This window comes from Anabaena sp. FACHB-83, from assembly GCF_014697485.1.
Taxonomy (GTDB): domain Bacteria; phylum Cyanobacteriota; class Cyanobacteriia; order Cyanobacteriales; family Nostocaceae; genus Nostoc_B.
The window spans coordinates 115,344-173,014 of the sequence record NZ_JACJRY010000004.1 but is presented as its reverse complement, the minus strand read 5'-3'; the positions used below and the strand labels follow the sequence as shown (position 1 = coordinate 173,014).

Genomic DNA, 57,671 nt, shown 5'->3' with positions numbered 1-57,671 from the left:
ACTTTACTAATAGTGTTGCGGTGTAACCCAGTTTGCATAGCTAATGCCCTTGTGCTGGGCAATTTGTAAGCTGGGGGATATTGGCGAGATGCGATCGCAAACCGGATTTGATTAAATAACTGGGTAGAAGCGGGAATTTCACTGTCTGGCTGAATACGGAATTGAATCATCACCAAAACTCCTGAATCAAGCAACAATCAGCAATTCACTACTGATGCTACTTGTAGTATTTTTTATTTGTAACACTTAAGAGGTAAGATCCGATACAGGACAAGTATAAAGCCATCTCATCTGGATTGGCGCAATATCTACATATCTAAACCAACTACAGTTACTTCCGGTGGGTGTTCCAGGGTAAATTGATAATATATCTCCCTTCGCTCTTGAGGTAAAACGGTTAATTCCCATTCTAAAATTCCCATCTCTCCCAGGGGAATTTGTGGTTGAATGCGAGTGAGGCGAATTTTAATTTGCTCGTTGCGACTCACAGGTAATTGTTCGGTAATTTTTAAATTAGTTTCTTGATTGAGTAAGTTAGTAATTAATAACCGATAAGCGTAAGTAGTGCGGCGTTGATTGACAATGATTCTTTTATCAACTTGTCGCTCAACTAAGTTACGTTCAATTTTTAAATTTTCATCAATGCCTAAGTTCAAGCTAAATTCTTGTCCTGGCGCAATATTTTCTAATTGAGTTTTACCAACAAAAATACTATCTCGAAAAATATTGGCTTTTCCTGGTAATAAAGTTGCGCCATCAGCACTGTTTTTGACATTAGCTTGTAAATAAGCAAAGCTGACTAAACGCGGCATGGCGACATAATGAAAAACACAAGGATAATCATCATTAAAAATTATATTTTTATGGGGCGCACCGTCACTAGGAATATTGCTACCACCATTGAGTTTAAAAGTCACGACACTACCTTCTTTAGCAACTGTCGCTTTGACATTTTCTGCGGTTATGAAAGCATCATCCTCTAAATCCTCTTCTTCTGGGGAAAACATAGCTTCAGCCGCCGCAGGCGCAGCCGCTATGGTGGGTAATGATGGCCGGGGTAAAACTCGTTGCAATGAGCGCGAATGTAGGGTGTCAATGTACCAAGGTTCTAGTTTTGGTGGTAGAGTACCTAACCCTGGTTTCGCGGTGGAGAGGGTGAGTGCCACATCTTGCCAATCTTCGCCAGTATTTTGCGTAACTTCTGCCAGATAGCTTAAATTTACCGACTGACTGGCACTATCAACTCGTAAGTCATAAAGGGGATTCCAGCCAGCACGATTGACAATGTAGGACACTTCTAGTTCAAATTCGCCAGCACCAGCAACTTCAACACCAACCACCAAGTTAAAACTTTCTTTGGGATGGGGTGTTTGAATGTTGTGTAATGTGGCGCGGAGTGCTTGTAGTTGCTTATCTAATTCCTGTTGTTGACTGTGACAATCACCAGATGCGATCGCATATTCACTATACTGGCTGCCTAAAAAATTCAGGAAATCCAAAGTCTCGCTGAGACTGAGATTTTTGCGGGACAAACTTTGAGCAAATGGTTCCTCGGTTTTTTCCCGCAAACCCTCAATAAATTTTGCCTGTAAAGCTAAGGCATCAATTTGCGCCTGGAGATTGCGTTTTTCCGCTTCTATTTGTTGAATTTGGCGGGTTAACTGTGCTACTCGTTCGGCTACTGGTTCTGTAGTGTAAATGCGATCGCTACTCACTCCCAATAAGCTTACTCCTACAGTACCTGCACCGCTCACCCGCACAGAATCAGTTTCGAGAGTGACCGGCAGTGAATTAATCACCAATTCCCTTTCCACCCCTACCAAAGCAACTACACCTCGGCGTGTCACTAAGGCTTGATTACTGTAAACCGTCACGGCTACTACCTGGGTTGGGACTGTTTTTCTCAAAGAAGGAGTTTCCAGGTTTGTCACTGCCAGCTTTCCCCCATATCAAATGACTCTGCTGGTTAATTTTTTAATGGTTCAGGTACTTTCCGTCAAGCAAGTGGAAGATATAGCAGTGGAAGTATGGGTTAGGAGAATTAAAAAGTACAAATGCCAAGAAAGAGTAACAATTTTACCTCCTGCCTGGTTGGTGAGCGACTTGCCTTGAGCGTTCGCGCAGCGTCTCCGTCAGGAGAAGCCGAAAGGAGTCGAACCACTGGTTGGTGAGCGAAGTCGAACCACTGCCTTCTGCTATATCAAACCTCAATCAACAGTGCTGTAAATAGGTAGTTCAGTTTGTTCAACAAATGTTTTAGCAGCATCCAGCAAATACTCATAATAAGTCCGAGCCACAATTGATAACTGTTTCCCTGCCGGATAAACCATATACCAAGCTCGTTTAATCGGGAAGTGCTGCACATCCAAAATACTAAACTCCGAAGCATCTGAGAGTAAAGTATGACGGGATAAAACAGAAATACCTAAACCACCTGCGATCGCTTGTTTAATTGCTTCATTACTCCCCAATTCCAGCTTGACATTTACCTTTACCCCATGTTCTTCTAACAACGCCTGCACAGCGCGGCGAGTTCCTGAACCGGGTTCACGCATAATAAAAGGCTCATCGTTTAACTCGTGAATTGGAATATTTTTCTCTTTGGCTAGACGATGATTTACTGGTGCAAAAACTACCAAAGGATTGTCTAAAAACGGCTCACAATTCACATCCAAATGTTCTGGAACCTGACTCATAATGTACAAATCATCCAGATTATTCATCATCCGATCAATAATTTTTTCGTGATTTGTGACTTGCAGCGAAATATCAATTCCTGGGTAACGCTGACAAAATGGCCCCAACAAACGCGGAATAAAATACTTGGCTGTGGTAATGACTGCTAAACGTAATTGCCCTTGCTTTAGCCCTTTTAAATCCGCAACTTTCATCTCAAACTGAGCAATAGTCTCAAAAATCTGCCTGCAAGTGGCAAACAGTTCTCTACCCGCCTCTGTCAAATACAAACGTTTCCCCACCTGCTCAAACAAGGGCAACCCTACAGATTTTGTCAATTGCTTAATTTGCATAGAGACAGTAGGTTGAGTCAGAAATAATTCTTCCGCAGCACGAGTAAAGCTACCATGCCGAGCCGCCGCTTCAAATACCTTCAACTGGTGTAGCGTCGCTTGGTTCAAGGGTGATTCTCCTCTAATAGCGATCTATAGATATAAAACTAGTATCACTAAACACCTACCAATCAAGCAGTGTCGCTCATACAAAGTTATGAGTTTTAGTATAGAGAAAAATCTATTTTCGCTATTAAAAGAAAGATATTTGATTTATAGTCCGTAAAAGTTATGATCAAAACAACAAGCGAAGCGTAAGATGCCTTCCAGCCAAGATGAATGCTGAATACTGAATGCTGAGGAGAATTTTCCCACGATTCATCCCTCAAAATTCACGATTCATCATTCATCCTTCCATAATTCTTCAGTAATTTTTGTGGGTAACTTGGCTAAATCAGGCAACTGAAGTACCTCTAACTCAGCTACTTGCTCCTTAATATTCACTGGCATCTTGATGGGTTGCCGTTCTTCTATCCAACAACTTGCCACAGGTAAAGTTTGTTCCAACTCATCCAAAGGCCGCGGAATCACCATCACTGCGTTCAACTCCCCAATCCGTTCTGCTTCATACATTCCCGCTTCCACTGCGACTGCGACATTAGCCACAGAGCCACGAATAATAGCTGTACACAAACCCGCACCGATTTTTTCATACGCTGCCAACTGCACATCAGCAGATTTGAGCATGGCATCGCAAGCTCCTACCATCGCCGGAAACCCCCGTGTTTCCACTAATCCAATCGCTAAGTTACTCAGACGGCTGTAACTGCCTTCCTCCATGTATTTACTCAATCTATTTGTAATTGGCAGCACTACATCTAGATTGGGAAACGGGCGAGGAATTACCAAACTAGAAACCAACTGACCAAACTGTTCAGCAGTCTGCACACCTGATTCTACTGCCAGCCGAACATCAGCAATACCACCTCGTACAATTGCTGTACAGTGACCACTGCCAATTTTTTCATATCCCACTAGGTGAACCCCAGCAGATTTTAACATCATATCAGCCGTGCCAACTATGGCTGGAAAGCTGAGGGTAGATACCAAACCCAAGGCAGTGTCCTTGAAGTTATCTCTATCTCGTCGACGTGATGCTGCCCGAACAGTACTAAGGGACTGTTGATTATATGTGTCCATGTGAATTCTCCAGGATACTCACAGTCTATGCTAAAGGTAAGCGAAAGGCTGAAGAATCAAGAATAAAAGATGAAAGCGGTCTTTTTCATCCTTCATAATCCATACTTCATAACTTTAGGGGACAACTTACAATTAACACTTATTCAGGCGGTTCGTCAGACTTAGGATTGTTCAAGGATTGCCTATGGGGAAACAATGTTGTTAATAGCCTGTGAATACTTCCTTGCCCATAAATTTGAGTGCCAAATATATCTGGAGACTCAGAATTTTCCGCACTTACTTCTGATGAACTAGCAGTAGTTTCATCGTTTTGGTTCGGAGGTGGTTGGGCAGAGGGGGTGGGCGAAGGTTGAGGAATCGAAATCGACTGGTGCGTTAACTCCAAGAAAGCAGAAGCGGAGAGATTAGTAGAGGAAATAGAAATCGGTTTGGCCTCAGTTTCTCCTAAATTATTGTCTTCTGGTGGTTGCTGTTGAGTATCAGGAACAGCAGCATCACTGATGGGTGGTGCTGGCACTTCGGCAAGACTAATCTGACGACTAGTATCTCCTAACACTGAGCTTGGTGGTATGACTGTTCCTGGTGCGACAGAACAGTTAAAAACTGTTGTGGCTGCACCAATACAAGCATTTGTACCAATTTTGCCGATTCCTACCATCAAAAAGCCGGCTCCTAGGTTAGCCCCTGCTTCTATTTCCAGGGTTCCTTCATTGACTTGGAGAATTGACCCCATACCAATACAAACACCAGGGCCAATAATGATTTTGCCGTTGGTAGCCGCTTGGAGTATGACACCAGGTGCTAATACTGCACTGGGATGAATGATCACCTCGCCACTAATATAAGGGTCAAAGTTATTGTGGAGGCGCAGTAGCGGCACAGACATGGAAAATTAAACCTCGGAAGATAGAAGTGCCGAGTGCTGAGTGCAATTACAGCATCTTCAGTTTAGAAATAAAATGAGTAGTTTACTAAACTGACTTGCCTTTAACTCAGCGAGAAGCCGGAGCGGCGGCTTCCGCCGCTCTGAACTTCGGTGATTCAGCACTTTCAACTCAGCACTTCTACGGACGTTGAATAATTGTTTCTAACACACGACGTTTGGCTTTGGGGTCAATGCCAATCAAGCGCAGGTATTCACCTTCATATTCAGACAGGTATGCTTCTAAAGCTGCGATCGCATCTCTTTCTGATCTAGCCTCAATTTGGCCACAGCTAGACCAAGAACCAGTCCGAAAACGTCTTTGGTCTACGTGTTCAGCACTAATTTTGTAACCGCCAGCCAGCAATTGCCGTAACTGGTCTACAACTTCTGCATTCAAACGGTTGCTGCTGACAGGCGCTGTTGCTGTTGCTGTTGCCGAGCCATAACTGCTGGTAGCAGCGTAAGATTTTTGGCCATTCGAGGGCGCAACTGGGCCATTCGGTCTTTGAATAATACTTTCTAATACCCGGCGTTTAGCTTTCGGGTCAATGCCAATCAAGCGCACATATTCACCTTGATGGCTTTCAATACATTCTTCTAAGGCCGCTACAACTTGGTCGGCTGAAGTAGCTTCTATCGGCTTACAACTAGCCCAAGAGCCAGTCCGAAAACGACGCTCATCTACGTGTTCTGTCCCAATTTTATAGCCACCAGCCAAGAGTTTGCGGATTTGGTCTACAGTTTCCGCACTGATGGAACCAATTCCAGCACTGCTACTATGACCATTGCCGTTGTAGCCAGCACTACCTGTACTTGCGGGAGCTTTAAAGCTGGTAGTTGGTTGAACTACACCATCTGGGCGTTGAATAATAGTTTCTAACACCCGACGCTTACCTTTGGGGTCAATCCCAAATAAACGCACGTACTCACCACTATGGTCTGCCAAACAGCCTTCTAATGCTGATAAGGCTTCATTCAATGATCTGGGTTCAATTGGCTGACAGCTAGTCCAACAACCTGTACGGAACCGTCTTTGATCTACATGTTCTGTACCAATTTTGTAACCTTGCTCCAGTAGATAGCGTACTTGATCGACTGTTTCTGCACCCAAGCTATTGCTCGCCACTTCACTACTCCTTTCCAACTCTAAAACAGTTAAACCATTACTACTTGTATAAGATTTAGCTAATTCATCCCGGATGGGTGCAATACATTTGTTATCAGCAGCACAAAGATAACCAGCCCGCAGTGCCTGATTAATTCCCACGACATGATGGGCAAATTGCTGGTCTTGGTTCTGCACATCTGGCAGACGGTCAGCTTGCTGCTGGCTGGTGATTATCGCTCCCGACGGTACATATTTACCTGGGGGAATTTCTACATCTTGTATTAAAGCGTGCATCATCACGATGCAACCTGCGCCTACTCTGGCATTAAATACTGTGGAGCGAAAGCCAATAAAGCAGCTATCCCCTATGTATGCTGGGCCATGAATCAAAGCCATGTGGGTAATGGAAGCATTCTTCCCAATCCACACCGAGTATTCATTGCCATCATCACCGATGACTCGGCCTTGCTCCAACCCATGAATCACTACACCATCTTGGATATTGGTATTTTCACCGATGTAAAAAGGTGTACCTTCATCCGCCCTAATCGAAGTCCCTGGAGCGACGATTACATTTGCACCAATCCGTACATCTCCAATCACGTTGGAGAAGGAGTGGACAAATGAGGTTTTGTGGATTTCTGGCTCAGCTAAACTTCGTGACCACGGGGTTGGGGGTGCCGCCGTGCTGCTGACTGCCATTGCGAGATTCCTCCTGAATTAAGCTTTTTGTCTGTTAGTCTTTGGTCACTTGTCCCTTGTCCTTTGTTCTTTGTCTCAAACCAATGACTAATGACTAATGACTAATGACTATCTATATTGGTCTTTTTTACTGTAAATCAGGCGATCTTGAACATGAATAGTATCAATTATCGCCACCACTGCTGCATCCAAAGGGCGTTGTTCGTTGCCAAGAATTTGACGAGCGGCGCTGCCACGGCTGACTAGCACCCACTCATCTACTCCTGCGCCTACGGTATCTGCTGCTACCTCGTACTTTGGTAAGGTATTTCCTTCTTCATCCACTAACTGCAACATCAGTAGTTTGACACCGCGAAGACTTGGATCTTTTTGAGTGCTAACTACTGTGCCACGTACTTTGGCAATTTGCATTATATGTTATGGTCTTCTACCGCCGAAAGGTCGAATTGCGTTAACATTTTCCCGGAATTGCTCTACGTCTTCTGTATAACGAATTGGCAGGACGTATTCTAAGTTTTCATGGGGACGAGCAATGATGTGTGTCGATAGCACTTGTCCGCCATTAACTCGCTTCACTGATTCCACACCTGCTGCTACAGAAGCTTGGACTTCGGAAACATCACCCCGCACAATTACTGTTACCCGACCACTACCGATTTTTTCGTAACCTACTAAGGTTACACGGGCAGCTTTCACCATCGCGTCAGCAGCTTCTACTACTGCTGGAAAGCCAAGTGTTTCTACCATTCCCACTGCAATTGACATTAGTTTTGATCCCTATTTAAATTTTCTCAAACAAACAAAAGCCTAGCTCAAGCAAGCAACCCCGTTAGTCATTTTGTATTATCGACTGTTAAGTGCGAAACTGTTCCACTGCTTCTGTGTAACGAATCGGCAAAACATATTCCAAGTTTTCGTGGGGACGAGCAATGATGTGGGTGGAAACCACTTCACCACCATTTACTCTTCTGGCTGCTTCAATTCCAGCTGCAACTGAGGCTTGCACTTCCGAAACATCACCCCGCACAATGACGGTGACACGGGCGCTACCAATTTTTTCATACCCTACCAATGTTACACGGGCGGCTTTAACCATCGCATCAGCAGCTTCTACTACTGCTGGAAAGCCCTTTGTCTCAATCATTCCAACTGCAATTGGCATCGCAGAAACTCCTAAAAATTTAATCCAATCAGTACTGTGGTTTGAAAATTGTGACGGGGAAGCTCATCTTGAGCTAAAAGACACTTCCAAAAATAAGCATAGGAAAGCTTGGCTCCCCTGGCAATATAAATTAGTATAATAGTTTATAATAAAAAAGTTTTAAAAAACTTAATTCTTTGTCATACGGTGTTTCTGCTCTGTTTAAGTCCACTGATTCCAAGAGCAGGCGCTTATGCTTTATAATTTTTTTATTACATATCCAAATCGCTGTTCATAGCCAAGACTAATCGTCTCTGGTGAGGAAGGTAAAACTACTGCATCTTTTACAGTTTCTATCTTTCCTCCGTTTTGTGGTATGTAAATAGGAATATCTAAAAAGCATATAACTTTTTTAAATATATCTGATAAATATCTCTGCTAAACATCAGAAATAGAAATTTACAAATGAGTATGGTTCCAATGAAAGGTGGAGAATTTGAATATGTAAATAAATTATGTTAGCTGACATTTAGGCATTAATTTTGCAATCCTAAAAATTATTACACATTTTTTAGAAACCAAATTTAACATAGATTTTCATCCAAAAAGCTAAGTCAAAGATGATTTTTCAAAAGGTAAAAAAAATTCAGGCAGAGTTGTAAAGGTAAGCAAATTAAATGAATCAGTTTCTATTTTCAACAAGTTGGTGTGTGCCTTTGTATAGCTTGATAGGCGCACTTTTAACTTTGCCCTGGGCGATGGGAGTCATTAGAAGGACAGGCCCTAGACCAGCAGCTTATATCAACTTGTTGACTACTGTTTTGGGTTTTGCCCATAGCTTGTTTGTCTTTAAAGATGTTTGGGACAGAGAACCAGAGAATTTACTGGTTAGTTGGTTTCAAGCGGCAGATTTAAACTTATCCTTTGCATTAGAACTATCGCCTGTGAGTATTGGGGCGACTGTTTTAATCACTGGCTTAAGTTTGTTGGCACAAATTTACGCTTTGGGCTATCTAGAAAAAGATTGGTCTTTAGCACGCTTTTTTGGGCTACTGGGATTTTTTGAAGCGGCATTAAGTGGTTTAGCTGTTAGTGACTCTTTATTTCTCAGTTATGCTTTGCTCGAAGTCCTGACCCTATCTACATACCTGCTGGTTGGTTTTTGGTATGCACAACCTTTGGTGGTGACAGCAGCGCGGGATGCTTTTTTAACTAAGCGGGTGGGCGACTTGTTGTTGCTGATGTCTGTGGTGACGCTTTCGAGTTGGGCTGGCAGTTTGAATTTTTCGGATTTGTATGAGTGGGCGCAAACCGCAGAATTAAGCCCAGTGGCCTCTACATTACTAGGTTTAGGATTAATTGCGGGGCCAGCAGGTAAATGCGCTCAGTTTCCTTTGCATTTATGGTTAGATGAAGCGATGGAAGGGCCAAACCCAGCTTCGGTGATGCGAAATTCGCTGGTAGTCGCTGGTGGTGCTTATCTACTCTACAAACTGCAACCAATTTTGGCTTTATCACCAGTGGCGTTGAATGCGCTGATAGTCATGGGTTCAGTGACGGCAGTAGGGGCCACTTTGGTGTCTTTGGCTCAAATTGATATTAAGCGATCGCTCTCCCACTCCACTAGTGCATACATGGGACTGGTGTTTTTGGCGGTAGGGATGCAGCAAGGAGGCGTAGCTTTAATGCTGCTGTTGACCCATGCGATCGCCAAAGCATTATTATTTATGAGTTCGGGTTCGGTAATTTATACCACCAATACCCAAGATTTAACTGAAATGGGCGGTTTATGGTCGCGGATGCCAGCTACCACTACCGCCTTTGTTGTGGGTGCGGCTGGGATGATTACATTACTGCCACTGGGAAGCTTTTGGGCAATGTTGTCCTGGGCTGATGGTTTGGTGGCTATTAGCCCTTGGGTAATTGCCATTTTAGTCATTGTAAATGGTTTCACAGCCTTAAACTTGACGCGGGTATTTCGCTTAATCTTTTGGGGTAAACCACAGCAAAAAACTCGCCGTACACCGGAAGTCGGCTGGCAGATGGCATTGCCAATGGTAACGCTGACCATCATGACCTTACTACTACCCCTGATGCTTCAGCAATGGTACTTACTGCCCAGCCGGGAAAGTATTAATTGGTATGTAGTATCAACATTGCTGGTTTCGACTGTAGTTGGAGTAGGTATTGGTTCAACAATGTACCTGCATAAAGCTTGGTCAAGATCCAGAATTTTGGTATGGCGATTCTTACAAGACTTGTTGGGTTACGATTTTTACATAGACAGGATCTATCGGGTGACAGTAGTTGGGGCAGTCGCCTTTTTATCTAGGATATCGGCTTGGAGCGATCGCTATCTTGTTGATGGCTTAGTAAACTTTGTGGGTATTTTCACCATTTTTGGTGGGCAAAGTTTAAGGTACAGCATTTCTGGCCAATCTCAAGGCTATATGTTCACCATCCTGGTTGTGATCAGCATTTTGGGTTTCTTCATCAGTTGGTCATTAGGACTGCTGAACAACTTGCATTTTTAACAGTGCTGAGTGCTGAGTGCTGAGTGCTGAGTGCTGAGTGCTGAGTAAACAATACTAATCCCTACTCCCTACTCCCCATTCCCTACTCCCTACTCCCAATTCCCTACTCCCCATTCCCTAATTCTCTCGAAACTATGCTGAGTGCATTAATTGTGCTGCCATTGTTAGGCGCAATCATCATTGGTTTTTGGCCTGCTGTTCTGGATGGCAAACTTGCCCGTGTTATGGCGTTTGTCTGTGCTGGTACTACCTTTTTGTGGTCAGTTTTTCTCGCCATTCAATTCAACCCAGGAGAAATTAGTCAACAGTTTAGTGAGTTTATTCCTTGGGTAGATGCCATCGGGTTAAGTTACAACCTTGGAATTGATGGTTTATCTTTGCCGCTACTGGTGTTAAATGGACTGTTGACTTGTATTGCTATCTCTAGCAGCGATAGTTCCCAGCAACGTCCCCGACTGTATTACTCGCTCATATTACTGTTAAGCACAGGGGTAACAGGTGCTTTTCTGGCACAGGATTTACTGTTATTCTTCCTGTTTTATGAACTGGAACTGATTCCCCTTTACCTCTTAATTGCTATTTGGGGTGGTGCGAAAAGAGGTTACGCCGCCACCAAGTTTTTAATTTACACAGCCATATCTGGGATTTTGATTTTGGCAAGTTTCCTGGGTATGGTTTGGCTGAGTGGTGGTTCCAATTTTGCCTTAGCTAACTTGAATGCAGCATCTTTACCACTAGCCACACAAATCTTATTGCTAGTAGGGCTTTTGGTCGGTTTTGGGATTAAGATACCACTGGTTCCCTTCCACACTTGGTTACCTGATGCCCACGTTGAAGCCTCTACACCCATTTCTGTATTGTTAGCTGGGGTGCTGTTGAAATTGGGGACTTACGGCTTACTGCGGTTTGGGATGAACTTGTTACCCGATGCTTGGAGTTATGTCGCGCCTTGGTTAGCAACTTGGGCAGTAGTAAGTGTGCTTTATGGTGCATCTTGCGCGATCGCCCAAACGGACATGAAAAAAATGGTAGCCTATAGTTCAATTGGACACATGGGTTATGTATTGTTAGCGGCGGCGGCTTCTACACCTCTGAGTGTCTTGGGTGCTGTGATGCAAATGATTAGCCACGGTTTGATTTCTGCCCTGCTGTTTTTGTTGGTTGGCGTAATATACAAAAAAGCAGGTAGCCGTGATTTAGACGTGATTCGCGGCTTATTAAATCCTGAACGCGGAATGCCGGTGATTGGTAGTTTGATGGTTTTGGGAGTGATGGCCAGTGCAGGTATCCCTGGGATGGTCGGATTTATTTCAGAATTTGTGATTTTCCGGGGCAGTTTTCCGGTTTTCCCAGTGCAAACCTTAATATCGATGCTGGGAACTGGTTTGACGGCGGTTTACTTCTTAATTCTGATGAACAAGGCATTCTTTGGACGCTTGTCTGCACAGGTAGATAATTTACCACGAGTTTACTGGAGCGATCGCCTGCCATCTGTCGTGTTAGCTGTAATCATTGTGATTTTTGGTATTCAACCTGCTTGGTTATCTCGCTGGAGTGAACCCACAATTACCGCCATGATGAATGTAGATCAGGTAGTGGCAACAGTCTCGGTAGAAAAATTAAAGTAAAAAGTAAAAAAGCAAAAAGTAAATTTTTTTTACTTTTGCCTTTTTATTGACTCATTCCCAATTTGGAGAACTGGCAATGGTAACTATTAAAAATAAACCCGGCTCACATCCTTTAGCTGAGTATGTAGAAAGATTACAAACAGGTGGGGCATTATTGCCTGACAGCAAAGAAAATGTATTAGAAGTAGTTGGCATCCTCAAAAGTTATGGTGTGGTTTTAGATGCCTACTCTAACAATCTTATCTACATTGCTGACCATCAATTTTTAGTATTTTTCCCCTTTTTTAAATACTTTAATGACGAATTTTCTGTGGCAAAATTACTGCGTCACTGGTGGCACGATCGCATAAATTACGAATATGCCGAATATTGTATGAAAGCCATGATGTGGCATGGTGGCGGCGGCTTAGATGCTTACTTAGATACTAAAGAATTTCAAGAACGCGCCAAAGCAGTAATCACCGCTAAATTTAAAAATAATCCCTTTGTTTTAGGAGTAAACCAATTATTCCCTGACTTTTTAACGGAACAATTGCGAGTTTCGGCTTACTACAGTGGCTTGGGTCAATTTTGGCGCGTCATGGCTGATATTTTCCTCACCTTATCTGACCGCTACGACAACGGCGAAATTACATCAATTGCCCAAGTTGTAGACCACATTAAAGCAGGTTTGGTAGCCGATGCCCTCAAGCCAATCACATATTCTGTCAAAATTCAAGATAAAGCCTACGACATTATCCCTAAAAGTGTTGGTTTAACATTTTTAGGAGATACAGCCGTACCTTATGTTGAGGCTGTTTTCTTCCGGGGAACTCCATTTCACGGCACAGTTTCTTACAATGCCCAAGCTTATCAAATTTCCCCAGATCAAGGCCGATTCCAGTATGGTGCATTGTACGCTGATCCTTTACCGATTGGCGGTGCTGGTATTCCGCCTACCTTGCTAATGCAGGATATGCGCCATTATTTGCCAGAATACTTGCACGCTGTTTATCGTCGTCGTCCGCGTGGGGAAGATGATTTACGAGTACAAATCTGTATTAGTTTCCAAAAGTCCATGTTTTGCGTCACTACCGCCGCAATTTTAGGATTGATGCCTTATCCTGCGGACACTCAAGAACCATCTGAACAAAATGCCAACCGAATTTACCTAGAAAAGTGGATGGATAGATTTACAACCTCACGCTTAAGTGATGTTAATAGTTAAAGTGCTGAGTGCTGAGTGCTGAGTGCTGAGTGCTGAGTAAAAAATTTAATCCTACTGACTAGTCTCTAGCCTCTTTCACTCACCCCACACATCTAGTAGTCTCAATTTCAATTGCATCAGAAATAAAGCAAACTCCGCCAAACTTATTTAGAGTTTGTCGGACATTTGACTCTACCAAAGACAATTTTTCTGGTGGAAAAAAGGCAATGATATAAACATTGTCTAGCATTGTCATTGCTAAATCATTGGTGATGGTGCCTCTTGTACCTTTGCCGGCTACATCTTTGATAACTGAATGCCCCTTTACGCCTGCCTTTTCTAAAGATTCTAAAATTTTACCGAGTTCAACATAATTGGCAAAGATTTCTATCCGTTTTACAGGCTGCATAATCTTACCTCCAAAATAGATTAATGCCGTATAAATAGAGCGGGATGCCGACAATGATATTAAAAGGAAAAGTCACAGCTAACGCCGTTGAAACATACAAACTTGGATTCGCTTCTGGAACGGTGAGGCGCATAGCTGCTGGTACAGCAATGTAGGATGCACTGGCACACAGCACAGAGAATAACAAGCTATCTCCTTGGGACATTCCAATAACTTTCGCAATTAATAAAGCTATGCCAGCATTGAAAATTGGTACTAGTATCGCAAACAAAATCAGGAAAAACCCAGTTTTTTGCAAATCTTTTATTCTTCTGGCAGCTAAAAGTCCCATATCCAATAAAAAGAACGTCAGCACACCATAAAACATATCTTGGGTAAAGGGTTTTAAGGTTTGCCAACCATGTTCTCCGGTGAGAATACCCATGAACAAGCTACCAACTAACAAAAAGACCGAACTGTTGAGAAAAGCTTCTTGTAATACTTCTGACCAATTAAATTCGCGATCGCTTTCATCAACTGTAAAAACCTTAACTAATATTAACCCTACAACAATGGCTGGTGATTCCATTAATGCCAAAGCTGCAACCATAAACCCATCAAAACTTATTCCCAGTTGCGTCAAAAAAGAACTGGCAGTAATAAAAGTTACAGCACTAATTGAGCCATAAGTAGCTGCGATCGCAGCTGAATTATAAGTATCAAGCTTAATTCTCAGAATAAAAAATGTGTAAACAGGAACAACACAAGCCATTAACATCGCGGCTAAAAGCGTCAGGATAACTGATTGAGTAATTCCACTTTTAACCAGTTCCACTCCACCTTTAAACCCAATGGCAAATAACAAATACAACGATAATAATTTCGGTATTGGTGCAGGAATTTCTAAATCTGTTTTAACTAATACCGCCAAAATACCTAAAAAGAAAGCTAACACAGGTGGATTTAAGATGTTGGATACAATCAAGCTGACATCCATAATTCCACCATGCCTCCAAAAATTAGCTGAATACTCATAAACAAGTTTAGGGTAATATCGTACACATCGAAAATTCTTGGGAATATATTCAGCAAGGTTAGGGGCTAGTACAACAAGGCAAAAGGAAAAAATCAAAAGGAAAAAGAAAGAATAGTAATAAGTAGTTAAACATAATTAATTACACAAAGTCATTGCGAATGGAGCGAAGCGAAATGAAGCAATCGCAAGGGCTGGGATTGCTTCGCTTCGCTCGCAATGACTGTAATTAATTTTGCGTGGTTACTTACCACAAGCCTTTTAGCAATTCCAAATGGTCACTGAGCGTAGTCGAAGTATGGTCTGTTTATTTACGCCGACCTGTACTAGTCAATAATATTCAATTTTTTACTCAGCACTCAGCACTTTTTCTTGCCTGTTTTGCTGACACACATTTCTATCGTCAGAAGGACGCGGGATTTGGGAAATTAGCGTAATTTTATGCTGGTGTTGATTACTGGAGTTTTTTTAGGTACTCCCGATGGCACTCTTCGGCGAACAATAGTTTCTATTTATCTACATTTTACCTATAAATAAGGTTTTTACTGAAATTATAAATAATTAAAACTTATTATTACACTCACAAATTTAGGGGCTAAAACTACGAAAGCTGATATTGCCGCGATCGCCCTTGCCTGACTTAGTTTATACACATTTTGGTCTCCTCCAGATATAATGCAAGCAAGTACTTGCATGAAAAACCATGTCCCAATCTGAGTTACCTGATTCACAGTTTCCGCTTGAAATAGAACAGCCTGTTACTACGGACTCTCATCAGGCTCAACCAACAGATTCTCCATCTGAACCAAAACTGATCTCCATAGCTAATAAAAAGCGGCCTTGGCCTGTAATTTTAGGTGTGGTGCTGTTAATTACAGGTCTTGGTGTTGGTTGGCGTTGGTGGCAAACTAGTCAAGGGAATAATGCACCTGCTGGGGCTGCTGCTGGTCAACCGATGGGAGTTCCTGTGAAATTAGCCACGGTTGAAGATGCAAAAATTCAGGAAACGTCAGAATTAGTTGGGACTTTGGATGCACCACGCTCAGTTACACTCAAGCCAGAAATTGACGGACGCATCACCCAGATTGTATTTCAAGAAGGCGATCGCGTTTCTCAAGGACAAGTAGTGATTCGCTTGCAAAGTGATGATGCTCAAGCGCAGTTACTTCAAGCCAAAGCCTCTCTTGAACAAGCCCAAGCACGTCTGGCAGAACTGAAAGCAGGCACACGCTCAGAAGAAATTGCCCAAGCCAGAGCGCAGCTATCACAAGCCCAAGCACGTTTACGAGATGCTCAAACAGGCTCCAGTCCCGAAGAAATGGCCCAAGCCGAAGCTCAAATAGAATCTGCTAAATCTGACTTAGCACTAGCAAAATCCCGCGCCGAACGCTACAGCAACCTGCAAAAACAAGGCGCAATTTCCGAAGATCAGATGGAAGGCTATTTGAAAGAACAACGCAGCGCCGTCGCCGCCTTAGTAGTAGCACAAAAACGCCTAGAGCAACTCAGCAAAGGTAGACGTTCAGATATTAGTGAATTAGAAGCAGCTGTTGAGCAGCAAAGACAAAACTTAAGACAACTAGAAAACGGCCCTCGTCAAGAAGAAATAGCCCAAGCGCGATCGCAAGTTACCCAAGCCGCAGCTCAAGTCAAAGCCGCCGAAGTACAATTGCAATACACCAACGTCCGCGCTCCCTTTACTGGACTGTTAGGCGATATCCCGGTAAGAGTCGGCGAATTTGTCAGCAAAGCCGATAGCCTCACCACCCTCACCAGAAATGACTCCTTAGAATTAAACATCGCGGTTCCCCTCACCCAAGCCCAGCGAGTGCGCGTCGGTTTACCAGTGCAGATGCTTGATGCTCAAGGACAAGCCACCGCTACAGGTAACATTAGTTTTATTTCACCCAACGCCAATTCTACTTCGCAAACAGTTTTAGCCAAAGCCACCTTTAGAAATGGCAACAGACTACTATTGAACCGTCAGTTAGTCCAAACAAAAATCATTTGGGCTGAACGTCCCGGAATTTTAGTGCCTGTCACAGCAGTATCCCGCCTTGGTGGAGAAGCATTTGTATTTGTGGCGCAAGCACCAGAAAATCCCAAACCCGGAGCGCCATCTTTAGTAGCTTTGCAAAAACCAGTCAAATTAGGAGCTATTGAAGGTAGTAATTACCAAGTCCTAGAAGGACTCCAAGCCGGAGACAAAATTGTAGTTTCTGGCATCCTCAACTTAACCAACGGCGCACCCATCGCTCCTACTCCCTAATTTTTTATGAGTGTAGTTTTTTTAGAATCATGCTTGCTAGGAGATAAGGAAGAAAAGCTGATAACTGCGTTTAAGAAAGTTCTGACTAACCCTTGGATAACAAACCTACACCTATCAGTATTCCTACTCCCTACTCTCTAAAAAGTGTAGGTTTTTAACAGAGTGATGAGTAGCGACTCTAAAAATCAAGATTTAATTAGAGTTCTATCCCCCTTACACCCCTACACCCTAAATCAATGTTTTTGGGACAGAACGTAAAAACCTAAACCTGTCAACTCCCCACTCCCCACTCCCTACTCCCTAATACCTATGTTTGTTGATTTTTTCATCAAGCGACCAGTCTTTGCTACGGTCTGTGCAATCATTATCCTGCTGGTGGGATTAATTAGTATTCCCACACTGCCCATTGCGCGATTTCCCGATATTAGTCCTACACAAATTAACGTTACAGCCAACTACAGTGGAGCCAGTGCCGAAGTTGTCGAAAGCGGTATTACTAATCTCTTAGAAAGACAAATTAATGGTGTTGAAGGTCTAAAATATATGACCTCCAGCAGCAGCAACGACGGTACAAGCAATATTACAATTACTTTCGATGCTTCACGAGATAAAGACTTAGCTGCTGTTGATGTGCAGAATCGTGTTTCCATTGCTGAGGCACAATTGCCAGATGTTGTGCAGCGTACGGGAGTTAGGGTCAGTAAGCAATCTAACAATATTCTCCTGGCAATTGGTTTATATACCGAAAATAAAGAGTATGACAACACTTTTTTGAGCAACTATGCTGACTTGTACATAGCGGATGCACTCAAGCGAGTCAAAGGCGTGGGAGATGTCAGAATTTTTGGTGAACGCCGTTATGCGATGCGCCTGTGGTTAGATCCCAATCGGTTAGCGACACGGGGATTAACCACAGAAGATGTCACCACAGCATTAGCGCAACAAAACTTGCAAATTGGTGCAGGCAGAATTGGTCAAGAACCTGCACCCCAGGGACAACAGTATCAAATTGATGTGCGTGCTGCCAGCCGACTCACAGAACCCGCCGAATTTGAAGAAATTGTGATTAAAACCGAAGATGATGGGACTTTAGTCAAACTCAAAGATGTTGGTCGGGCAGAATTAGGTGCAGAAAATTACAACACATTTTTGCGATTTCGCGCTAAGGATGCTGTCGGCTTGGGTATCTATCAAGTTCCTGGAAGTAATGCCTTAGATGTCGCCAAGGGTGTGAAAGCGGCAATGGCGGAATTGGCTCCGAGTTTTCCACCAGGTATGAAATATCAGGTAGCTTTTGACACAACTTTGTTTGTGGAAGAGTCCTTAGCCGAAGTTGTGAAGACTCTGATTGAAGCTGTAGTGTTGGTTGTGATTGTAATTTTCTTGTTTTTGCAAGACTGGCGAACCACATTGATTCCAGCACTGACGATTCCCTTAGCCTTAGTGGGGACGTTTGCTTTCGTTAAAGTATTTAACTTTTCGATTAATAGTTTGACCTTGTTTGGTTTGACACTGGCATCAGGGATGGTGGTAGATGATGCGATCGTTGTAGTGGAGCAAATTAGCCGATTTATTCAAGATAAAGGCATCAATCCCCGCCGCGCCGCTAGTGAATCAATGGCAGAATTATTTGGGGCTGTAATTGCGACTTCCTTGGTGTTGATGGCGGTGTTTGTTCCAGTGGCGTTTTTTCCAGGAACCACAGGGGCATTATATCGGCAATTTGCCTTAACTATCGCTTTCTCCATTGCCATTTCCACTTTTTTGGCTTTGACACTCACACCTTCATTGTGTGCTTTGCTACTGCGCCAAGGACAAACACCTCCAGGTTGGCTGGGCTGGATTTTTAACCAGATTAACAGATTTTTGGAGTGGGTAAGACAAGGATATCAGCGATCGCTTGGTTTTCTCACACGCATTAAAAGTGTGATTATCGGTCTATTTATCGTTTCTTTGGGGATGACTGCTTGGTTGTATACCAGCGTCCCGACAGCCTTCCTCCCCGACGAAGACCAAGGTTACTTCATCACAATTCTTCAAGGGCCACAAGGAGTATCGCTGCAATACACCAGCGATGTCATGTCCAAAGTTGAACAGGAAATCCTACAACTTCCCGAAGTCGTGGGAACTTTTGCAGTTGGTGGTTTTGGTTTCAGTGGAAGTACTGCCAACAGTGGTATTATCTTTACTACCCTCAAACCTTGGAGTGAACGTGAACGACCAGATCAGACAGTCCAAGCCCTCATCGGTAAACTACAAGGCAAGTTTTTCGCCATTCCCGAAGCCAGAGTCTTTGCTGTCAACCCCCCAGCCATTCAAGGCTTAGGGAACTTTGGCGGTTTTACTTTTCAACTCCAAGACCGCAGAGGTAACGGCGGCTTAGATAACCTAGTGCAATCAATGGGTCAATTGCTTGGTCGTGCCAATCAAACCCCCGGACTGCAACGTGTATTCACCACCTTTGCTGCTAACACACCCCAGCTACTTGTAGAAGTAGAACGAAACAAAGCCAACTCCCTGCAAGTGAATGTAGATGATATCTTTACTACCTTACAAACTGCCTTGGGGTCGCAATATGTCAACGACTTCAACCTCCAGCAGCGCAACTATCGGGTATATGTCCAAGCTGATGAACAGTTTCGTTCTAACCCCCAAGATATCGGTAAACTCTACGTTCGTTCCCGCCGAAACGAAATGATTCCTTTGAGTAATTTAGTAACAATTACTCCCACCACCGGAGCGCAAACCATTAACCACTATAATTTATTCCGCTCCATTGAAATCAACGGTGCCGCCGCACCAGGCTTTAGTTCTGGAGATGCTATCCAAAAAATGGAACAGGTAGCAAAACAAGTTTTACCCCCTGGTTATGGCTATGAGTGGTCAGGTACATCTCTAGAAGAACTCGCTTCTGGCGGTTTAGCTCCTGTGATTTTTGGTTTAGGATTGGTCTTTGTATTCCTAGTATTAGCGGCTCAATATGAAAACTACATCGACCCTTTAATTATTATGCTGTCAGTGCCTTTAGCAATCTTTGGCGCACTGTTAGCCCAATCAATGCGGGGTTTTCCTAACGATGTATATTGTCAAATTGGTTTAGTAATGTTGATTGGTTTGGCAAGTAAAAATGCAATTTTGATTGTGGAATTTGCCAACCAATTGCGAGAACAAGGGCTATCAATTACCAAAGCCGTCATAGAAGCTTCTCAAGAACGGTTGCGTCCAATTTTGATGACAGCTTTTTCCACACTTTTAGGGATTTTTCCCTTGGCTGTAGCCACCGGTGCTGGTGCAGGTAGCCGTCAATCTTTAGGAACAGCCGTGTTTGGTGGAATGTTAATTGCGACATTCTTAAGTTTGTTTGTTGTTCCTATCTTATACATTGTGATTAAGTCACTAACAGAACGATTAATTAAACCACGTCACGAAGAAACAATCTAAATCTAGGGGTGTAGGTGTTCACAACCCTTACACCAATTCACAAAATTACTGATAAAAATCACTTTCTCTGCGCCTCTTTTTTTGTTCGCCGAGCGAAGTCGAGGCGCTACTTTTATATCTATATCACTTTATAAAGTGAAATTGTATTACAACCATTCTTAACAGACAATCTTTCTGCATAAGTTCTGATACCAATTTCCCTAGTCTGATTAACGACTACCAGCAATAACTAGTCGTTCAGGCAAACCACCATCTACCATTAAATCTGATTGTATGTGAGACGCAGACATCCGATTTAATGATGCGTGATTGATCTCAGATGTGGCAGTCAGATTAGTGAGAGTTGTGGCGGTATAGAAGCCAGGCAAAGAGTAACCAAAGGCAATTAATCCAGATGCCAGAGAGGAGGCAATTAACTGAGAGTAGAATTGTGTTGTCATGATATTCTCCTCTGATAAACAATGCTGGCAATACCGCCACAATTGTTAATAGGGAGAAGATTGTCTGAGTATGCACATTATCAATTTTTAGGGTGCATCAGATTTGGAAAATTCCTTGATTTCTTCGGAATCATCGCTGCTGATGCACCCTACAGTTAGTTTGATGATGAAGTTTCAGTCTTGGAATTAAGGTGTAGTCACTTCCGAGGTGTGATTGATTGGTTGGAGTAGATTTGTTTCTGGAACTAATGGTGCTTCAGCTACTTCAGTATCTAATTTTACGCCCTCTGTTGTTAATAAACTTACCCAGTCAGCTTTGAGTGCCGAATCTTGAGGGCTAGAGTAGCGTAACTGTGCCAAAGTATTAAGAGCATCTTGCCAAATGCCAGCATCAGCATAAAGTTTTAAACGTTCTGGCAAAGAAGCGTTGTCTACTTTATTCATCAATTGTGGATTATCAACCCGTTGGATAGTTCCTTGAACCAACTTATCCGAAGAACGGTCTTGAGTATTGCAAATAATTGAAAAATTCCATCGATATTTTTGACCTTTAGCAAGGGTATTATCTGGGAGGCTCACACCAACTACACCTGCATTACCATTGGGTTTGTACTTTTGTTTGTGTACCTCTTGCTCATTGTCATCTTGAACTACTAATTCTACTTCCGGTGCTTTATTTTCCGGGATATAAAAATATAAGGTAGGGTTAGCTACAGTGGTGAGTCCAATATTTGAAATCGGCACAATAGCAGTCAAATTCTGATTCTTCGCAACACAATTTACCCCGCGTGAACCCCCTGGAACTCTTCTACCAGGGCCTTTACCTAAGTCTGGTAAATTAATCTTCACTTCTGCTTGTACGGGTACTAAAGAACTGACAATTGCTAATCCGACAATTGCAGAGATTGTGGTAGACAACAATTTTCGTGATAAAAGGTTGTTCATAGTTATGTACTTCTGGGTTAGAGCTTAAAATTTGTACTTGTTGTTAGGCTGTAATGCTGCTGGTGGAGAAATTAAAGGCTGCTGGACGATTTGTGGATTTAAGCGGATACCTGGTGTCGTTAACAATTCTTGCCAATCAGATGCTATTTCGGGATTTTTAGGAAACAAGTAACGTCTTTGTGCCACAGTTGCCAGGGCATCATGCCAAATACCTGCGGCTGCATACAAAACTGCACGTTCTTGTCGGTTTGCTTGTTGTAATTTTTTGACTAGTTGCAAGTCTGGTAGGACACGTTGCACTACACCAGCTACAACCTTATTTTGAGATTTATCTGTAGGATTACATATTACAGAAAATGTCCATTTGTATTGTTTGTTAACTGCTAACGAATTAATAGGCAACCTTATGCTAATTATGCCAGCTCTGTTATTTGGTTTATATTTCTGTGTGTAAACCTCTTGCTCAGTTTCATTTTGAACAACTAACTCTAACTCTGGTGCAGAAGTTTGGGGAACGTAAAAAAACAAGCTTGGATTGGAAACTGTGGTTAATCCTAGTTGGGATTCAGGAATTAAAGCTGTAAAAGGTATTTTACCTTGTAAACACTGGTCTGTAACTGGTACTGGGTTAGTGTTCTGCGCTGGCGGAATTCTCCTTTCGATACCATTAGGATTACCTCTAACACGACCAGGAGGTGCTACTATTGGTGCTGGCTGTGTTTGAATATCTATATTTCCTGCATTCCCTTCATCTAGGGGTTCATAGGCCCTGGTTCCTGCTGGGATCAATCTCCGTGGACTACCAACCGGAGGAACAAAGATAATTTTTTCGCTTGCTAGTACGGTATTTACTGACAAAATGCCTGTCATACCAACTGTAGTGGCTAAGATTGTTGTCCCGATTTTTTGTAGTTTGAGGGAGATCATCTGTTTAATTTCTGCTATGGGGAAATATTTCTCAATTATTTAACAACAGTTTTGGAGTTTCTTTTGCAGGAATTAAAGGTTTCTGTACTAGTTGTTGATCAAACTCTACTCCTGGTGCTGTTAATAATGCTTCCCAATCCGCTTTGACTTTAAAATCATTTGGCCTTGAGGATCTCAATCTTGCTAAAGTATCAAGAGCGTCGTGCCAAATTCCAGCTTCTGCATAGAGTTGCACACGCTCTTGCAAAGTAGCTTGTGCTAGTTTTTTCATTAGCAAAGGGTTTTCAAAACGTTGGATAGTACCTTGGACAACTTTGCTTAAAGCCGGATTTTCGGGATTACAGATCACCGAGAAATTCCATATATACTTTTGGTTCAGGGCTAAAGTATTTGGTGGTAAATTAATTCCTACTATTCCAGATTTAGTATTGGTTTGATATTTCTGCTGGTAAACTGGTTGCTCATTGTCATTTTCGTTTTGAATCACTAATTCTAGATAAGCAGCAGTATTTTGCGGAATAAAGAAATATAACGTGGGATTGCCGATAGTTGTTAATGCTGTATCGTACTTAGGAATTAAGGCGGTGAGTTTTGGGTTGTTAGCGATGCAACTTCCTCCTCTGGTGGCTGCTGGGACTCGGCGATTTGGCTTGCCTAAAGATGGTGGTAGATTTAATCTCACACGAGCAGCAGACTGGACTGTTCTTTTAGGCTGTCCCAGATTATTTGGCAAAGTTTCTTTTTTTGGCTGGGCTATTGCAATATGAGTAGGAGAGAGAACAGTTAACCCAAAAGTTGCTGTAAGAAATATGAGCCAGATTTTTTGCAACATGGTAACAGGCATCAAAATATACTCCTACTATTGCGGATTTTGCATAAATTCAACTATATTCCCCCAAACCACTCATAACCTTCGTCAATCCAATATCCTTTTCTGCTGCTGAGAGTACTAGTTAATGTGACGCGATTTACCCATTTAGATTGTTTGTAACCCAGTTTGATGGGAGAGGCTAGACGTAAGGGCGCACCGTTTTCTGGTGATAAAGATTGACCATTTTTTTGGTAAGCCAACAAGGTTTGAGGGTGTAGTGTGGAGGCTATATCCCAGCTTTCGTAGTAGGTATCAGCAGATTCAAAGTAGGCGTAACGTACTTGAGATTTTGGTTGGGCTAATTTGATTAAATCACTCAAGCGCACACCACCCCACTGAACGATCGCCGCCCAGCCTTCGACGCATATATGACGAATTACCATTGAGTTAAAGGGCAGTTTTTGAATATCTGCCATACTCAATTGCAGTCGCTGATTAACTTCACCATCAATAATTAGGCGAAATTTGTCGGTGTCAATTTGAGGCGTACCATTAAAGCTATTGATTAACAGTGCGTTTGGTTCGATCGCACTAATGGGAAATTCTGGAACTGGTGTTTGGGGTTTGAGTAATAATTCCCCAACTTTCAGGTTCAGTGGTTCTGTTAATTTACCCACTGGTTCGGAGAGTAAACTTGTACCACAACTACTGAGGAGTAAACCCATACTGGAAACTCCCGATAGTTGCAACAAGCGGCGGCGCGTCAATAGATGGCGCGGTGCTTTAAATTCTTCCATACCACCTCTTTTAAGTAAACATTGATTTAATCAGACGATAGCCCCCAACTTTTTGGGATAGCAGAAAATGACCAATGACAAAGATAATAACTATGGGTACGGTAATAAAGTGAATTACTCTTAAGGTTTGCCAACTGCCAAATAATCCAGATAACCAATGCAGTTGGGCTGGTTTATACATTGCCACACCGGAGGCGATCGCCAGAATTAATACTGGTACAATCCCGGTATAAATTAACCGATGCCAAGCATAGTTTTTCCGTTTGGGATTCTGCCCTTTTTGTAAAACCTGTAAGTCACCTTGGGAAACAAACCGCTTTTCCCACCGCTTTGTTGAAAATATGTAAACGCCATAGACTAATAAGTTCAGCGCAAACAACCACATCGCTGCAAAGTGCCAATTGCGTCCCCCGCCTAACCATCCCCCCAGTAAGAATGTGCGGGGAAATGTCCATCCGCCCCTACCTCCAAACACAGGGTTAGCATTGTAAATTTGCAAGCCACTGCCAATCATCAAGATTAAACTGATGATGTTGAGACCATGAAAGATTTTAGCCGCCAACTCTTGTTTCGGCCCCGCCGGAGGTTTGCTACGTTTACCAGCTTTTGAAGCAGCCATAGAAAATCCTAATTTTTGTATTCAAATCTAAAATGTTTCAGGTGTTCTACTGCCTTATTTTGATTGTTGAAAAATTACTCACTAATACTTATATCAGGTTTATTTCGCAACTTTATGCGTTATTGAGATTAGTAATAAAATGATTACAAAACTATTTATCTATTCCCAATGAATATTGATGACTCAAGGATTAATTTGTTGTCAGATGATTAATTGAAGGCAGCATAACCAAAGGTGGCGTTAAAAGTCCGACACCAAATTACTGCACTAGCAAAATCTGCAACCTTGATATTCTCGGAGATGTCATAGCGTTGACTACCAGAGGTTTTTTGTAAACGCCCCAAACTGACGTACTCTTTTTCAGTGATGCCGTAAATTTTGGGTTGCTGTTGGCGATGTAAAATAACTAACAAGTCTGGGCCGCTATCGGTTTTGAAGTTTTGATCAAATTCTAAAAAGGTTTTACCATTTTCGGTAATGATGCGGGCATTACCTTGAGTAATATGTTCTCCTTTGACAAAGTTACCGGATTTGACAACTGTATTTGGGGTTGCAGTTGTGGAAGTTGTGGTTTCTGTGGTTTGAACGCTTTTTACACCTGGAATTGTAGAATTTTCGGTCGGTTTTGTCTGTACTTGTGTTGTACAACCCATAATCGCTACAGTTGCCAAACTCAAAATTAGTAATTGCCGGTGCATCGCGCCAAAGCCTCCCAATTTTCATCGAAACATGAGCGCAGTTTGTAAGTACTGCGCTCAATTTTTTGTATTTTTTCATGTAGTCATGATTGCAACTTACCATGAAGTTACTATTAACTACACTGAAAGTAGCTGTAAACCCTGAAAATTTAGCAAGTTTTTATAAACTGCCTCGAAAATTTTATTTGCTTGTTAGAGAATTTACAGTGGTAGGCGGGGAAACATGGGAGCTAACCACAGTTGAATCTGTACATCCCAACCCAAGAGAATAGCGATCGCAGATGCGGCTACTAAAACACCACCCACTCTATGTAACATTTCACTGCGCGATCGCAACCCTAGCAAAGATTTGCTGGCATAACGTCCAGCATAAGCGATCGCTAATAACGGTAACGCAGCCCCCACACCAAACGCCAATAAAAGTGCAAATGTCCCAAAAACTTCATGCTTGCTGGCTGCCAAAATTAAAATGCTCCCCAATACAGGCCCAGCACAAGGAGTCCACAATAAACCAAGCTGAGTGCCTAACCAAAACTCTCCGGCTAATCCTACCCCTGTGTTTCTTTTAATTCTGCCTAATTGCAAATAACTCAGCAGCAAATAACTCCACTTGGGAAAGATTGCTAACACACCCATGAACAATAAAATAAATATCCCCACATAGCGCAGAGTATTAGCCAACCCAGCTAACCAACTGCTGGCAATTCCTAGCAAACTCCCGGCTGTGGCAAATCCAGCCACTAAACCCGCTACTAAGGCTACAGGCCCATAACGGTGGGTAGAAAGCGATCGCCCCACTAACACGGGCAAAACCGGTAAAACACAAGGTGACAGTACCGTTAACGCCCCCGCCAAAACTGCTAACCCGGCCGATAGGGAAGTGATTGCCATCTCAACCTATCCTAAAAGCTGACGGATCATTTGTTCTGTATCGGAATAAGCACCTTCACCGATGTGGTCGTAACGAATTACCCCTTGGCGGTCTGCTAAAAACAAATGCGGCCAGTATTCGTTTTTATAAGCATTCCAAGTTTGAAATTCGTTGTCTATTGGCACTGCATAGTTAATTTTGTGCTTTTTCAAAGCTTGTTTGACGTTGTTGACCACTTTTTCATAAGCAAACTCTGGTGTGTGGACACCGACGATTTTCAAGCCTTTATCGGCATATTCTTGATGCCAACGGGTCACGTAAGGCAGGGTACGCTGACAGTTAATGCAAGCAAATGTCCAAAACTGCACTAACACCACACTACCTTTAAGGTCAGCAGTTGTTAAGGGTGAGGAATTGAGCCACTGAGAAATGCCTTGGAATTCTGGGAGCAGTTTTGCATCAGGAGGTAAGGCGGCGGTAGTATTTTGCGCTGGAGTACTAGAGTTAGCAGACGGAGCAACGGTTTTAGGTGTAGAAATAACGCTTTTCTCAGAACATCCAGATGCGATCGCCACTCCACCTGCTCCTATCGCTCCTAACCCCAGATAGGTAAGCAGTCGGCGACGCTTGATGAAATGTCTATCCATAAAGCAATCCTTGTAGTTATGAAGATATAGTTGAATACTTTTTGGTCTCGGATAATTACGGAGATACCGAAACAACTTTTCGGAGAAAAGGGTGCGTTATCTACGCACCCATAAATAGATTAATTGCTTTGGTAATTTTTACCTGTGTTGACAAAGTTTTCCAACTTTAAAATTCAACGTATAAAAAATCACCTACTTTACATCAACGATTTTCCAGAACGGTTACAAAAAGTTTTTCAGCAATGCTTGTATGCACAAGTGGCTTCAGGATACAAACTTCTTAATTTAAAGATGTAAAAACTGTTGTTTTAGTCAATGTATCCTCACCGACGCAAACATTAGGGTGTGCTGGTTGGTGCTGGTTTAGCCCCATCTTCTTTCTTCATAGCGTCGCCATCTTTCTTCATAGCGTCGCCATCTTTCTTCATAGCGTCGCCGTCTTTCTTCATAGCGTCGCCGTCTTTCTTCATAGCGTCACCATCTTTCTTCATAGCGCCGCCTTCGTTCTTCATAGCGTCGCCACCAGTATTAGAAGCAGGAGAAGCCGTAGGTGAACTTGAACCACCTGTATCACTAGCGCCAGAGCAAGCAACTAAGCTACCAACCAATGCAAGACTCGCAATCACACCAACAAATTTTAACTTCATCATCTTTTGGAACCCCTTAAAAGTCTTACTAAATAAATAGACAAGGATCATCCTGTATAATCATACGGATGGAGCCAGATTTTGATAACAAATTAACTTTTTTTTTTAATTACTTTGCAAAAATTAATTTTACTTAACTATCTGACTTCATCTTTTGATTGAGAATTGTCTATTGATTAGTACACTAATATCGTCGGGGATTACGCAAAAAGTCAAGACTTCCAGATATATTGTATGATTTACGCTCCAAGTTTTGGCTGTTGAGAATGGGCGTAAGGGTGCAAGGGTGAAGGGGTTTAAGGGTTTTGAATACTACACCGTTCGACTGATGCTCACAGCAAAGCATTTTTACCCTTCTCTACACCCTGTCCTAAAAACTTAGTTTACGCGATGTGCGACTTATTCTTGAAACCCCTCTCCAAACCTCTCCCCGAAACGGAGAGAGGCTTTGAATCTTGTTCCCCTTCCCTGGTAGGGAAGGGGTTGGGGGTTAGGTTTGAGAGAAAGTCGCACACGGCGTTAGTTTTTCAGTACTCATACTAAGTTGCGTTCAGAAATAGTACTCCTACTCCCTACTCCCTACTCCCTACTCCCTACTCCCTACTCCCTACTCCCTACTCCCAGCCCAAATTACTATCTTTGATTGCAACTTGGTATCAGCAATCTTCCTTCAATCGGGTTTTTGGGAACTACTGCACTCATAGTATCGTCACAGCTACCAACAAAAACCCGATTTTTGGGGTTAAGGGAATTTATAAATCGGTTTTGATTTTGATTTTACCAACGGCTCTACCAACTTTCTCCCATGTTCTCGCTGTTTCTACGTCTTGCCAATTAGTTCTCAAATGTTCGGCTTTCTCGTAACAGACCTGCGAAAGTATACTAAGCACACCAGATAAACTCATATTCTCAATCATTATCTCTATGTCGCTTTTGTCGTACATTTTTACAACTCCGAAGCAAAAATTTTTGAAACAGCTTTGATATAAGTAATCATCTACCAAATTTGGTAGTGATAATACTTGGAATTGCACTATCTCGTCATGCGGCAATGGGATGAATTAAAAATTACACGGGGTATAGGCAAGATATACCTCTGATGGATGGGTGAGTGCTGAGTGCTGAGTGCTGAGTGCTGAGTTCTGAGTAGAAACTTAGTATGCTCAGGTGTTTCAAGAATAAATAACCTCTGCTTCGACTGCGCTCAGTAAACAGGGTGTAGATATCCACAACCCTTACACCCCTAAACTCTTACACCCGACTTCAACAAACATCATCCTTAGCTTGCAGAAGTTGATACTGTCGCCATTTTTCTTGTTGACGGACTCGTTTTTCTTCCGTGAGTTGCTCAAAACAGTAGGGACAAGAAATACCCTCTTCATACTGAGGCGAGGCTTTATCTTTGTCAGAAATTGGATGTCCACAACAAAAGCACAATTCATGGCTACCAATTTCTAAACCATGACTCACAGCTACCCGCTCATCAAAGACAAAGCATTCGCCTTCCCATAAGCTTTCGGTGGCGGGAATTTCTTCTAAGTATTTTAAAATGCCGCCTTTGAGGTGATAAACTTCGCTAAATCCTTGAGCCAGCATAAAAGACGAAGCTTTTTCGCAGCGAATCCCCCCCGTACAAAACAAAGCTACTTTTTTGTGTTGATTTGGGTCGAGGTGATGCTGGACATATTCTGGGAACTCTCGAAAAGATTTTGTGTGGGGGTTCTCCGCGCCTTGAAAAGTTCCAATTCTGACTTCATAATCGTTGCGCGTATCAATTACTGTTACTTCTGGGTCAGAAATTAATTCATTCCATTCGGCTGGAGTGACGTAAATACCTACTTGTTGATTGGGGTCAACTTCTGGCAAACCTAAAGTTACAATTTCCGACTTTAAACGCACCTTCATTCGTTCAAAAGGTGGGTTTTGAGCGTAAGATTCTTTGTATTCTAAATCTGCTAAACGGCGATCGCTACCTAGATAGGCAAAAACAGCATCAATTCCTTGACGCGAACCCGCAATTGTGCCGTTGATACCTTCTGCTGCTAACAAAATTGTCCCTTTAATACCTTGTGCTGAACAGAAAGACAGTAAGGGTTCTTGTTTCTCGGCAAAGTCAGGCAAACTGACAAATTTATAAAATGCTGCAACAATTTGGGTATTTTCTTGGTTCATCCCTTTGGAAATGGAACAATCTTCAGGTACAATATTTTTAATTGTACGGGGGTTTAGCTCAGTTGGTAGAGCGCCTGCTTTGCAAGCAGGATGTCAGCGGTTCGAGTCCGCTAACCTCCATTTTTAATCATCGGTGTGAGGGTGTAGGGTTTTGAATACCTACTATCTACTCCCTACAACATCCAATATTCCTTGATCGCCATCTAATATGACTTCTACACCCACTGGTAAAGCGGCATTTTCTTCGCCGTGACCAAAGGGTAAATCTGAGATAATGGGAATGCCTAAATCGCCCAAGCGATCGCGCAATACTTCTTCCACACTAAAGCTAGGGACATTGGCGGGAGGTTCGCAGCGAGTGAAGCCGCCTAGAACTATTCCCCGCACTTTAGATAAAACTCCACTCAATCGCCACTGGGTTAGCATCCGGTCAATCCGATATGGTGCTTCGGTGACATCTTCAAAAGCCAAAATCACATCTGTAAAATCAGGTTGCAGTGGTGTACCTAAAAGATGAGTTGCAACTGTCAAATTACCCGGAAGCAAAATTCCCGATACCACACCACCACCCCAACCACGGCCTTTAAGTGAGTTTATCTGTTTTCTGGCTACCCAATTTAATAGTCGTTCTCTTGACCAATCTGGTTCATTAGCAAATGTGGTCAATACAGGCGCATGAACGCTAGAAATTCCGACATTAAACAAGCTCCACAACAAAGCCGTAATATCCGAAAATCCAATTAACCATTTTGGCGTTGTTGAGTGACTCTGCCAATCCCAACTTTCTAAAATACGGGTGCTACCAAAACCACCTCTAGCGCAGAGAATCCCACGACAATCAGGATCACACCAAGCTGCGGCTAGTTGATGACGGCGGATTTCATCTTTATCGGCGAGATAGCCCCAACTTTGCTCAATATTCGGACTAATTTCCACACGATAACCGTGCGATCGCCAAATTTCTATACTCTGATTAAAAGCATCAAATTCTCGCAAAGCACCACTTGGCGCAATTACACGCAATAAGTCTCCAGGTTTTAAGGGTGCAGGTACAATTGCTGATTTCATCAATAGATTTTTCAGTAGTGATAATTCAATAATTCACAAGACTCCAACTATATACTTTAGTCTTGACAATGTACACTCATATAGGAATCCGGTTTGATTTCTGAATTTATTTGTGTAGGTAGGGAATAGGGAATGGGGAGTCGGGAGTAGGAAAGAAGCCTGATCTGAGTGTACTGATTTTTTTCATAAATCAAATATGAGTCCCATAGCATTTCACGACAAAAACAGAGTCATGAGAGAAATGATAAATTCAGATTGATTTTGTCTGTCAGAGCGATCGCCCTGTAAAACTAGGTAAATTAACAGAATTTTAAATCTTAATTTATTATCGGAATTTGGGAAAACTAAATACGGCAATACTGGCTTTTTTCGTACCTGAATTTGTAACCATAGTTCAGGGCGAAGCTGGGAAATATCACCCAAAAATGCAAAGGATTGATTTTATGCTTGCTATACATAGCATGACAAATACTCATGAGCTTAATCTGCGATTAGAGTCAACTTTGCAAGAATTACCAATGTGGCAAATTCAGGTTGAATTAGATTGTCCTGGAGATGAGCTAATTAGACTTTTTAGTCAAGAACCTTTACTTCCAGGGATTATTTTGACTAAAAACCAAAGTTTTCGAGGCATGATTTCGCGGCAAAAGTTTTTTGAGAATATGAGCCGTCCCTATAGTTTTGGATTATTTTCGCGCCGACCAATTGAAAATTTATATAACTTTCTTCAGCCAGATTTATTGATGATTCCTGGAGAAACGACAGTTGTAGAAGCGACTCAGAAAGCATTACAAAGATCCTTACACATTGCTTATGAACCAATTCTAGTAGCAGCTACATCAGAAAAGTATGGTCTTATTGATTTTCATCAATTACTTTTAGCCTATTCTCAAATTTATGCCTTAACTTTAACTCATCTCCAGTTTGCGGAGGAACAATCACAACTTGCTAAAGCTGGTTTTCAAGATTTGCAAAATAACTATACTCGTTTATTGCAAAATGAAAAAATGGCAGCATTAGGACAATTAGTGGCTGGTATCGCTCACGAAATTAACAATCCTATCAACTTTATTGCAGGCAATCTTGTTCATGCTGTTGGCTATACTCAAGATTTACTGGAACTAATTTGTTTGTATCAACAAAAGTATCCAGAGCCAGCCAAAAAAATTAAACATAAGATTTCCGATATAGATTTAGAGTATATTGCATCTGATTTTCCAAATTTGTTGGTATCAATGAAATTAGGTTGCGATCGCATTCGGCAAATTGTCCAATCTTTACGCAATTTTTCTCGCCTTGATGAAGCTGAGAAAAAAATAGTTGATATTCATGAAGGGATTGATAGTACACTGTTAATTTTATCTAGTCGCCTCAAAGAAGAAATCAATGGTAAACAAATTAGCATTATCAAAGAGTATGGTCAAATTCCACCCATAGAGTGTTACGCTGGACTACTCAATCAGGTTTTTATGAATATTTTGTCTAATGCTATTGATGCAATACAAGAGGCAATTGTCAAAAATTCAGAATTAAATTCTCACAATTCTAGCTTATTAAACAAACCAGCTATTTGGATTCGTACAGAATTGACTGATGATCATCAAGTCAACATTCGGATAATTGATAATGGTACAGGGATTCCTGAAGAAATCCAAAAACATTTATTCGACCCATTTTTTACGACTAAACCAGTTGGTAAAGGTACAGGTTTAGGATTATCGATTAGCTACCAAATTGTTGTGGAAAAGCATGGTGGACAATTACAGTGTTTATCTACAATGGGCAAAGGAACTGAATTTATCATTCAAATCCCTGTACGACTGTCATCAGATGTGAAACATAACATATAGGAATCGTATTTGATTTGGGAAAAAAACTCAGTACACTCAGATCAGGCTTATTTCCTACTCCCAACTCCCTATTCCCTATTCCCTACCTACACAAGTAAATTCAGAAATCAAACCGGATTCCTATACATACTTGCCAATCTTAATCAAATCATGGCAGTATAACTCTGCACGTACTCATCACAGTAGTCATATTTGTTCTTTTGAAAAAAATTTTATGAGCAAAAAATTGAAAGTTAGCCTCGTCGTGCTTGCAGCTTTGGGAAATTTGGCTTTGCCATTGATGGCTAGGGCTAGTTTTAACGGGAATCTCACTGTAGAAATTGATGGCTTAAAAAATACAGAGGGGCAAGTTTGCGCCAGTATATTTGCCAGTAGTCAAGGATTTCCGAGCGATCGCGATCGCGTTTTAGAAAGACAATGTACTAAAATCACAGAAAAATCTGTCACCATCACTTTTAGCAACTTAAAAGCAGGTAACTATGCCGTCGCTGTGATGCACGATGAAAATAACGATTTTACTGTAAATCGCAGTGACATAGGTTTTCCCCTGGAAGGTTTTGGATTTTCGCAAAACCCAGAAATTCGTAATCGAGCGCCCAAATTTGATGAAGCGGCGGTTCTAGTTGCAGGTGCGAATACAGATATCAAAATTTATCTGAAATATTTATAAGCCTGATTTCCCAGAATCTTTTGGAACATCTTCTGGTAGATTTGGTTGAACCGCCAAGCCACGCATTCGCTTCATCTGAGTTAACGCATACTTTGCGGTTGCTTGTACTTCTGCATCTGGATCTTCGAGAGCGTGGCTTAATATCTGACTCATTTGCGCCATCGTATCGTAGACACGGGTTAAGTCACGGATGGCGTTTTGTCTTACTTGGGGACTGTCATCTTGTAAAGAGACAGCCAAAGCCCGGTTAATTGGTTTAAGAACACGGGTGCTAATTTCGGACAACGCCGCCAAAATTAAGCTGCGTTGCTGAGAGTCAGCATCAATCATTAAGTCTACTAAAGGTTGAATAGCGCGAGAATCTCCTTGCTGTCCTAAGTCCCAAATCGCTTTGCGCCGCTTGGTTGGGTCGCTGCTGTGTAAATCTTTAATTAATTCATCAACAATATTGAGCTTGGCTAAACGAGAAGTTTTTTCGACTGGGATAATTTTTGCTGGTACTGCTGATGTCGTTTCTGGTGCGGTGGTTTCTGGAGTAGTTGTTGAGCTTTCCAATTCTGGCGGTGGTTCAGGAACTGACTCTTCATCTGCTGGACTCAAGGCGGGTAGTGGAGAGTCTTCTGGTAGTTGAGCTTGCTTGGACTGACGCAACCTTTTTAAGAAAAACAGCAGTAACCCAAGACTGCCAAAAATTCCCACTCCGAGCAATGACCACCAAATAAAATCTTTTTTCTTGGACTTGGCTGGAGGCTTAGGTTGAGTATCTGAGGTGGGTGATGCCACAATTGGCGAAGTGGGAAACGGATTTTGTGAAACAGTGGCAGATTTCAGACTCATTTGAGTTGTTTGGTCAGCAACGCCATCTGTTCTTTTTAAAACCTTGGTTTTTTGAAATTGAGATACAGCCAGTTGGGTACTAGAACCGTAAGCTCCATCTATCGCCCCTTTGTAAAGCCCTAAACCTTGCAATTGAGATTGTAATTTTTGTACTTCCAGCCCCTGACTACCCAGTGTCAAAACCGCCTGCTTGGTGGGCTGGGGGGAATTGAATTGGGCAATTTTTGGGTATGTAGGGTTAGATGTGGCTGTACTTGGACGGTTGGGGTAAAAACCCAGACTAGTCAACCAGATGAATACCAGGATAGAGGAAGGACATCGCCTCATATTGCAAGCTTTAGCCTGAAGGTAATTTTGAAATTATCCATACCACAATAGCCTCTATTATGTCTAAATGTTAAGTATGGTTAACAGACTTTTGTGATTATTTATTCTTCCCCAGTACTTGAGCTATGTAAACAAATTAGGGTAAAGTTTCCGCTTCAGGTTCTCTCACCTTGAGAGAAACGGAATTGAGCTTTTTTGATGATACTTCTAAAACTTGTGGCTGTTGTGTCGTAGTTGTTTCGGTGACATTGAGAGTTTGCTTTTGTCCGGCTAGGTTATCTCGCTGATTAATTAGGTAGATGCTGATTAATGTTAGCGCAACGCCTATCCATTGCAACGGACTGAGAATTTCAGAGAGGAAGAGATTACCAAATAGTAGGGCAAAGACTGGTGTGAGAAACGTCAGGGAGCTGAGGCTAGTTAAACTACCACTAGAAGCAAAATAAAAGAATAAAGCATAAGCGATCGCACTACCAAATACTGTGGCATATCCCAACGCCAGCCAATCGGGTGTGACAATATTCTGCCATTGCTGAGATTCTGTTACAGCCGACACCCCCCACAATGGCAAACCACCAATAATCATGTGCCAGCCAGTAGCACTTACCGGGTCAGCATAACGTGTCACAAATCTAATTAATACTGTCCCAATAGCCATCGACAGCGCCGCTAACAGCATTAACCATTCACCACTAGCAAATAAATCTTGCCAATTACCAATGGTGATATTTCCTTGCGTACCCAGCAAATGAAAAATCCACTCATCCGGTAAGCCAATTAAGCTAATACCTGTGACTCCTAAACCCAGTCCTAACCATCCCCAAAAACCAATATGTTCTTGAAATAGCCACAGCGATAATAAAGCCACTGCTAAAGGTTGGGAATCAATCATCACCGATCCTAACCCGGCACTGGTTCGCACCAAACCCTCTGCTAAAAAGCCTTGGAATAACGTCCCATCAACCAACCCAAATAAAGAAATCCATAACCAGGCTTTCCAACCCTGTGGCTGGGGTCTACCCATCAGTGCGGCTGCGACCAAAATTAACACTCCGGCTGGTAACAAGCGCATACCCGCCATGAATAGTGGTGTGGTGTGGGGAATAACACCTTTCATCGCGACCATTGCTGTTCCCCAGAGGAAAAACGGCGCAATTAACAACAGAGGTGCGAAGGGTAGACGAGATGCACTGAGTTTCAGTTGCATGGATTTGCTGAGACCTTTAGTTCAGATGAGCAGAGATGGCTTTAACCAATTCTACCCAATTGTGTCTTTTTGTGAAGGAAATAATACTTAGGTTTGGTGAGTTGGGAGTTGGGAGTGGGGAGTAGCTGACAGGTGTAGGTTTTTTACGTTATGTTCCAAAAACCTTGATTTAGGGTGTATGGGTGTAGGGGTGTGAGGGGGATAGAACTCTGATTAAATCGTGATTTTTAGAGTCGCTACTCATCACTTTGTTAAAAACCTACACTTGTGAGGTGAGGAGTAGGGAGTAATGAGTGATGAGTTGAGTAATGATTACCTATTCTGTATGGAGATGCGTCGAATGATGTAACGAACCGCTAAGGACGCAAAGTACACAAAGAAACTTAATGAGTAATGAGTATTTACTCCCCACTACCTACTCTCTACTCCCTACTCCCTTACTTCTTCCTAATAAATGTTCGCCTACGCGCAAAGCATTAGCCATAATTGTGAGAGATGGGTTAACAGCAGCACTAGAAGGAAAAAAGCTGCCATCAACAACATAGAGATTATCAATATCGTGGGTACGGCAATTAATATCTAAGACAGAGGTTTGGGGATTTTCACCAAAACGACAAGTACCACATTGATGACCGACAGCATCTAAGCTGAGATGTTGAGTGATGTGTAATGAAAAATGCTGACTTTCTGTAGCTTGGTCAAGGGATTTTAAAGTTTTAATCCAGCGTTGAATTAAGCGATTAAAAGCTATTTGATTGTTATTTTGATAGTTAATCACAATTTTATCGCCTTGCACAGATATCCGATTATTTGCATCAGGTAAATCTTCATTCATTACCCACCAAGCTAGAGAATGATTCGCTATTTTTTCGGCAACAATATTGGGCATTAATGGCGGCCCATAGGCAATAATTCTATCTTTATGGATGTTACCCAGTGATTGGATGCTACCCATTGGATAGGGAAAATCATGTTCGCCCCAATAAAAATCGGTTAGTGCTAAAGTTTTAGGGAAAATTGTTTGGTTTGGTTTTGTGCTTAAAGTCATAACGACTGCACAATTATGTACCATATAATTTCGCCCTACAAGTTGTGAACTATTAGCTAAACCTTGGGGGTGTTTATCGTTAGCAGATTTGAGTAATAATGCGGCAGAATTAATTGCACCTCCAGCTACAATCACAATATCGCCAGAAAAGATTTGCGACTGTCCTTGAATTTTTGCTTCTACTTTTGTGACTTCTCGACCAGATGCGCTAGTGTGTAAGCGAACAACTTTGGCTTGAGTAATTAGTTTGACATTATTATAGGCGATCGCTGGACGCATCCCATTAACTTCCGCATCACCTTTAGCATGAACCATGCAGGGAAAACCATCACAAGTATCACAACGAATGCAAGCACTTAAATGACGGTTGACTTCGTTGAGTTTAATGGCGAGAGGTAAATAAAATGGATGTAAACCTTGATTTTTTAGTCCTAAATATAGTTCTTGAACATAAGGTTCATGACTAATAGCAGGAAAGGGATAATCACAATTGGTTGCTGGTTCTGTCGGGTCTAAACCGCGATTTCCATGTACTTCGTAAAGTTTTTCTGCTTGGTCGTAATAAGGGGCAAAGTCTTTATATCTTAATGGCCATGCAGGGGAAATTCCGCCTTGATGAATTACTTCTTCAAAGTCTCGTTCGCGTAATCTAAACAACGCACCGCCATAAAATTTTGTATTACCACCTACATAATAATGTGCGGCTGGATTGATTTGTTTATTTTCTTGGTCATACCAAATATCGTTAGTACGGTAGTAGCTTTTTTGCAATACTTGTTTTGTGTCCCAGTTATTCTTTTCTCTAGGTAAGAAAGTACCTTGTTCTAAAACTAAAATTTTCTTACCGCTAGGGGCTAACTTGTATGCTAAAGTTCCACCACCAGCCCCAGTGCCGATGATGATAAAATCATAATGATTATTCGACATTGATATTTAAACCTGTTAATTAAATAAGAATGGAGAAGTTAGAATTTAGGAACGATGCCCTGAGATTGTCGAAGGGTAACAGGACTTACGCAAGATTATGAAAAAACGAACCGCAAAGGGCGCAAAGGACACGAAGCTATAAGAATCTGAGAGAGTTATTGCGTAAGTCATAGGTAAGACTCTTCACTAATTTAAGACCAGTAAATCGCAGATTTACTATGATGTTTCACCGTTTATTTATCCGACAGTTATATAGAATTTAATTCTGACTCCTGACTTCTGAATGCTTTTATCAAACTCGCATTTGCTTTTCAGCACAAGTTTTGTTGAGTTTAGTGACACCTATCCATTTAAAAACTAAGTCACCAAATTTGGGAAAAAGCTGGAAATTAGAAAATAAAAGTTTGGAAACAAAGCCATCTAAAATTACTTCGGCTTGATTTTGCTTGATGGCGTTTAAAATTGCGATCGCAACTTCTTGTGGTGGTGCAACACGCGCTAAACTAGGCGCAGGTACTCCCAAAGCTGAAAACATCCCCGTTTCCGTATATCCAGGACAAACTACCGACACACCAACATTTGTCTCAGCTAACTCTTGGCGTAAAGCATCAGTCCACATAATCAAACCTGCTTTACTAGCTGAATAAATACTGTTGTATGGCATTCCTTTTTTACCAGAACCAGATGCAATATTCACAATATGACCACTATTTCGCGCTAACATACTTGGTAAAATCAAGCGTGTTAATTCCATACCCGCAACTAAATTTGTGGTCAAAATAGACTGAATATCTTGGAGAGTATAGTCCTGGAAGGGTCGATATTTTTCAACAGCAGCGTTATTAATTAAAATATCAATTTGACCTGCGACTTGATTAATTTGATGTAATAAAATTGGTAATTCTGTTACTTGGCTAATATCAAATTCAATGCCAATTCCTCTACCACCCAAAGCCGCTATTTCTGTACAGATTTCATCCAACTTTGCTTGGGAACGAGAAACAGCAATGATGGTCGCTTTCTCTTTTACTAAAGCACGCGCAATAAATGAACCAATACCACCCGATGCTCCGGTTAAAAGTACTGTTTTACCCGCTATTGATGTCATATCAATTCTGAGGAATAAGGTGAATTGTTAAAGTTGTTTGTTGCTAATGAGACGTAGTAGATATTTGACCTTGACAACAATTTGGCAACCTGCGATCAATTTTTGCAAGCTGATAATTTAAGACTCAATTTTGTTTTATAGAACACTTTTTTCGATGATTAATAATGCTGAAATACTAGTTTTTCAGGTTTTAAATGTAGCGCAACCCCTGTTGAATTTTAACTTGAAATGACTTTATACAGGAGATTAATTTTTAATTTACTATATTTTAAAAATTGCGATCGCAATTTTTATTTTTTCTTTAGAAAATAATTGTGTTTTGAACCCGCGTAGGCGGGTTTAGTTTGTATAGCCCCAGACTTCAGTCTGAGGGCTACGTGCTGAGGATGTCTAGCCTCTACAACCGATAGCCAACACTGAAGTAAAAACCATCATCTTGGGCGTTGCTTCCCCGGTCATCTAGGTCTATCAAGGGATATCCGTAATCAAGTTTAATATCAAGCTGTGGTATGGGTTGAAATAATATGCCCAGTCCAATACCGGCAATGAATTTTTGTTGTTGTAAGGTATTTGGATTATCATCCACATTCCAGACATAAGCCATATCAAAGAAAGGTGAAACTTGCAGTGTGGAATTACCAGACGCATCGCGTTGAACTGTCAGACGGTTTTCGACGGTGAGGCGCACACCGTTATCACCAGCGCGGACGTTTTGACGATAACCGCGTACTGACTGACCACCACCGACTACAAATTGCTGGGCGGGTAACAAAGCATTGGGGGTTAGTTGTAATTCTGCTTGGGCGACTAATACACTATCTGTACTCAGGCGTTGGACTCGTTGGGCTTGTGCTAACCAGCTAAAAAACTGTCCGTCGGGGATAGGGCTGGGATTGCTGGTAGCATCAAATATACCAAGACCGAAACTAAATAGCGATCGCAATGCCCAAGCACCATTTAGATCCCGCACCACATAATCTTGACCAAACTTAATTACACGGGTGCGACTATTTCCGTCGTCATCTGGCCCAAAACCAAAGGGTGTCGGCCCTGCAAAGGTAAAGGTTTGACCATTCTGCACCGCAAAACCTAAAGATAAGGCAAATTCTTCACGGGGTGTTCTAATTAGTGGTTGTCTAAAACTAATTTCGTAGAGTTGAGATTCTCCTCTGATATCGAAACCCGCAAATGGTTCTTCGACAACGTTCGTATCATTGAATGAGGTTCGCAGTTGTAAAGTCCCATCCATCGGGTTCAGTGGTAGGCGATAATTAAAATCAAAAATATTTGCGCCTCCCCTAGTGGTTAAATAATAAGCCGCACTAAATTCATCGCCCAGCCCAGAGAGGTTGCGGTAACTAGCATTCACACCCAATCTTTCCGAACCAATGCTAGGAGGAGAATAATTATCAACAGTCAAAGCTGCATTAAAGGGTTGTGCTTCCGTAACACGCACTATCAAAATACTTTGACCAACACCACTACCCGCCCTTAAACTAGCTTCAACGTTAGAAAATAAAGGATCAGCCCGGAGTAATCTTAATTGGTCTTCTAATGCAGCAGTTAAAAGCGGTTTACCTGTACCTAATGCTACACGACTACGCACATATTCAGGATTTAACCGTTTTGTACCTTGAATTTCGATTTTTTCGATTGTCCCTTCAATGACGCGAATTTCTACTATTCCATTGTTAACGGTTTGGTCTACCAAAATTGCCCTAGAAGTAATGTAGCCTTGGTTAAGGTACAGTTGGGTAATCGCATCCGCCGCTTTACGTAGTTCTTCAACTGTGACTTCCCGCCCTTCTAAAGTCTGAATAATTGATTGGAATCTCTCTGGAGGGAAAATTGTACTCCCGGTAACATTGATTTTCTCTACTTTTATCGTTTGCGAACTTTCTGGGGGTGGAGTTTCCGGCGTTGGGGTTGGTGTTGGTTGTATAGGGGGTTGTGATTCTGGCGGTAAGGGTTCTGGCGTTGTTCCTGGCTGGGGAAAGCGGTCTTGATTGGGGTTTCCTTGGGGATTTGGTGCTTGTGCTAAGGATGGCGAAGCTAAAATAACACAAGCACAACTAAAAATCAGGCTGATAGATAGCCAATGTATGTGTTTTTTGAATGACCCAAAATAAACGGTAGATTTTAAATTAGACATTTTAAATTTTGGTTATAAAAAATCACTCCTATGTAAGATTTATTGTTTCTGGTTTTGCTATTTTATGTATCTTTTTTATTATTTTTTAATGTAATTCTCCAATTAAATTAAATCCTGCCCAATCTTTGGGATTAGGGTACTGCTTCATAGTGGCTAACATCGCCTTTTGTAATGCTTGGGCTTTATTCGGGTTTTGCTTTAACTGACGATAAAATTCAGTAGTTAACACAGATGTTGGTGTATCTGGTGCTGCCCATTGCGAGACAATCACACTAGGTACGCCAGATGTCATCAATGCTAACGATAAACCCAGTAAGCCGTTACCTATGCTACCATGTCCAGGCTCACCAGCACTGACAAAAGCTAACCTAGCGCGTAAACGTTTACCTTTTGGTTGGTTATATAAATTCAGAATTTCGCTGGCGGTGAGGAGTCCGTTATTTTCTCCAGCTAATGCAACTCCGCCAGGTATACCTTGTCTTTTGATATCATCTAATACACCATAAGTTGCTAAATGAATGATTTTAGCTTTGGGTAATAAAGGTAATATTGCGGCTTTACTTGCTTGACTACCAATGAAAGCTTTGGTTTTAAATAAATCAGCAACAGCTAAAGCTTCTTGTTCGGAATTTATCAGTTGTGGTAAAGGTTGGGGTGCTTGATTAATTGCGCGGGAAATTTTTGGCATGGTAGGATTACCCACAACCACAACTTTACTTCCGCCTGTTCTACCACGTTGTTCTTTAGCTAACTGCAAGATTTGAATTGCTGGTACAGTTGAAATTGGGTGTTTTTCAATTAAATATTTACCAGAAATATCAATTAAAGCGGAGAAAGGTACAAATAATAATTCATCTTGGGGGATAAAAATTATTTGGGCTTGTGGATTTTCTGGTAATAAATCAGCAATAGGTTTAATTAATAGTTGATGTAACTGTAATAACGGATTGACAAACTTTTGGGTTTGTTTCTCTTGACTATTCACACCCAGGTATTTAGGAACACTAGCAACTATTTCAGGAATGGAATTAGTGGAAGTGAAGGTATTTTCTGGTGTGGGTTTGACCTTGCGGAAGGTAATTTTTCCTGTTGGCTGAATTACCCAAATATATAAGCCATCATCAGGAATAATAGAATATTTGACTAAAGTCGCTTTTTGTGATTTGGCAATTTTTTGAATATCAATAATTGTCGGTAAAATAATTGACTTGTGTGCAGTTTTTAAATTATTATCTTTGGTTTCTGAAGCTAACCGCATTCCCATTATTTGTAGGAATGTCATAATACTGCCTTGTTCAGCTATTTCTAAGGCGGCTTCTGGCTGATTTTGGGTAATTAAAACTTGTTGTAGTAAGCGATAGGTATTGTTTTGTTCCGCAGCGTAATCAATTGTGTTAGCTAAATCTAAACGTAACAATGTCCAAGTTTTAATACTCTCTTGTAGCGTGGTTTTAGCTTCATCGAATTTGTTTGAGTTGAGATAAACAAAGGCTAAGTTATTTAAAGCTGTCCCTTGGGTGTAATTATCTTTATTTGCTTTAGCAGAGTTTAATTGTTCTTGATATAATGCGATCGCTTGCTCGTATTCTTTGGCAAAAGTATAAGCGCGTCCTAGTTGTCGGATGACTTCAGATTTTTGGGTTTTATCGGTAAGTTGTAGCTGTTGTTGATAAAAAGCGATCGCAGCTTGAAAGTCACCTTGAGTTTGATAGGTTTCTGCTATCTGTTTAAAGGTCAAGCTGACGATGGTATTATTGTTTAATTGCTGGGCTAATTTTAACTGTTGTTGATAAGTTGCGATCGCCTGGGGAAATTGCCATAATTTACGATAAGTTGCAGCGAGGTTTTGTAAGGAATCAATTTGCAGTTGATAGTTATTATTATCCTTAGCAGTTGTGAATTGCTTGGAATAAAAAGCAATCGCTTGTTTATACTCAGTCGCCGCATCATGATCTAAACCAACATTACCTAAAAAAGCTGCTTCTCTGTCGGGATTGCCAATTTCTTTTTTAAGTGCTGCGGCTTGTGTTTGATATTTTTTCGCTAACTTGTCATCGCCCAGGGTAATATATGTATTGCTGAGATGTTCAAAAATTTGTACTGTCAGCGATTGATTAGGAAAATTTTGCGTTAGTTGTAAACTTTGGTTGTAATAGTTAATCGCAGTTCTATATCTACCGAGAGTAAAGTAAGCGTCACCGAGGCGAAATAAAGCTGTGGCTTCTCCGGTGCGATCGCCTGTTATTTGATATAGTTTGAGTGATTCTTGTAATGATGCTAAGGCTGATTTAAATTGTCCGTTTGTGAGTTGTCTATTACCGAGGTTTAAGAGTAAGTTGGCGCGATATTGTTGTGCGTCTAATGGTTTGGCGGGAAGGGGGGAGAGGAGGAGGAGGATTATTGTTAATAATAGATGGGGTTTCATAGTCTTTTTTATCTCACGCAGAGACGCATACTTCGACTTCGCTCAGTAACCAGAGGCGCAGAGAGGAAATTGAGAGATTAGTTTTAATCAAATCCTGGGGGGAGTTCTAAGGGTGAGAGTTTATCTGGTTGGGATGGTGTGGGAGAGTTAGGATTAGGTGCGGTGTTGTTGCTTGGAGATGGTGAGGTTCCGGGATAAGTACCGGGGGGTTGGGTTGTTGGGGGTGTGGGTGGGGTGGGAATTTCTGGTTTTGCGCCTTCTAATTGTGGTATTTGTGGTTGATTGGTTGCGGAATTAGGTGGTAAAAAAGTTTCGATGGTGACGGAACGAGTTACTTTTTCACCAGTGGAATTAGTGACTTGTAAAGTGATGGTTTCGCTACCGGGTTGTTGATTAACTGGGTAAGGTATTGTACCGTTACGGGGGATGTCTCCGGGTGCGGGAAGAAGTTCGACTTTAATGTTATTACTACCTTCGACTTTCCAAGATAAGTTGAGAGGTTTGTTAGGTTTAAGGGGATTAATTACTATGGGATATTTTGGTAGTGGGTTGTTACCATCAATTTTAAATTCGAGAATTTTGCTGGGTAGAGGTTGGACTTTTACTAAGTCTGTTTTTTGAGTAATACTTGGTTTATCTATGTCGGTTTTAGTAAATACTTGCAGTTCAAATATATAGTCGCCTGCGCCGCGATTGTTAGCAGGAATTTTACGACAATTTAGTTGATTATCTTGTTGTTTACAAAAGGCTTTGATAGTGTCGGGGATGCCTTGAGTAACATTATAAGTTTGCAGTGGACTGTTGACTAAATTTTCTAGCGATCGCCCAATTACTCGTAATTCTTTGATTTTATCTAAATCGTTAATTTTCCAGTTGAGGCGAATGGTATCTGGACTAATTTTGGTAGTGCTAGGTTTAACTTCTTGGTAAACAGATTGTGCTGGGGAAAATTCTAAAATTTGCGGTGGGGGAATGGGGACAATTTTAATCGTATTGGTTTTAATTGTGTCGGCTGGTAAGTCGGGATTATTATTAGCAAATGCTTGTAGTTGAAAAGTATATTCTCCTGGTTTACGCGCATCTGTGGGTACATTAGAACAAGTTAACACTGCACCCATTTGACAAAATGGTTGTAGTTCTTGGGGAAGTTTACCGTTAAAGGTATAAATTATTGGTTGTACCGCCGCCGTACCATCAGCAAATAAGCCAGTTAAAGATATAGTTTGCAATTTTTTGGGGTGGCGAATTTGCCAACTTAGGCGAATAAAATCATTGTTGGATGCTTGATAAGTAGCGTCGGATGAGAGAAATTGCAAAATTTTAGGAACTGCTGGGGGACGGAATAACCACAGCCAAATCAAAAATGCGATCGCACCAATAATTCCTAACGCCGTCAGTAATACAAGTAAAAATTGCCACCACGGACGCGGTTCCCAAATTAAGCTTCCTGGTAAGGCGGGGTTTGGTAAAGGGAATTGTTGCTGATCTGTTAATTCAATGCGAAAATTCAGCAATCTTCCCGCGCCGAACATGGGACGATACCACCATTTCACAGGTGTGACTGTCACTTGGGTTGCAGCTTTTTCCCCTGGTAATACACGTAAAACCGTTGGCGAAGTTACGTAAGTACACACCTGATCTTCATCGACAGGAACCGCTTGACAAGTAATTTCCCTGACAGTATTACCCGCATTCGTGAATTTAACTTCAAAAGTTCCACCTTTGCGTCTCACCCGATTTACCACAATCAGCATTTCTGCATTTAGCAGATAAGAGGGTAAAATTTCCCAATAAATCACGTCCAACAGCATCAAATCGGGATTATTCGCCGAATACAAGCGGATGCTGGGGTAATAAAGTCCGGCGTTTGCGCCTAGTGGTGGTTGAAACTGAAGTAATATTTCTCCTTTCTCGCCGGGGTTGAGATTCAAACCCATATTCGGGATGACAAGTCCGGCGGTTTCCAAGCCTTCGGGATAGCGGATACTCACCCATTCTTCGGGTAAATCAAGACAACTGAGGCGAAATCTGTCTACCCTATCCGAACGGTTGTGGACATTAACATTAACTTGCAAGATTCCGCCTGGGGGAATTTTGGCAGGCGATCGCGAACTTGTTAAAGGTAGTAAGCTAAAAGTTGGGTCACTAACTCTAACTACCGTTTCAATTGCTGGTAAAACCTGAATTTTTGCCCCATGTCGAATTGGCGTATCTTCAGGATAATGTAGCGGCGCATCAACAACAATTGCATAGTTATAAGTGCTGGGAATTGCTGTTACAGGTACTTGAAATTCAAATAACACCTCACCCACAGAATTTGGACTCAGTGCTAACCTTTGCTTTGGTGCATCACACCATTGAATTAATTGCGGCGATAATTCATCAATAAAAATATCAATTAAGGCACTTTCTTGACCTTTATTAGTAACCGTTACATTCAGGTCAAATTTTCCCCCAGCCTGGACTGCATAATCACCAGAAGGATTAAAAATAATCGCCAGAGGATTTCCCGGCGCAAGAGTTTGTTGCAGATTTTGTTGTTGAATACCGCGTTTTGCTGCCAAATTAACGCGATATTTCACCTCACCACCAGTTAAGATTTGCTGGACAAAACCTTCGTCAACTAATTCATCTAATAAAGCTAAAGTTGCTTGTTGATTTAAATCTAAATGAATTGATACTTGGGTGAGGGTAACGCTATCAGGATGCTTAATTAACCACTGGACAATTTTGCGCTGCTGTGGGGGTAACAGTAACACATCTGCCATACTCAAACCGAGTTGGGAATTACTAGTTCTTGAATTTATGGCAGTCATGTTTACCCCCAAAAATTTAAAAGTAAAAAGGTAAAAGTAAAAAAGATTTTAACTACGTCTATTAGTTTTCATCATTATTGTTTACAACCAACATTTTTATTTAAATCTCTAATATCTAACCTGACTTTATGATCATCATTACCACTAATAATCAAAATTTTATTCTTCACAACTTTCACATCTACACTATTAAATCTTTGTTTTTCCTTACGTATTTCTTGACCAACTGGAGAAATTCTTTTACCTTCTTGAGTTAAAGACCATAGCATAACGCGATTATCATCACCACCACTAGCTAAATAACAACCATCTCGACTCAACGCCACAGAACGCACTGCTTTCTCACCATGACCATCAGACCATTTCTCTAAAATTTGACATTGATTGTTACTATTTTTTAAACATTGGTGCATATCCCATAATGTAATTTGTCCCCTATTATCGGCTGTTGCTAATAAATGTGGTTTGTAATCAGGACTATCCATACTGACAATATAATCGTTTTGGCTACCTGGGCGATTATAGGGAATTTTCCATAATTTATCTTTGGTAAAATTCCAGATAGCTAAATTGTTATATCTCCCAGCAATGACTAAATTTTGTTTATCATGTCCAACAGTAGCAAGAGCATATACAGGAAAGTTGAAATTCTTACTATTAATCGGGTTAGTCATAGTTTTCTCATCATCTAACAATGCGCTATTTACATCCCATTGCGCCACTACACCACTACCATGACCGCTAAATAAAAAGTGAGAATCTTGGCTAAATTCTAAGCTTAAAACCCGATCTGATTTCTCACCTTCAAGTGAAAAAGTTGCTTTTGGTTTTTTTGTCCCACCAAGTACATCCCAAATTTGGATTTCTCCGTTTTCTAAACCTGCGGCGACTACATCATTACTCACAGGTTTATAGCGTACAATTCGCACAGATTTACCAATCTTTTTAGCCATTCTGCCATCATCTTGGTTAATCAAGGGATTAGTAAAACCTGCAATATTCCATCTAATAATACTTTGGTCTTGGGAACTACTCACAGCGCGATCGCCTACTCCATTAAACTGTACAAATGTCACAGCATCACGATGACCAAACAACGGATTATTCGGATTTAACCATGATATATACCAAAGTAAATATAGTAAGAGACATCCTAAGCCCATCTGTAGCCAAGGATGTAAAATTGGATGAATAATGAGTTGTAAATATTGATTCTCATTATTAATATTAACGCGGTTATCTGGTACAACAGCCTTAACTTTAAATGCCCGTTTTTCCTTCCACCCTAACCACCACCGCCGCTTACTAATTAATAATTGTAAATTTTTAACTTCTCCTGGATTTACTTCTACAAATTCTGGGTGTACTTCCCAAAAGCATTTCCGCTTATTTTCCTCATCTTCTTTAACTTCAATACTTACCTTTTGAGTTATATTGCTGTGATTTTTGCATTCAAGTTGGTAAGTAGTATAGTTAATTTTTAATTGTGGTAGCCAAGGACGATATGCAGGTATTTGTTGTTTTTCTGGTGTGCATTGAAAATCAACAAACCCAGACGGAGTAACATTAACTACGCCTTCTCGACTACTAGATGGAAGTCCATTCGGATAATTAGCCTCAATGGTAAAAGGATATGCTTGACTCGGTACTTCTTCAGCAATTGGTAACTGACATAAAAATGAAGTTTCTGCTTTATTACCTGGTGGAACTGGTAATAGTTTTTCATCGCCATTAATAAACCATTGGGGTTTAAGTCCAATCGGTTTTAAAGAAACACTCGCAGGTAGCTGACTAGGATTAAAAACCCTCACAGGAATCTCAATTGTTCCCTGTGGTTGAGTTGTAAATTCTCGGATTAGTAACTCAACCTGCATCGGTACAGCACCAACACCTGCTTCAACTATTAACCGCAGCAATTGTCTGTCTTCATCCCGCAATTCTAGCGAAAAAATTCGCACAATCAAGTTCATTTTGCCGATAAAACCGGCAACAGGTGTATTAGTAATTGTGACTTCAAATTTTGTACTATCCCCTGGTGGATTTTTCGCGCTCACCGCAGGTTTAATACTGTACCAATTAGTCCCCAAACTTTCACCACCACCAGCCGCAATGATTTCGATTTGAAACGAAGCAAACTGATTGCTTTCATTAACTACAGTCACTTCAAAAGAAGCTGGTAAACCACCCGGTTGAAAGTTCAATACTTGTGTAGAAATTTTAGTGTTAACGAGATTAACTGCCATAAATAGAGTGCTGAGTTAAAAGTGCTGAGTGCTGAGTATTTAAAACTCTGTGTTCCTTTGCGATACTTTGCGTTAAAAAATTATTCCAACTTATTAAAAATATTTTTTAAAGCATCAGGTTTAGTTGAGATAGGTGTAGCAGTTTGTTGCCTTAATTGAGTCATTCGCTTACGCTTCCAGGCGAAATTGAGAATATTAATGCCTAACTCTTGGGCGGTGCGAATGGTTTCTCGTGGTAAAGTTAATTTTTCATCTAATCCCCAAGCCAGTGATAAATCACCAATTACTAAAACAATGCCACCTGCAACTAAAATTTGCATCGGCTTTTGATTTATAGCTGGTAAAGCAGCAAATAAAAATGGTTGTGTTCTTAATGGATGATGTTTATCAAGTCGGCGTAAATCTTCTAAAGGCGTGGCTAAACTTTCCGTAATCTCTAAAATACTTTCTAATCTATCAACTGCATCGGTAGGCGCTTCTACTAATAAAACTCCTCCACTATCTAGATAACTTTTGAGATTAGCTAATTCTTGGACATTTAAAATTAATGGTTCACTACCAGTAATAAATAGCAAATCATAATTAATTGCTATCGTTGGGTCTAAAAGCGGAAAATTTAAGCGGGAAATTTGCTCATCTCCTTGGAGGGTACAGGTTAGACTTTCGGTATATCTTAATAAAGAAGCGAGATTTGCAAAACTACTGCCTTCCTTAGTTTCCTGACTATCAAGATGCGCCGCGCGTACCACAGCAGTTGGACGCGATCGCGCAATTTTTCGATAACGAAAATCCAAACTATTCAAACTCGGATAAAATACATCTGGGGGATTTTCTAAATTTACTAATCCCGGCTGTAATAAAATTCGACATAACTCCACCTCAAACACATCAGGCGGCGTTGTTTTTTCATCAATGCGAAAAGTTTCTGTTTCAAATTCACTTACTTGTTTGCGTTGTAAAGTATCTGGATCTACATAACGCACAACTAAATAAATTAATCTGGGTTTTTCTTCCGTAATATCAGCCGAAATATGAAAATCTATCGGTTGCGGAACCACAATTGGATTACCATTCACATCAATGGCAATTCCTGGTTGAATTTGTAACCATCGCCCATCATTATATTGTGATGGTACATCCTTCGGCGCAGGAATCAAACTTACCCCTAAACCTTCAACTATTCCCGGTTCATTTAGCGATTGATAATGAATATTTTGTCGCTGACGGTGATAATCATGCGATCGCTTCCATCGTTCAGCATTAATCAATAAACCATCTTGAATTTGTAGTCGTTCTAGGGGGTGAATTTCCATAATTGGGGGTTTAGGGGTGTCAGGGTGTAGGGGTATAGGGGGAAAATATTTTACTTAACACTCAGCACTTTTAACTATCTATATAAAGTTCATAAGTACAAAAAGCGGGTTTTTCTTGGTCGATAATGTGGCGGACTAATTGTTCATCTACCTGATCTGGGCGTTGGGGACGGAGGCGAACGATAAAATGATACGGACGACCGCCGCCAATCATTGCATCTTCGCCCAGGCGTGTATTACCTAAAACAAAACCTTCGCCGCGAATTTCTTCAATACAAATATGTTTATCAACTTCTCTAGTAATATGTTCATCTAAAGGTAAATCTGTATAAAGATGTATATATAAACGCAAACCTCTACGTGTTCCCCGCCAGCGATAAAGCTCAACCGCCGAACGAATTAAAGAACGTTGTCTTTCGATAGTCCAACGACGGTCAATCGGCCAAGCTACCCAGTGCGCGAGAAAAGGTAACAATGTCTGCGGTGCGGTCATAGGGTCTAAATAAGCCCACAACACATCCAGCGTTTGCACTGAGGGTTCAAAAGCCTGTTCAAAAATCTTCAAGAAGCGACTAATAAAATCAACTTCTCGATAAACCGCAGGTAAAAACTTGGGATAGAGACTGCGGGGACGGACATATAAATTTAACCCAGCCGTTTCAACTAACTGTCTACCAGTCCCCTCCTCGGTGTAATTAACGTGAATGCGACTGTGATAATCCAACACCAAAGATTGGCCAGTCGCCAACGCGGGAGTTTCAAAAAAATCGGCAGAAAGTTGGAAGTATAACACCACATCCATTCGCGATCGCGGTGCGAGTTCATACCCCTCCATCCCAATGCGACACCACTCAGCCGGGAAATTCCCCTCCACCCGCACATTCAACCGCAGCATCCGACTACCCAAGTTTTCTAGCTGTAAAACTATTTCACTCGGTTCCGGCGGATGAATTACTAAATCACACCCAGCACGAATTGAGTGCTGAGTGTTGAGTGCTATTTGCGAAAAATCATCTGCACCCTTACCCACTGCCGATGTTTGAATCGCGTTAGGTAATTGCATTGAAGTTAATTGCAAGTGCAGAATTTGACTACTCATAATATAGTTCTCATTGAAAATTTATCTTTTTAGCAGTTACGCAAAATCCCTCTCAAACTCTTCCTTCTTGGCGACCTTGGCGACTTGGCGGTTCGTTTACTGAATTAAATTAACAACATGACCAGAACGCAACCGCGTATTTTGCCAGGAACAAATTAAGCCCAACGCCCCAGGATCAATCACCGGATTTTGGGGAAGCGATCGCACCCAAGTTGAACCCACATAGCGCAATTCAAATAACTGCACTACCCCCAAATACCGCACCGCCGGAAATTGCTGAAACAAATTGACAATATCCGAAGGGTAAACAGGTCGCCCAAAAGGCCAGCCTCTCCCATCCTGACCCCCCGTAATCGGATTCAAAAACCGATACAACGCCACCCGTAATTTACTTAAAATCTCTTGCTGGGCGGCAGGATGGTTGTATTCTGGTTCCAAGGCGACTTCTGTTTGCACTGCTACACCCACATATTCCGGGGCTTGCAATTTAACTTGTATTCCTAATAACCTCCGTTCGTCTAAATAAGCAATAATTTGGTCACGCAATTGCGGACTCAGACTAAATAATTCCGGTTCGATACCTTCACCACGATTAATTGCATCTGTATTCGCCGCCGGGACAACTAATAATTTGATGGTTCCAGCCTCTTGTGTAGTTGTCGGTGGTAAGCAGCGCACCCGCGCCACCGCACCACCACCAGCTTGTAGGGTCAACACCTCAAAATCTTCGGGAGTCACAGCGCGATCGCGGGTTCGCAGCATCGCCGGAACGCGAATCACCGCATCTTCCAAAGATTCCGCATCAGAACCGTTACGGGCTGGTGTATGGTTAATCAACCTCGCCACATACGGAACCGCATTTTTCGCTACGGTAATCGTCCCCCGTTGCACATTCCCCTTACGCCCGCCACCAGTGCGGTATGCAACCATCCGAATTACCGACCCACGCGGCGGAACAGACCCATATTGCCTTTCTAACTCCTGAATATTGGCAAAATTACCCACGCCGCGCCTAAATTCTGTCTGTTGCTGGAGTTGGGCTGGTTCCCGAATCACCGGGCCAAACTGCACCGTCCCGGTGCGCGAATCAATGGTGTAGTGCAAATCTTGAGGAAGAGAATTAGCAAAATCGCTGACTTCATACCACCGTTGCGGGATTCCCCCTGGTGGTGAAATGATCAAATATTCATCTTCCCGACGATTCAACACCGGAACACCTTGTAACTGAAAAGTTTGTCCTGGTGTACCATCACTTTCTCCTAAAATTTCATTGCGAATCAATTCACTTTGACTCGCGCCCACAGTCCCGCCAATCGACCTCACAGCTAAACCAACCATACGCGGCGCACTACTATATCCCGGTTGATTGGGTTGGGGTGCAGTATAAACACAACGCAACCAACGTCCTTGATAGGCAGTGAAAGTCGTCACAGGCCAGGACTGCGGTAAATGCAAAACTATATCCGCACCCTGTAAGGGGTTAATTCCTTGGGTAGCTAATTCGCTAAAACTAAAACCCTTGGTGCTGTCGTCAGATTCTTGCAACAGTACAGCTTCCCATTCCACACCATTCCAGGCTTCCCAACGACGCGGCGGAATATCGGGATTAATCCCGGTAGCGGTGGCTGCTTCTCCTTTTAATTGCAGTGCGAGAACATTGCCTTCACACTGCGATTCACCATCAATAACTAAATAAAAACTGTTTCCTGGTTGGGGTTGTTCGTCAAACAGCGCCAACTCTCTACCGTACCACTCACCATCAGAGCGCATCGTCCATAAATTAGTAAAGCGATCGCGCAAAATTTCTGGTTTTTGATCAGCAGTGGGACAGGTGAGAAAGTGGCGAATTTGCGGTTTATCAATAATTAAAGGCCGATCTGTAGTGAATGCGATCGCCTCTTCTGTTTCCGTGCGAATTGTCGCCACTTCCACCCCAGCCGGAATCGTGTAAGTATCAGGTAAAGCCGCACTCAAATAAAAAGTAATATCCGCCACCGCAGGCGCAGGTGCTTGCAACCGCACACCTAATAACTCTAAAAAAGTAATGTAATTGCGCTTTGGTACTTCATTGAACCGCAGCAACATTTGGTCAGTTAACCAAGCAAATAGCTCAATTAACGTGATACCTGGGTCACTGGGGTTATAATTCGTCCATTCTGGACAATAGCGGGGAATTCGCAGAATACACTCATCAACTAAATCTTTAAAAGTGCGATCGTCTAGATTAGACTTGGGTAACTTCGGTAAAAAATCAAATTCCACAATATTAATAAAAGTGTTGAGTAATATTAGTTAAAGTTGTGATCCCCCCTAGCCCCCCTTCAAAAGGGGGGAATTTTTCTTCAAGTCCCCCTTTTGAAGGGGGATTTAGGGGGATCTTCATTGACATATAAAACACAAATGACCATTAACTATTGCCCATTCAAATAAAACGGAAATACTAAACTCCGCGAATCATGGCTATCTTTAGGATGATATTCAATAACAATATCTACACGACCTCGCAGGGGATCTGGGTCAGCACGCACCGCATCTAAAACAATGCGCGGTTCCCACATTTCCAAAGCTTCTTGGACGTGTAGACGCAAAAGTAATAAAGTTTGCGTATTCATCGGTGCAAAAGTCAACTCCGACAACCGCGAACCAAAGTTAGGACGATACACCCGTTCACCCAACTCGGTACGCAGAATCAGCATCATCGACTCTTCAATATTGCGATCGGCTTTACTAAGTTGCAGACCTCCTTGGACATTCACCCGCAACGGAAACGACCAGCCCGCACCCAGGTGTTGATTTTGATTGAGTTCTGGCATGGTAGGCACATAGTGATGAGCAGTTTACGCTACTTTATGCCGATCGCTAAAACTAATACCATTCGCCAAAAGTCGAGTTAACGTTTGTTTTGGCAACATCGTCTGTGATTAACCTATATCCTTACTTAGCACCTGCATCTCTTAAAACAGATTCCATTTCACAAATTGCTAAGTCGATTTCCTCATCAAAAATTTCCTCTCGGTCAAAGCTATGAAGTAAATACAAAGCAGTTTCCCCATTTTTTCCGGCAAAGTTGACATTTGCACCTGCTTCTAAAAGGAGACGAACAATATTTACCTGCTGACTTTTGGCTGTTCCCCAAATACTTTTAGTACCACATAGCCAGGGAATATGAGCATCAACAGCTATCATTAACGGAGTCCAACCATCTGTCTGGTTAGGAATATCAGGAGTCGCACCTAATTGCAGCAAGGTTTGAACGGCTTCAAGATATCCATTATTTGATGCTGTCCACAAAAGAGTACATCCATGATCTCCAATCCTATTAATATTCAATCCTTGCAAAATTTGCGCTTGACATCTTTCGATGAATTTTAATGATGCAGATCGTATTGTGTCGTTTAGACTTGGCTCTGTAATCGTTGACTGAGCTAAATCATGAAGCCATTGACCAAAAGAGTCAGGATTATCTGTACTAGGTTTAGAGTTGATCAGTTGTTGAAAACTAGTGTTATCTTCAGAATACGAAAGTGAATTACTTTTGAGACCATCAGCTAGATATAACATTGCTTGTCTACGTTGACTGATGGAAGCCAGTGGCGCTAAGAACTCAAATATCTCTTGCTTTCCTGTCGCAGCAGCACTCAGTAAGGGATCTCCAGTAAATCTTTCATCATCATCAAAACCAAAAACTTCAAATTCAGGATGTGGATTTTCTGATTTTGGGCGAATCTCTAATGGTTCTAGAGACGCACCTTGCTGCACTAATAGCTTGACAACATCTAATCGGTCATTAACTACTGCCAAATGAATTAGGCTATCTGGTTCCTCTCCTTGCAAAACATAGTTATAGTTACTAATTTTCTTCAGTAAAGATGTGAACTTTTCTAAAGAAGCACTTTGAGTAAGTGCTTGCTCAAATTCTTGTGAAAAATTCATATAAGTCACTAATGACGATGACTATGAGACACATTCAAACAATGTCAACTTAATGCCGTGATATTTCTGTTCAGTGTATCACTTTATATATAGTATATTTCCTAAGTACATTTACTGAATATACAAAAATCAATGAATTTACGGTGAACTCTCAGAAATGAGTCACTTATAATCGAGTTGCATCAACTTTATTTAAAAATATAATTTTACAAAATTCCAGCCTATACCTAAAAAATGGCAGTTATTCGGCACTAATTATAGGGGTGACAAATAGCCAAGAATAAATGAAAATATTCAGCTATTAGGTATACAAGACTGATGCTTAAGCAAAATCTGAAATAAAATCAGGATGAGAGCAAATGGTTAAAAGCAATTTCAGGAATCTGATTGTAAAAAAGGATGTATTAGCTCTTCTCAATGATTTTGCTAAAGCGATAGATTGTCAGTTTACTATAGAAAATACGGAAGGCGAAATACTCTTCGGGCAAGCAGGAGACAATGGTGCGATCGCCCATCCAATAGAATTTGCTGGTGAATTGATTGGTTGGGTACATGGTTCACAACAGGCGGCTGGTGTTGTTTCACTTCTTGTCTATGCACTCAAACAAGAATCTGAAAAGAAAAATCTCGCCCATGAACTGCTAGAAAGATATCAAGAAATTGATTTACTCCATGATATTTCCATTCAAGTAACTGCCAGTCTCAATCTCCGCCCAGTTTCTCGATTACTCATCCAAGAAGCTGCTCAATTAATCCCTTCTACTGGTGGCGCGATTTTATTATTAAATCAAAAAACCAATGCCTTGGAAATTCTCGCTGAAATTGGCAGCAGCAGTTATCTCCAGCAACCAATCAAGTTAGGCGAAGGCATTATCGGTAATATAGTACAAATGGGACGGGGGGAAATTGTCAACAATATTGTTGCTTATCCCAGATACCTTGGAGAAAAGAAACAATTCAATTCCTTGATTTGTGTGCCGTTAAATGTTGAAGAACGGGTAGTTGGGGCAATTGTCATTGGTAGCGAAACTGCTGTTAATTATACTAGCCGAGACTTAAAGCTATTAAGTATATTGGCAATGCAGGCGGGAGTTGCAATTGAAAAAGCCTTGCTTTATGAACAAAGTTGTGAAGCGGCAAAAATCGCCCAAATCCAAGCACAACAACTCCAAACTACACTGCATGAATTACAACAAACACAAGCACAGTTAATTCAAAGTGAAAAAATGTCAAGTTTGGGGCAATTAGTTGCTGGGATTGCCCATGAAATTAATAATCCAGTCAACTTTATTAGTGGAAATATTAACCACGCTCAACAATATGTTGATGATTTATTGCGTCTAGTACATATTTATCAAGACAACTGTGATTATCTTCCAGAAATTCAAGAACTCAGCGAAGAAATTGACTTAGACTTTGTTTCGGAAGATTTACCTAAACTCATCAGTTCCATGAGTTTAGGTATTAAGCGTGTCCGTGAGATTGTGTTATCCTTACGCAACTTTTCTCGCACCGAACAATCACAAATGACCGCAGCCGATATTCATGAAGGTATTGATAGTACTCTGCTAATTTTGGACAATCGCTTAAAGACAAGCCGTAGCAACTTTGGAATTGAAGTCATCAAAAATTATGATGTCATACCTTTAGTTGAGTGTTATCCCAGCCAACTTAATCAGGTATTTATGAATATTCTGGCTAATGCGATCGATGCTTTAGATGGTCAAGAAAAAGAAGGGGTGATTACTATTAGTACCTCATTGGAAAATGGCAAATCATTTGCCCATTCTCCATATATAGTGGTTCGGATTCAAGATAATGGTTCAGGAATGACCCAAGATGTGCGCGATCGCCTTTTTGAACCATTCTTCACCACCAAACCCATCGGTAAAGGTACAGGCTTAGGAATGCCCATTTGTCGCAAAATCATCGAAAAGCATAACGGTCAAATAGAATGCTTCTCTGAACCCGGACAAGGCACAGTTTTCTGCATTCACATTCCCATCTCCGCTCGCAAGAATGTCGAAGTACCAAAAAATATGCTGAGTAAAGGCTCTTTTACCTTTCAGCCACCAATTAACACCGTCGGCGCACCTATACCCACAACTGTAGTCAACGGCACACCAGTGACAGTATTCACCCCAGCTACCTGAGATGTAACTCGCGCCGCAGGTCTACCACCAATCAAAACCGTAAAAGACCCCAGCACAATACTACCAGTCACCACAGGCCCCGCCACTAAATCGCCAACACAAGCTGCGGGTAAACCTACAATTAAAACATTCGGCACACCAGGCCCAGTAATTGGATCGCCTGTGACAGTTAAATCAGTTAATCTTGCTGCGGGAAACATAATTTTCTAGGGAGTAGGGAGTGGGGAGTGGGGAGTGGGGAGTAAGGGTGTAAGGGTGCAAGGGGGAGTGGAAGAAGGTGCAGGGGTGCAGGGGGCAGAAGAATCAATGACCAATGACAAAGGACAAATGACCAATGACCATTAACAATTCAACCGAA

The 57,671-nt window shown here is 41.6% G+C and carries 47 protein-coding genes and 1 tRNA gene (2 of these 48 cut by a window edge); 9 read left to right on the top strand and 39 right to left on the bottom strand.

All coding sequences use genetic code 11. The features are described from left to right. The 9 genes from H6G79_RS06705 to H6G79_RS06665 all read right to left on the bottom strand — a co-directional run. Nucleotides 1-170: the 5' end (the start) of a GntR family transcriptional regulator gene (locus H6G79_RS06705; protein ID WP_190590485.1), read on the bottom strand. Its footprint begins 814 nt before the window's first position; the window shows 170 of its 984 coding nt (coding positions 1-170); its start codon is at nt 168-170; its stop codon lies off the left edge, out of view. Nucleotides 171-308: 138 nt separating this feature from the next. Further along, on the bottom strand, nt 309-1,931 hold the full coding sequence (locus tag H6G79_RS06700; protein WP_190590486.1) for a mucoidy inhibitor MuiA family protein: 1,623 nt from the start codon (nt 1,929-1,931) through the stop codon (nt 309-311). 276 nt (nt 1,932-2,207) lie between these two features. Continuing rightward, the gene (locus tag H6G79_RS06695; protein ID WP_190590487.1) at nt 2,208-3,137 is read right to left on the bottom strand and encodes a LysR family transcriptional regulator; all 930 of its coding nucleotides are present in this window, start codon (nt 3,135-3,137) and stop codon (nt 2,208-2,210) included. A 273-nt stretch (nt 3,138-3,410) separates the two neighbouring features. Then, a complete protein-coding gene (locus H6G79_RS06690) occupies nt 3,411-4,208 on the bottom strand; it encodes a BMC domain-containing protein (protein ID WP_190590488.1) in 798 nt (265 codons plus the stop codon). Nucleotides 4,209-4,347: 139 nt separating this feature from the next. Continuing rightward, complete coding sequence (locus tag H6G79_RS06685) at nt 4,348-5,094, bottom strand: transferase (RefSeq protein ID WP_190590489.1); 747 nt, start codon at nt 5,092-5,094, stop codon at nt 4,348-4,350. Between the two features lie 178 nt (nt 5,095-5,272). After that, complete coding sequence (locus tag H6G79_RS06680) at nt 5,273-6,943, bottom strand: ribulose bisphosphate carboxylase small subunit (protein WP_190590490.1); 1,671 nt, start codon at nt 6,941-6,943, stop codon at nt 5,273-5,275. Nucleotides 6,944-7,051: 108 nt separating this feature from the next. Further along, nucleotides 7,052-7,354, bottom strand: a complete 303-nt coding sequence (locus H6G79_RS06675; RefSeq protein WP_062293088.1) for a EutN/CcmL family microcompartment protein — start codon at nt 7,352-7,354, stop codon at nt 7,052-7,054. A gap of 6 nt (nt 7,355-7,360) precedes the next feature. Then, a complete protein-coding gene (locus tag H6G79_RS06670; protein WP_015111750.1) occupies nt 7,361-7,708 on the bottom strand; it encodes a carbon dioxide-concentrating mechanism protein CcmK in 348 nt (115 codons plus the stop codon). A gap of 88 nt (nt 7,709-7,796) precedes the next feature. Next, on the bottom strand, nt 7,797-8,105 hold the full coding sequence (locus H6G79_RS06665; RefSeq protein ID WP_010995042.1) for a carbon dioxide-concentrating mechanism protein CcmK: 309 nt from the start codon (nt 8,103-8,105) through the stop codon (nt 7,797-7,799). Between the two features lie 656 nt (nt 8,106-8,761). Between H6G79_RS06665 and H6G79_RS06660 the strand changes: the two genes are divergently transcribed. From H6G79_RS06660 to H6G79_RS06650, 3 genes are all read left to right on the top strand, one after another. Continuing rightward, entirely contained in the window at nt 8,762-10,618 is a 1,857-nt protein-coding gene (locus tag H6G79_RS06660; protein ID WP_190590491.1) for an NAD(P)H-quinone oxidoreductase subunit F, read from the top strand. A gap of 134 nt (nt 10,619-10,752) precedes the next feature. Further along, a complete protein-coding gene (locus H6G79_RS06655; RefSeq protein ID WP_190590492.1) occupies nt 10,753-12,246 on the top strand; it encodes an NADH-quinone oxidoreductase subunit M in 1,494 nt (497 codons plus the stop codon). Between the two features lie 76 nt (nt 12,247-12,322). Then, complete coding sequence (locus H6G79_RS06650; protein ID WP_190590493.1) at nt 12,323-13,453, top strand: CO2 hydration protein; 1,131 nt, start codon at nt 12,323-12,325, stop codon at nt 13,451-13,453. Between the two features lie 79 nt (nt 13,454-13,532). Here the strand turns inward: H6G79_RS06650 and H6G79_RS06645 are convergent, their stop codons facing one another. Together H6G79_RS06645 and H6G79_RS06640 are read right to left on the bottom strand one after the other, a co-directional pair. After that, entirely contained in the window at nt 13,533-13,841 is a 309-nt protein-coding gene (locus H6G79_RS06645) for a P-II family nitrogen regulator (protein ID WP_190590494.1), read from the bottom strand. Nucleotides 13,842-13,845: 4 nt separating this feature from the next. Continuing rightward, nucleotides 13,846-14,817, bottom strand: a complete 972-nt coding sequence (locus tag H6G79_RS06640; protein WP_190590495.1) for a sodium-dependent bicarbonate transport family permease — start codon at nt 14,815-14,817, stop codon at nt 13,846-13,848. Between the two features lie 739 nt (nt 14,818-15,556). Here H6G79_RS06640 and H6G79_RS06635 point away from each other — a divergent pair. After that, nucleotides 15,557-17,122 (top strand): efflux RND transporter periplasmic adaptor subunit, encoded by a 1,566-nt coding sequence (locus H6G79_RS06635; RefSeq protein ID WP_190590496.1) that lies wholly within the window; start codon nt 15,557-15,559, stop codon nt 17,120-17,122. A gap of 309 nt (nt 17,123-17,431) precedes the next feature. Beyond that, nucleotides 17,432-20,563 (top strand): efflux RND transporter permease subunit, encoded by a 3,132-nt coding sequence (locus tag H6G79_RS06630; protein WP_190590497.1) that lies wholly within the window; start codon nt 17,432-17,434, stop codon nt 20,561-20,563. 209 nt (nt 20,564-20,772) lie between these two features. Here the strand turns inward: H6G79_RS06630 and H6G79_RS06625 are convergent, their stop codons facing one another. The 12 genes from H6G79_RS06625 to H6G79_RS06570 all read right to left on the bottom strand — a co-directional run bounded on the left by H6G79_RS06625 (nt 20,773) and on the right by H6G79_RS06570 (nt 30,137). Further along, nucleotides 20,773-21,003 carry a hypothetical protein gene (locus H6G79_RS06625; RefSeq protein ID WP_190590498.1) on the bottom strand — a complete coding sequence of 77 codons (231 nt, stop codon included), beginning with the start codon at nt 21,001-21,003 and terminating at the stop codon, nt 20,773-20,775. A gap of 186 nt (nt 21,004-21,189) precedes the next feature. Next, on the bottom strand, nt 21,190-21,948 hold the full coding sequence (locus H6G79_RS06620) for a DUF928 domain-containing protein (RefSeq protein WP_190590499.1): 759 nt from the start codon (nt 21,946-21,948) through the stop codon (nt 21,190-21,192). A 24-nt stretch (nt 21,949-21,972) separates the two neighbouring features. Further along, on the bottom strand, nt 21,973-22,875 hold the full coding sequence (locus H6G79_RS06615; RefSeq protein ID WP_190590500.1) for a DUF928 domain-containing protein: 903 nt from the start codon (nt 22,873-22,875) through the stop codon (nt 21,973-21,975). Nucleotides 22,876-22,906: 31 nt separating this feature from the next. Continuing rightward, a complete protein-coding gene (locus H6G79_RS06610; protein WP_190590501.1) occupies nt 22,907-23,719 on the bottom strand; it encodes a DUF928 domain-containing protein in 813 nt (270 codons plus the stop codon). A 41-nt stretch (nt 23,720-23,760) separates the two neighbouring features. Beyond that, entirely contained in the window at nt 23,761-24,483 is a 723-nt protein-coding gene (locus H6G79_RS06605) for a molybdopterin-dependent oxidoreductase (RefSeq protein ID WP_190590502.1), read from the bottom strand. Nucleotides 24,484-24,493: 10 nt separating this feature from the next. Then, on the bottom strand, nt 24,494-25,102 hold the full coding sequence (locus H6G79_RS06600; RefSeq protein ID WP_190590503.1) for a cytochrome b/b6 domain-containing protein: 609 nt from the start codon (nt 25,100-25,102) through the stop codon (nt 24,494-24,496). A 209-nt stretch (nt 25,103-25,311) separates the two neighbouring features. Further along, nucleotides 25,312-25,800 (bottom strand): DM13 domain-containing protein, encoded by a 489-nt coding sequence (locus H6G79_RS06595; RefSeq protein WP_190590504.1) that lies wholly within the window; start codon nt 25,798-25,800, stop codon nt 25,312-25,314. Nucleotides 25,801-26,001: 201 nt separating this feature from the next. Further along, a complete protein-coding gene (locus H6G79_RS06590; protein ID WP_190590505.1) occupies nt 26,002-26,691 on the bottom strand; it encodes a cytochrome c biogenesis CcdA family protein in 690 nt (229 codons plus the stop codon). A gap of 6 nt (nt 26,692-26,697) precedes the next feature. Beyond that, nucleotides 26,698-27,318 carry a thioredoxin family protein gene (locus tag H6G79_RS06585; RefSeq protein ID WP_190590506.1) on the bottom strand — a complete coding sequence of 207 codons (621 nt, stop codon included), beginning with the start codon at nt 27,316-27,318 and terminating at the stop codon, nt 26,698-26,700. A 338-nt stretch (nt 27,319-27,656) separates the two neighbouring features. Beyond that, nucleotides 27,657-27,968, bottom strand: a complete 312-nt coding sequence (locus H6G79_RS06580; RefSeq protein ID WP_242048216.1) for a pentapeptide MXKDX repeat protein — start codon at nt 27,966-27,968, stop codon at nt 27,657-27,659. 749 nt (nt 27,969-28,717) lie between these two features. After that, the gene (locus H6G79_RS06575; RefSeq protein WP_062293044.1) at nt 28,718-28,909 is read right to left on the bottom strand and encodes a hypothetical protein; all 192 of its coding nucleotides are present in this window, start codon (nt 28,907-28,909) and stop codon (nt 28,718-28,720) included. Between the two features lie 319 nt (nt 28,910-29,228). Continuing rightward, nucleotides 29,229-30,137: a rhodanese-related sulfurtransferase gene (locus H6G79_RS06570; RefSeq protein WP_190590507.1), complete on the bottom strand. Its 909-nt coding sequence runs from the start codon at nt 30,135-30,137 to the stop codon at nt 29,229-29,231. Nucleotides 30,138-30,184: 47 nt separating this feature from the next. Between H6G79_RS06570 and H6G79_RS06565 the strand changes: the two genes are divergently transcribed. Beyond that, nucleotides 30,185-30,257 (top strand) — tRNA-Ala (locus tag H6G79_RS06565). 42 nt (nt 30,258-30,299) lie between these two features. Here the strand turns inward: H6G79_RS06565 and H6G79_RS06560 are convergent. Next, on the bottom strand, nt 30,300-31,205 hold the full coding sequence (locus tag H6G79_RS06560; protein WP_190590508.1) for an LD-carboxypeptidase: 906 nt from the start codon (nt 31,203-31,205) through the stop codon (nt 30,300-30,302). A 443-nt stretch (nt 31,206-31,648) separates the two neighbouring features. Between H6G79_RS06560 and H6G79_RS06555 the strand changes: the two genes are divergently transcribed. Together H6G79_RS06555 and H6G79_RS06550 are read left to right on the top strand one after the other, a co-directional pair. Then, nucleotides 31,649-33,055: an ATP-binding protein gene (locus H6G79_RS06555; RefSeq protein ID WP_190590509.1), complete on the top strand. Its 1,407-nt coding sequence runs from the start codon at nt 31,649-31,651 to the stop codon at nt 33,053-33,055. Nucleotides 33,056-33,269: 214 nt separating this feature from the next. Then, the gene (locus H6G79_RS06550) at nt 33,270-33,725 is read left to right on the top strand and encodes a DUF2141 domain-containing protein (protein ID WP_190590510.1); all 456 of its coding nucleotides are present in this window, start codon (nt 33,270-33,272) and stop codon (nt 33,723-33,725) included. Here the strand turns inward: H6G79_RS06550 and H6G79_RS06545 are convergent. The 13 genes from H6G79_RS06545 to H6G79_RS06485 form a co-directional block, all read right to left on the bottom strand. Further along, entirely contained in the window at nt 33,720-34,889 is a 1,170-nt protein-coding gene (locus H6G79_RS06545) for a peptidoglycan-binding protein (protein ID WP_190590511.1), read from the bottom strand. The genes H6G79_RS06550 and H6G79_RS06545 overlap by 6 nt on opposite strands. 136 nt (nt 34,890-35,025) lie before the next feature. Continuing rightward, on the bottom strand, nt 35,026-36,096 hold the full coding sequence (locus H6G79_RS06540; RefSeq protein ID WP_190590512.1) for a DMT family transporter: 1,071 nt from the start codon (nt 36,094-36,096) through the stop codon (nt 35,026-35,028). 415 nt (nt 36,097-36,511) lie between these two features. Continuing rightward, nucleotides 36,512-38,071 carry a GMC oxidoreductase gene (locus H6G79_RS06535; protein WP_190590513.1) on the bottom strand — a complete coding sequence of 520 codons (1,560 nt, stop codon included), beginning with the start codon at nt 38,069-38,071 and terminating at the stop codon, nt 36,512-36,514. A 292-nt stretch (nt 38,072-38,363) separates the two neighbouring features. Next, a complete protein-coding gene (locus H6G79_RS06530) occupies nt 38,364-39,179 on the bottom strand; it encodes an SDR family oxidoreductase (protein WP_190590514.1) in 816 nt (271 codons plus the stop codon). Nucleotides 39,180-39,576: 397 nt separating this feature from the next. Next, complete coding sequence (locus H6G79_RS06525) at nt 39,577-41,331, bottom strand: ShlB/FhaC/HecB family hemolysin secretion/activation protein (RefSeq protein ID WP_190590515.1); 1,755 nt, start codon at nt 41,329-41,331, stop codon at nt 39,577-39,579. An 85-nt stretch (nt 41,332-41,416) separates the two neighbouring features. Then, complete coding sequence (locus tag H6G79_RS06520) at nt 41,417-43,756, bottom strand: CHAT domain-containing protein (protein ID WP_190590516.1); 2,340 nt, start codon at nt 43,754-43,756, stop codon at nt 41,417-41,419. 83 nt (nt 43,757-43,839) lie between these two features. Then, nucleotides 43,840-46,572 (bottom strand): hypothetical protein, encoded by a 2,733-nt coding sequence (locus H6G79_RS06515; protein ID WP_190590517.1) that lies wholly within the window; start codon nt 46,570-46,572, stop codon nt 43,840-43,842. 74 nt (nt 46,573-46,646) lie between these two features. Further along, nucleotides 46,647-48,815, bottom strand: coding sequence for a hypothetical protein (locus H6G79_RS06510; protein ID WP_190590518.1), 2,169 nt, complete (start codon nt 48,813-48,815; stop codon nt 46,647-46,649). Nucleotides 48,816-48,895: 80 nt separating this feature from the next. Next, entirely contained in the window at nt 48,896-50,128 is a 1,233-nt protein-coding gene (locus H6G79_RS06505; protein WP_190590519.1) for a DUF4159 domain-containing protein, read from the bottom strand. Nucleotides 50,129-50,198: 70 nt separating this feature from the next. Further along, the gene (locus H6G79_RS06500) at nt 50,199-51,227 is read right to left on the bottom strand and encodes a phage tail protein (protein WP_190590520.1); all 1,029 of its coding nucleotides are present in this window, start codon (nt 51,225-51,227) and stop codon (nt 50,199-50,201) included. 96 nt (nt 51,228-51,323) lie between these two features. Next, complete coding sequence (locus tag H6G79_RS06495) at nt 51,324-53,489, bottom strand: putative baseplate assembly protein (RefSeq protein WP_190590521.1); 2,166 nt, start codon at nt 53,487-53,489, stop codon at nt 51,324-51,326. A gap of 149 nt (nt 53,490-53,638) precedes the next feature. Beyond that, complete coding sequence (locus H6G79_RS06490) at nt 53,639-54,040, bottom strand: GPW/gp25 family protein (RefSeq protein WP_096577022.1); 402 nt, start codon at nt 54,038-54,040, stop codon at nt 53,639-53,641. 121 nt (nt 54,041-54,161) lie between these two features. Beyond that, nucleotides 54,162-55,160 (bottom strand): ankyrin repeat domain-containing protein, encoded by a 999-nt coding sequence (locus H6G79_RS06485; RefSeq protein WP_190590522.1) that lies wholly within the window; start codon nt 55,158-55,160, stop codon nt 54,162-54,164. Nucleotides 55,161-55,519: 359 nt separating this feature from the next. Here H6G79_RS06485 and H6G79_RS06480 point away from each other — a divergent pair, with 359 nt between their 5' ends. Beyond that, nucleotides 55,520-57,313: an ATP-binding protein gene (locus tag H6G79_RS06480; RefSeq protein WP_190590523.1), complete on the top strand. Its 1,794-nt coding sequence runs from the start codon at nt 55,520-55,522 to the stop codon at nt 57,311-57,313. On the opposite strand, the gene H6G79_RS06475 is transcribed toward H6G79_RS06480, so the two are convergent. Beyond that, entirely contained in the window at nt 57,226-57,513 is a 288-nt protein-coding gene (locus H6G79_RS06475; RefSeq protein WP_190590524.1) for a PAAR domain-containing protein, read from the bottom strand. The genes H6G79_RS06480 and H6G79_RS06475 overlap by 88 nt on opposite strands. A 141-nt stretch (nt 57,514-57,654) precedes the next feature. Continuing rightward, nucleotides 57,655-57,671, bottom strand: the 3' portion of a protein-coding gene (locus H6G79_RS06470; protein ID WP_190590525.1) for a VgrG-related protein. The gene runs 1,951 nt beyond the window's last position; only the last 17 of its 1,968 coding nucleotides appear in the window; the start codon falls outside the window, past its right edge — the gene reads right to left on this strand; the stop codon is at nt 57,655-57,657.

Coding starts and splice junctions, on each gene's coding strand:
- H6G79_RS06570 (WP_190590507.1), bottom strand. CDS start 30,137: ATGAACCAAGAAAATACCCAAATTGTTGCAGCATTTTATAAATTTGTC.
- H6G79_RS06625 (WP_190590498.1), bottom strand. CDS start 21,003: ATGACAACACAATTCTACTCTCAGTTAATTGCCTCCTCTCTGGCATCT.
- H6G79_RS06680 (WP_190590490.1), bottom strand. CDS start 6,943: ATGGCAGTCAGCAGCACGGCGGCACCCCCAACCCCGTGGTCACGAAGT.
- H6G79_RS06500 (WP_190590520.1), bottom strand. CDS start 51,227: ATGAGTAGTCAAATTCTGCACTTGCAATTAACTTCAATGCAATTACCT.
- H6G79_RS06620 (WP_190590499.1), bottom strand. CDS start 21,948: ATGAACAACCTTTTATCACGAAAATTGTTGTCTACCACAATCTCTGCA.
- H6G79_RS06535 (WP_190590513.1), bottom strand. CDS start 38,071: ATGTCGAATAATCATTATGATTTTATCATCATCGGCACTGGGGCTGGT.
- H6G79_RS06650 (WP_190590493.1), top strand. CDS start 12,323: ATGGTAACTATTAAAAATAAACCCGGCTCACATCCTTTAGCTGAGTAT.
- H6G79_RS06660 (WP_190590491.1), top strand. CDS start 8,762: ATGAATCAGTTTCTATTTTCAACAAGTTGGTGTGTGCCTTTGTATAGC.
- H6G79_RS06505 (WP_190590519.1), bottom strand. CDS start 50,128: ATGGAAATTCACCCCCTAGAACGACTACAAATTCAAGATGGTTTATTG.
- H6G79_RS06575 (WP_062293044.1), bottom strand. CDS start 28,909: ATGTACGACAAAAGCGACATAGAGATAATGATTGAGAATATGAGTTTA.
- H6G79_RS06475 (WP_190590524.1), bottom strand. CDS start 57,513: ATGTTTCCCGCAGCAAGATTAACTGATTTAACTGTCACAGGCGATCCA.
- H6G79_RS06670 (WP_015111750.1), bottom strand. CDS start 7,708: ATGTCAATTGCAGTGGGAATGGTAGAAACACTTGGCTTTCCAGCAGTA.
- H6G79_RS06585 (WP_190590506.1), bottom strand. CDS start 27,318: ATGGATAGACATTTCATCAAGCGTCGCCGACTGCTTACCTATCTGGGG.
- H6G79_RS06655 (WP_190590492.1), top strand. CDS start 10,753: ATGCTGAGTGCATTAATTGTGCTGCCATTGTTAGGCGCAATCATCATT.
- H6G79_RS06560 (WP_190590508.1), bottom strand. CDS start 31,205: ATGAAATCAGCAATTGTACCTGCACCCTTAAAACCTGGAGACTTATTG.
- H6G79_RS06555 (WP_190590509.1), top strand. CDS start 31,649: ATGCTTGCTATACATAGCATGACAAATACTCATGAGCTTAATCTGCGA.
- H6G79_RS06665 (WP_010995042.1), bottom strand. CDS start 8,105: ATGCCAATTGCAGTTGGAATGATTGAGACAAAGGGCTTTCCAGCAGTA.
- H6G79_RS06540 (WP_190590512.1), bottom strand. CDS start 36,096: ATGCAACTGAAACTCAGTGCATCTCGTCTACCCTTCGCACCTCTGTTG.
- H6G79_RS06685 (WP_190590489.1), bottom strand. CDS start 5,094: ATGTCTGTGCCGCTACTGCGCCTCCACAATAACTTTGACCCTTATATT.
- H6G79_RS06530 (WP_190590514.1), bottom strand. CDS start 39,179: ATGACATCAATAGCGGGTAAAACAGTACTTTTAACCGGAGCATCGGGT.
- H6G79_RS06630 (WP_190590497.1), top strand. CDS start 17,432: ATGTTTGTTGATTTTTTCATCAAGCGACCAGTCTTTGCTACGGTCTGT.
- H6G79_RS06610 (WP_190590501.1), bottom strand. CDS start 23,719: ATGCCTGTTACCATGTTGCAAAAAATCTGGCTCATATTTCTTACAGCA.
- H6G79_RS06485 (WP_190590522.1), bottom strand. CDS start 55,160: ATGAATTTTTCACAAGAATTTGAGCAAGCACTTACTCAAAGTGCTTCT.
- H6G79_RS06515 (WP_190590517.1), bottom strand. CDS start 46,572: ATGACTGCCATAAATTCAAGAACTAGTAATTCCCAACTCGGTTTGAGT.
- H6G79_RS06645 (WP_190590494.1), bottom strand. CDS start 13,841: ATGCAGCCTGTAAAACGGATAGAAATCTTTGCCAATTATGTTGAACTC.
- H6G79_RS06580 (WP_242048216.1), bottom strand. CDS start 27,968: ATGATGAAGTTAAAATTTGTTGGTGTGATTGCGAGTCTTGCATTGGTT.
- H6G79_RS06490 (WP_096577022.1), bottom strand. CDS start 54,040: ATGCCAGAACTCAATCAAAATCAACACCTGGGTGCGGGCTGGTCGTTT.
- H6G79_RS06635 (WP_190590496.1), top strand. CDS start 15,557: ATGTCCCAATCTGAGTTACCTGATTCACAGTTTCCGCTTGAAATAGAA.
- H6G79_RS06605 (WP_190590502.1), bottom strand. CDS start 24,483: ATGGAAGAATTTAAAGCACCGCGCCATCTATTGACGCGCCGCCGCTTG.
- H6G79_RS06640 (WP_190590495.1), bottom strand. CDS start 14,817: ATGGATGTCAGCTTGATTGTATCCAACATCTTAAATCCACCTGTGTTA.
- H6G79_RS06675 (WP_062293088.1), bottom strand. CDS start 7,354: ATGCAAATTGCCAAAGTACGTGGCACAGTAGTTAGCACTCAAAAAGAT.
- H6G79_RS06545 (WP_190590511.1), bottom strand. CDS start 34,889: ATGAGGCGATGTCCTTCCTCTATCCTGGTATTCATCTGGTTGACTAGT.
- H6G79_RS06600 (WP_190590503.1), bottom strand. CDS start 25,102: ATGGCTGCTTCAAAAGCTGGTAAACGTAGCAAACCTCCGGCGGGGCCG.
- H6G79_RS06550 (WP_190590510.1), top strand. CDS start 33,270: ATGAGCAAAAAATTGAAAGTTAGCCTCGTCGTGCTTGCAGCTTTGGGA.
- H6G79_RS06595 (WP_190590504.1), bottom strand. CDS start 25,800: ATGCACCGGCAATTACTAATTTTGAGTTTGGCAACTGTAGCGATTATG.
- H6G79_RS06590 (WP_190590505.1), bottom strand. CDS start 26,691: ATGGCAATCACTTCCCTATCGGCCGGGTTAGCAGTTTTGGCGGGGGCG.
- H6G79_RS06480 (WP_190590523.1), top strand. CDS start 55,520: ATGGTTAAAAGCAATTTCAGGAATCTGATTGTAAAAAAGGATGTATTA.
- H6G79_RS06615 (WP_190590500.1), bottom strand. CDS start 22,875: ATGATCTCCCTCAAACTACAAAAAATCGGGACAACAATCTTAGCCACT.
- H6G79_RS06525 (WP_190590515.1), bottom strand. CDS start 41,331: ATGTCTAATTTAAAATCTACCGTTTATTTTGGGTCATTCAAAAAACAC.
- H6G79_RS06690 (WP_190590488.1), bottom strand. CDS start 4,208: ATGGACACATATAATCAACAGTCCCTTAGTACTGTTCGGGCAGCATCA.
- H6G79_RS06510 (WP_190590518.1), bottom strand. CDS start 48,815: ATGGCAGTTAATCTCGTTAACACTAAAATTTCTACACAAGTATTGAAC.
- H6G79_RS06520 (WP_190590516.1), bottom strand. CDS start 43,756: ATGAAACCCCATCTATTATTAACAATAATCCTCCTCCTCCTCTCCCCC.